Origin of the sequence: Clostridium sp. Marseille-Q2269, from assembly GCF_943736985.1 — a bacterium.
Lineage (GTDB): Bacteria > Bacillota > Clostridia > Clostridiales > Clostridiaceae > Clostridium_F.
Genome location: NZ_CALSFS010000014.1, coordinates 1 through 57,671, shown reverse-complemented (window position 1 = coordinate 57,671; position 57,671 = coordinate 1). Strand labels below are relative to the sequence as shown.

The following is a 57,671-nucleotide window of genomic DNA, read 5'->3' as shown; positions in this document are numbered from 1 at the left end:
GATATATTTATAGCTTTAGATCCAGCTTCATCAGAAATATTTGAAGATGGAAAATATAATTTAGCAGGAGAAGGTAGAGTATTAACTCCTGAAGAAATGGCAAACTACTATGCAGAACTAGTAGAAAAATATCCAATAATATCTATAGAAGATGGTATGGCAGAAGAAGATTGGGATGGATGGAAGATACTTACTGAAAAAGTAGGAGATAAAATCCAATTAGTAGGAGACGATTTATTCGTTACAAATACTGAAAGATTAGCTAAAGGTATAAAATTAGGAGTTGCAAATTCAATTCTTATAAAGCTAAATCAAATAGGAACATTAACAGAAACATTAAATGCTATAGAAATGGCAGAAAGAGCTGGATATACAGCAGTAGTATCTCATAGATCAGGAGAAACTGAAGATACAACAATAGCTGATTTAGTTGTTGCTGTGAATGCAGGACAAATAAAAACAGGCGCTCCAGCAAGATCAGAAAGAGTTGCTAAATATAATCAATTATTAAGAATAGAAGAAGAACTTAATTATATGGGCGAATATAGAGGTTTAAAAGCATTCTATAATATCAATAGATAATAGTTTTGGAATAAAGTGTTACTCATCTTGTGAGTAGCACTTTGTTATTTTAAATATACAATTTTAAATGGGTTTTGTGATTACAACATGAATATAAATCTCTAAAGTTAAGTCGTTGTATTACTGTAAATTATGTGTTAAAATAAAATTATATATTATGAATTAAATTGGATTATTGTAATAGTAAGGATATATAATCTTTTACATATTAGGAGGATATAAAATGCATACATTTTCAATAGTAGCGTTAACTATAGTTTCAATAGTATTAATTATAGTAGTTTTAATGCAACCTAGTAAGACTAATGGATTAAGTGGTTTTATGGGTGGAAGTTCAGAAACTTTTTATTCAAAGAATAGAACTAGAACTTCTGAATCTATGTTATCAAGAATTACAGTAATAAGCTCTGTATTATTTGCTGCCATAGTATTAGCACAAAATTTATTAGCTAAATAATAAAAAACTTAAAAGAGTATGAATTTAATTAGCTGTTTAATGTAAATAATTAACAGCTATTTTTTTATAAAAAATTTTAAAATATATTTATTAACTTATGGATATATTTACTATGATATAATATAACATATAAAAATTGTGGATTATATTATAAAAAAATAGATTAATGCTTAGAATATATATTAGAAATATTTAATTATAGGAGGGATTTTATGAAAGTAAAGGAAACAATATTAGCTTTTATGGAAGAACAGGCATACAAGCCTATGGACATAAAAGAATTAAAGCAAGTGTTTGGAGTAACTAAACATGAATATAAAGAATTTGAAAAAATGTTAAGGGATATGGAAAAAGATGGTCAAATAGTTAAAACAAGAACAGAACATTACGGAATACCATCTAGAATGGGATTAGTTGTAGGAAAGCTTCAGGGTAACCAAAAGGGATTTGGATTTGTTATACCAGAAGAAGAAAGAGAGGATATTTTTATACCTGCATCTAGCATGAATGGAGCTATGCATAATGATAGGGTACTAGCAAAAATAACTAAAGAATCAGCTAACGGTAAAAGGTGCGAGGGTGAAATAATAAGAATATTAGATAGAGGAAATAAAACAATTATAGGAGTATATGAAGATAGTAAAAATTTTGGTTTTGTAGTTTCTGATGACCAAAAGATACATCAGGATATATTTATACCCAAGGGACATAGAAATGGAGCAAAAACAGGCCAAGTGGTTGTAGCAGAAATTGTGACTTATCCAGAAAAGAGAAGAAATCCAGAAGGAAGAGTTATAGAAATATTAGGTTATAAGGAAGAAAAAGGCATAGATATATTGACTATAATAAAGAAAAATAAGCTACCAGAAGAATTCCCAGCAAAAGTACAAAGTTATGCAGAGAATATATCAGAGACAATTCCACAAGAAGAATATAAAAAAAGAGAAGACTTAAGAGATTTAACTATTGTTACTATAGATGGAGAAGATGCTAAGGATTTAGATGATGCAATATCTTTAGAGAGACTATCTAATGGGAACTACTATTTAGGAGTACATATAGCAGATGTATCTCATTATGTAAAAGAAAAGAATCCACTAGATAGAGAAGCGTTAAAAAGAGCAACTTCAGTATATCTTATAGATAGAGTAATACCAATGCTACCTAAAAAATTATCCAATGGAATATGTAGTTTAAATCCTAAAATTGATAGATTAACTTTAAGTTGTTTTATGGAAATAGATAAGAGTGGTAAAGTGGTGGATCATAGGGTAGTGGAAAGTATAATAAAAACTACTGAAAGAATGACATATACAGATGTAACTAAAATATTAAGAGACAAGGATGAAGAAACTATAAATAAATATAGTAATTTAGTAGATAGTTTTAAACTTATGGAGGAATTATGCACAGTACTTTATAAGAAAAGGTTAAAAAGAGGGGCTATAGACTTTGATTTTGAAGAATGCAAAATAATATTAGATGAAAAGGGTAAACCAATAGATATAAAACCTTATGAAAGAGCTATAGCCAATAGAATAATAGAAGAATTTATGCTTGTTTGTAATGAAACTATAGCAGAGCATATGTTCTGGTCTAATCTTCCTTTCGTATATAGAATACATGAAGATCCAGATGAAGAAAAATTAATGCATTTTAATGAATTCGTTCATAACTTAGGATATGTTATAAAATGGAGTAATGATATTCATCCAAAAGCACTACAAAGCATTATAGAAAAAGTAAGAGGAGAAAAAGAAGAAACAGTAGTTAGTACATTACTTTTACGTTCTTTAAAGCAGGCTAGATATTCTCCAGAATGTATAGGCCACTTTGGATTAGCCGCAAGATATTATTGTCACTTTACTTCACCAATAAGAAGATATCCAGATCTTATGATACACAGAATAATAAAAGAATATATAAATGGAAAGATTAATGATAAGAGAGTGGCAAGACTTACAACAGAAGTAGAATATGCCTCTAAGCAATCTTCTGAAATGGAAAGAATAGCCCAAGAAGCGGAAAGAGAAGTAGATGATCTAAAGAAAGCAGAATACATGAGCGAAAGAATAGGAGAAGAATATGAAGGCATAATATCTTCAGTAACTAACTTTGGAATGTTTGTAGAACTACCAAATACTGTAGAAGGGCTAGTTCATATAAGTACACTATCTGATGATTATTATATATATGATGAAAGACGATTAAGTTTAATTGGAGAAGCTAGTAAAAATGTATATAGATTAGGGGATGCAGTGAAAATTAAAGTTTCAAAAGTGGACTTATTTAGCCATGAAATATATTTTGATATTATAAAAGAACATGAGGAAAAGGAACAGTCAGAAAATATATAAGATACAAAACTTAATGCTAATTTATAGATAAAAAATAAATTTAAGAGAAACTCAGTTTAAAGTTAATACTGAGTTTTTCTTATAGATTTATTGTGAAGTTAATAATTCTAAAGTATATAAGAATGCATTAGTTTAAAATTTATATTATATTATATTAATTTATTTATATATTATAAAAGTTTTAATAATGGACAACTATATAATATATAATTTAGAAAGCCATGTATTATTAAACATATATAATAGTAAAATTATGAAAAATATACTAATATTATAAGTGTATGATTTATATTAAAAGAATAAAAATCTATAAAATGGAGGCTAAATATGAATATATTATTGACTAACGATGATGGTATAAATGCTGAGGGAATAAATACATTAGGAGAACTATTAAGTGAGAATCATAATGTTATTATGGTAGCACCAGAAAGCGAAAGAAGTGCATCAAGTCACTCTATAACTATAAGAGAACCTATAGTAGTAAAACAGGTAAAGAAACCTTATAAAGTGAAAGCCTATAGCACAAGTGGAACTCCAGCAGATTGCGTGAGAGTGGCTTTAGATAAGTTAGGTATAGATAATATTGATATAGTTATGTCAGGCATCAATAAAGGTCTCAACATAGGTGATGATATATTATATTCAGGAACAGTGTCTGCTGCTATAGAAGGAGCTATGTATAAGGTACCCTCCATTGCTGTATCTACAGAATTTAGAAAAGACAAAAAAGAGAATTATAATATAGCTGCAAAATATACATTAGAAATGTTAAATAAAATCCAAATAGAGGATTTGAAAAATGATGTAGTTTTAAATTTAAATGTACCCTTTTGCAGTGAAGAAGAAATAAAAGGAATAAAAGTATGTAAAGTAGGAAATAGAATTTTTAATACTAGATTTTCGGAGGAAACAGATAAAGAAGGAAATAAAATATTTACATTAGAAGGGCAGAAAAATGAGGATATACATGAAGGTACAGATGTGTATTATATAAAAAATAAATATGTGACCTTAACACCTTTACATTATGATTTAACCAATTTTAATATATTATCACAAACAGAAGAATTATTTATAAGATAAATTAAAGTCCTTATGTTTGAAATGAGTATGTATAGATGATATACTTATTATTACAACGAAAAAGTTATTCCGTTAGGCGGTGATTTTATGAGTAAAAAGAAGGGAAACAGTACTCTTGCAGAAAATAGAAAAGCAAGGCATGATTATTTTATAGAAGAAACCTATGAAGCAGGTATAGAATTAGTAGGAACAGAAGTTAAATCTATAAGGCAAGGAAAAGCAAATTTGAAAGATAGTTATGCTGATATTAGAAATGGAGAAGTTTTTGTTAGAAATATGCATATAAGTCCTTACGAGCAAGGTAATATATATAATAAAGATCCCTTAAGAGATAGAAAATTATTACTTCACAAAAGCGAAATATATAAGTTGGTAGGATTTACAACTCAACAAGGATACACGCTAGTTCCTCTATCATTATACCTTAAGCATGGAAGAGTAAAAGTTAGTTTAGCTGTGGCTAAGGGTAAGAAAAATTATGATAAGAGAGATGTTATGCTAGAAAAAGCAGCAAAAAGAGAAATAGATAGACAGATTAAAGAAAGAAGTAAATATTAAGAATGAATAAGGGTGTATAAAATATATTTAATTTTAATACCGCTACAATAAAAAATACATTTCATAAACTGATTCATATGTTTATGAAATGTATTTTTATTTTCGCTATATTAAAATTAAATATATTTTTAAGATATAATATTCTTTTAAAATTAAATGTCTATATGAAACTTTAAATTTATAAATTCTTTTTCTTAGCAATACCTGTAAGCATTAGTGCTATAGCACCATCTCCAGTTACATTACATGCAGTTCCAAAACTGTCTTGAAGGGCAAATATAGTTAATATTAGTGCAGTACCAGCTTCGTTAAAGGATAACACACTGATGATTAATCCTAAAGACGCCATAACTGTTCCGCCCGGAACCCCTGGAGCTCCAATTGCAAATATACCTAGTAATAATATAAATAATAGCATAGTACCAAAAGGTGGTAATTTACCGTATAAGATTTGAGAAACTGTCATTACAAAGAAAACTTCTGTTAAAACAGAACCACATAAGTGAATATTAGAGCATAATGGTATGCTAAAATCAACAATATCTTCTCTAAGAACTGATGATTTTTTAGCAGAGTTTAAAGCTATAGGCAAAGTAGCTGCACTAGACATAGTTCCCACTGCTGTGAGATAGGCAGGTCCATAGTGCTTCAATACTTCCCATGGGTTTTCTTTTGAAATAGCTCCTCCAACTAAATAAAGAACAGTAAGCCAAATAAAATGACCTATTAAAACTATAATTATAACTTTTAAAAATATTGGTAATTGTGTACTTAGACTTCCTTCATAAGCTAAAGCTGAAAAATTCGTTGCTATAAAAAATGGTAGTATAGGTATAACAACTCTATTTACTATACTTAAAACTATATTTTGAAATTGATCTAATAATTTTTCAACCAAATCTGAATTACTCCATCCAGTAGCTAGACCTAATAATAAGGCTAAAGCCAAAGCACTCATAACACTCATAATAGGTGGTATGTCTAATTTAAATATTAATTCTGGTAATTTTTTCAAACCTTCTGGGTTAGATGCTATGGAAAGTTTAGGAATTAAGGCATAACCAGTAACCATAGACAAAAATGCAGCTGCCACAGAAGAAATATAAGCAATAAGCACTGTTATACCTAAGAATTTACTAGCATTTTGTTTTAGTCTAGCTATGGAAGGTGCTATAAAACCTAATATTATTAAAGGTACAGCAAAGAAAATAATTTGACCCAAAACATATTTTATGGTAATTACTACACCTATTGTAGCCTTGGAAGCATAGGAACCAATTAGTATACCTATGATAACTCCAAGAACAAGTTTGAAAATTAAATTATCAAACAATTTTTTCATTTTATAATCCCCCTTATTAATATAATTAAAATATTTTCACTTTTAAAATATTTTAATTTTTAAATAAACATTAGAATTTTAATTTTGTATATAGTGTTTTATTAACTAAATTTTTGCAAACAAAAAACTCCTACCTCTAGTACAGAGGCAGAAGTTATATTCCACGGTCCCACTCTGTTTATATGTCAAAGGGCATATAACTCTAAGTATCAGGTACAAACATACCATAACGCTATAACGGGCGTACACGCTAAAATCTACTTTATTCGAAAAAGAGCTCCTAGAGGCACTTCTGGTAATTTTCACTTAAAGTCTCTTACAGCCAGGGGAGACTTCTCTCTGAAAGTTTCTATTAACGTACTTTCTCTATTCATAGCTTTTAATTCTTAGTATACCTATTTGAATAGTATTTTTGACTAAATTATAAATAATATTATAATATTTGTCAATGAAAACTAAAACAAAAATTCAAAAATTTGTGTAAAAATAGTAAAAAATAAATATTGAAATTCCTAAAATAATAATATATTATATGTTTACTGAATTGATTTGTGCATAGTTTTTATGGAGTAATATATTAAAAAATAGTTATACTAATATGCACAAGTAGTATTTTATAATTACATTCTAAATATATTTATAATAATGACTAAAAATAGTATTTAATAAGCATATTTTCAAAGTATTGACAGTTTTAACTTGTAAGAGTATTTGACAATTACATTTTCATATTGTAAACTATAGATACTAAAAAATTTAATATGTAAATATCGTTGCAAAAACCATATAAATTTTTATAATATGGGGGCGCAATGGTTTCGACGGGGGCAAGTTGCTCCTGAGAAGCGAGTCGAAGGGATCCTGTACCTGCGTTAAAAAACTGGGAACTTAAAGATAATCGCAAACGATAATTTTGCATTAGCTGCCTAATAGTTGCAGCTCGTCAGCCTAAGAGACCCACGACTTAGGGCCTGGCGTCGACAGTGGGGTCCCGAGCCTTACAAAGCTTTGAGTAAGGAACGGAATTAATGAAGCTACTAAATCTAAGAGCCTGTTTATCGGCGCTTAGAGGAGGGAATGTAAAAGGATAAACTGCACTCGGAGATGCTCAGGGGTTGCTGCTTTCGGACAGGGGTTCGATTCAAAAGAGAGTCGCCTTATGAAGTAATTCATAAGTGAAAACTTGGCTTTATCGGTGAAACCGAAACGTAAAGGCGTCGGCAATACCGAGTGGTATGTGGGGAAACCCAACAGCCGTGTATCGACTCATAGGTTTCTAACCTTAAGAAATAAAATTTTCTTAAGTAAGAAATACTAGGATAGAAGTTTAAAACTATAATATAACTTCTATAACATGCCAAGATGATGAAAACTTACAAGTTTTCACCATAAGATATAGTCAGTGCCATTAGAGATAATGGAATAACATGTCCCCTCGCCTCCACCATACATAAACTATAATATTGATACAATAGAAAGTCACTGATTTCAGTGGCTTTTAGTGTTTTTTGGAGAAAATGAAGTGTTTGAAAAACAAGTTTTGAAGATAGAAATTGGAAATGTAATTAAAAAATGCACACACCTTATGTATTTTAGTAAGGTGGGTGCATTTTTAGGTTGGGGTGTGCACTTTTTGGCAAAAATAATTAGCTGAAAATAATTAAAATGTAATTTTAGAAAATTACATTTTTAATAGTTGCAATAAAATTCCTTTTGTGATATGATTACATCATGGTAAATAAAGTAATTTTAGAAAGGCACAATATTTTATGGAAAAGTTAAGCAAATTAGTTGAGTTAGTAAGTGGGTCGCCTCAGTTTAGAATTACTGAAGTGTTTGATGAAAAAACACCTCTTTTTACTTATTATAGTCAAACAGATTTAACAGATGATTTGGTAGGTATTATTTCAAAAACTGTGGTCAATAAACAAGTCAGAACCAATGATAAATTAAATACCTTATGCCATGGTGATGTAGTATTTAGTTTAATCACGGGAATTGCAACTATAGTAAGAAAAGAGCATGATGGATATATTTATACGCAAAACTACGTTAAGTTATTACCTAGCAATAAAATTGATTCAAAGTTTTTAGTTTATCTTATTAATGAAAACAGAACAATCAAGAAACAGTTTGTTCTGGGACTACAAGGGTCTCAAGTTTTAAAATATACTCTAAAGCAACTTAAACAGCTTGAAATACCGAAAATACCTTCCATAGATAAGCAAAAAATTATAGGACAAGTTTATTTTAATCAATTAAGGCTACAAGCCCTTAGAAATAGAACAGCAGAACTTGAAACAAAAATCAGATTATCCAAGTTAGAGGAGGCATGTGAGAAATGAATGAAGAGCAATTTGAAACTGAGTTAATACAGTATATTACCAGTGGAACAATAACTAAACCTGAACACCTAGAAGGAATCAGTGATTTTATTGTTAGAGAAAAACCTGCTGATTACTGTATAAAAACAAAACTGTGGAAGTATGAACCAAAAATTAAAACTACAGAAAAGCTTTGGGACAACTTTAAAGAGATTCTTGAGAGGCACAATCAAAATACACTTGATCATCCTTTAAGTACTGTAGAATTTAATCAAGTGAAAAAGATTATATCTAATATTCAAACACCATATGAAGCTGGACAATTTTTATATGGACTTAATGGGGTATCACAAATGGAAATTGACTTAGATGACGGTCGTCACGTGTTTTTAACAGTTTTTGATCAAAAACAAATTGGTGCTGGAGATACAGTGTATCAAGTAGTTAATCAGATTGAACGTCCTGCAGTTATCACTGGAAAACAAAATCGTCGTTTTGATACGACACTTCTTATTAATGGTTTACCTATAATACAAATTGAAGAAAAACGTGATACACATGATGTCAATGAAGCACTAAATCAAATGCATCAATATTCTGAGGAAAACCAATATCGGGATATTTTTTCTACTCTGCAAATATTGGTGGCAATTACACCAAATAACGTGAAGTATATGGCTAATACCACATCAGATAAGTTTAATAAAGACTTTGCTTTTAACTGGCAACGTAAAAGTGATAATACCATTGTACGTAATTGGAAAGAGTTTGCTGATTCAATGTTAAGTATTCCAATGGCACATCAAATGGCTACTAATTATATGATTTTGGATGGCACAAAAAACAAACAAATGCTAAAGGTAATGCGCCCATATCAAGTATATGCTACCCAGAATGTAATTGAAAATTTAAAACGAGTTGATTTTGAGTTTGGTACAAATAAAGTAGGTTATATCTGGCATACTACTGGTTCTGGTAAAACAATAACTAGTTTTAAAACAGCTTGGCTTGCAAGTCGTATGCCTAAAGTTGATAAAGTAGTATTTGTGGTAGATAGAATTGCTTTAACAAAACAAACAAATGAAAATTATAGAGCATATGATCCAGATGCTAGTGAAGATACCATTGGCAGTGTTCAAAATACATATAATACTAATGATTTAAGTCGTAAACTAAAGAGCAAAGATAATAATATTGTTGTTACTTCTGTTCAAAAGCTTGATACCTTAGTAAAACGTAAGTCTTTTAAATCACCTGATAAAAATATTGTATTTATCGTGGATGAGGCACATCGTTCAACTGGTGGTGAAAGTTTTGAAAAGATACAAAAGGCTTTTAAAAAGTCTGCTTGGGTTGGTTATACAGGAACACCAATGTTTGATGAGACTACTAGTGGTTTACGAACTGAAGATATTTTTGGACCACTTTTACATGCTTATACCATTCGTGAAGCAATAGCAGATAGAAATGTTTTGGGTTTTAAAGTTGATTTTGAAACAACAATTGATGAAGAACAAATGAAATTAGAATACCTACCAAACTTTTACAGAGAACGTTATCCAAAGTGGACTGAAGAAAAAATTATAGAAAAGATTAATAATCTAAGTCAAGAAGATATGGATGATGCAGTTGAACCAAGTTTTTATGATGAAAATCTTGACCATGTAAAACTTGTAGTTGAAGATATCTTTACTAACTGGAGAAATCGTTCAAATGAAGGTAAGTATAATGCATTATTTACAACGCATGTAGGCGGCGGAAAGGCTAGTACACCAATGGCGATGATGTATTTTAGAGAGTTTAAGCGAGTAAATGATGAGAATAGGAAGAATGACAAACAAGTACTGAAGGTTGCAATTACATTTAGTTTAAATACTTCCAATAATGATAGTATGCTTGAAACTAATAAAGGCTTATTTGAAGCGATAGATATTTATAATAAAGAATTTAGTACAAGCTTTGGCATGGATGATGTAGCAGGATATACACAAGATGTTACTAGTCGTCTGAATAAAACTGCTACAGATAAGAATTACTTAGATATTGTAATTGTGGTAGATCAACTTTTGACTGGATTTGATGCACCAGAACTTAATACCCTTTATGTAGATAGAACACTTAAAGGGGCTGGACTTATTCAAGCCTATTCAAGAACAAATCGTATTGCTGATATGCAAGAAAAACCTTGGGGGCGTATTGTAAATTATCGTTGGCCCGCATATAATGAGAAGCTTATGAATAAGGCTTTGGCAATTTATGCAAATAAGGATTCTGCAATTTTATCAGATGAGGAGCAACGTAAAGCTAATGAAAAAGATGGAATTGTAGCAAAACCTTTTGAAGAGGTATTTAATGAAGTAAAAGAGACAGTTAAAAAATTAAGTGATTTAACTAATGAATTTCAACAATTACCACCTTCGGAGAAAAAAAAGGAAGATATGCTTGAATTAATACGTGATTACAATGCTGGTATGGCAAAACTTAAGCAATACAACTCTGAAGAAGTTGATGGAAATGCAGTAGGTTTCAATTATGAAAATCCTGATGAATTAGTTGAAAAATTAGGCATGACAAGTGAAGAGGAAACTATGCTTACTACAGTTTTAACCAATGAGCTTAAACAACATATATCAAAAGAAAAGAAAATTCCTTTTTATCAAATTGAGTTAAAAATGACTCATGTGAAGGATGTAAAAATAGATTATGATTATTTAACTGAATTGGTAGAACAATTATTAAATCAAGTACATGATGGTAAGAAAGAGGAAGCACAAGCTACGAAAGAGAGAATTGATCAATTTGCTAATGGATTAGATGATAGAAATTACGCGATGAAAATTATAAATGCAGCAATGGCTATTATCAAAGGGTACTATCCGCCGGAGGGTACTAATCTTAAATATCCAGTAAAGCTTAGCCATAGTGAGCAAATTATTCAAGCGGCTAGCAATGTAAGTATTGATAGACTATTCTTAGATTTTAGAGTAAAATGGGGAATTACAGATATTATTACAAGTGCAGAGATGCGCCAATTGTTTAGTCCCCATCGTTATGGCGTGCAAGATTTAGATGATACTGGTCAAATTCGAGATATAATTGCAAAAGCAAGCGTGGATTACAAGACTTTAGCACACAGCAAAGATGTACAAGCCTTATCTAAAATCAAGTACCGCAACGGTTTGCGTGAGGCCATTTATGAATTAGCTGATGAGTTAGTAGAAAATTAAGAAGGTGATTAAATGAACGAGATACAATTTTTAATGTATGATGAATATGAAAAAATCGAAGTCGTGATGAAAGATGAAACAATCTGGGCGACACAGAAAGCTATATCTGAGCTTTTTGGTGTGGGTGTTTCTGCTATAAGCAAACATTTTAAAAACATTTTTCAGTCTGAAGAGCTTGATGAGAAAGTGGTTGTTTCCGTTTTGGCAAATACCACAAAGCACGGCGCTATAGAAGGAAAAACCCAAACAAAACAGGTCAAGTTTTATAATTTAGATGCCATTATTTCAGTTGGTTACCGTGTTAATTCTCAAAAAGCAACAAAATTTAGAATTTGGGCCACTGATATTTTGAAAGACTATATCAAAAAAGGATTTAAGATTGATGTTGAGCGCATGAAGCAAGGTGAGAATGTTTTGGGTAAAGATTACTTCCGTGAGTTACTTGAAACTGTACGCTCAATTAGAGCAAGTGAACGTAGAATTTGGCAACAAATCACAGATGTGTTTGCAGAAATTTCATATGACTACGATAAAAATTCACAAATCACAAAAAAATTTTATGCAATTATTCAAAATAAATTTCATTTTGGAATAACTGGTAAAACAGCTGCAGAAATTATTTATAATAGTTCAGATAGAGATAAAGAACATATGGGGCTTACTACTTGGAAGAACTCTCCTAATGGCCGAATTTTGCAGTCTGATGTGCTTGTGGCTAAAAATTACTTATCAGAAAAGGAAATTAGGGGCCTTGAACGTAACGTCTCAGCTTATTTCGACTATGTTGAGCGACTTCTTGAAGATGAAACGTTGTTATCTATGGAAGATTTTGCGATAAGTATTGATGAATTTTTGAAATTCAATCGTTATGAAATCTTAAAAGGTCATGGACGTATTTCCCATAGCACTGCTAAAGAAAAGGCAATAGGAGAATATCAAGAGTTTAACAAAAATCAAAAAATAGTTTCTGATTTTGATAAGGAGATCAGAAGGATTAAAGGAGTTAACAATGGGAAAAAACAACAATAAACCAAAGCTAAGATTTCCAGGATTCACCGACCCTTGGGAACAGCGTAAGTTGGGAGACATACTTAAAAGAAGACAAATAACACAATTAATTTCAGAAGATGCTCCAAGACTTGCATTTGCTTCTGGGCAAGGTGTAATTCCTTTAAGAGAAAGAAAAACAAATAATAGAGACCAGTTGATTTCAGATGAAACTACCAAAAAATATCTGCTTACAGAAATTGATGATATTGTCTATAATCCTGCTAATCTAAAATATGGAGCGATTGATAGAAATAAGTATGGAAAAGGCGTGATTTCTCCTATATATGTGACTTTCACAACACAAGAAGAACCTTCATTTATAGAAAGAATTGTTACAACTGAAAATTTCAAATCAAAGGCACTTAGATTTGAAGAAGGAACCGTTACAAAAAGGCAATCAGTTAGTCCAGAATGTTTGTTATCTTTAGAAGTAATGACTAGCACATCAAAAAAGGAGCAGAGGAAAATAGGTAACTTTTTTCAAAATCTCGATAGCCTTATCACCCTTCATCAGCGTAAGTTAAATCACTTACAAGATAAGAAGAAAAGTTTGCTGCAAAAAATGTTTCCTAGAAATGGTGAAAATTTTCCAGAACTTCGTTTTCAGGGATTTACTGGCCCGTGGGAACAGCGTAAATTGGGAGAGTTATTAATCCCGTCTACTGAAAAAAATAATACAGGTAAATATACTCAAGATGATGTTCTTGCTGCATCATTAGGTACAGAACTAACAAAAAAACATATCTTTTTTGGACTACGTTCAACAGAAGAATCAATTAAAAATTACCGTATAGTAAATAAAGGAGATGTTATATACACAAAATCTCCTATCAAAGGTTATCCAAATGGAATTATTAAGACAAATAAAGGAATAGAAGGTATAGTTCCATCTTTATATTGCGTTTATAATAGTGTTTCTGATGTTAATTCTAGCATTATTCAAAGTTATTTTGAGGATAAGAGTAGATTGGATGCCTATTTATATCCATTAGTTAATGTCGGGGCAAGGAACAATGTTAACATTACTGATTTAGGATTTCTGGAAGGCAATATTTGCGTTCCTCATGATATTGATGAACAAAATAGAATCGTTGACTTTATTGAAAAATTATCAAACCTTATCACCATTCATCAGCGTAAGTTAGAGCATTTACAACAACAAAAGAAGGCACTTTTACAACAGATGTTTATCTAAAGCAAATTAATAAAAGAGAGGAAATAAAAATAATGAGCAATAATATACAATCAATTACTAATAAATTATGGGCAATGGCAAATGAATTACGTGGAACGATGGATGCATCAGAGTACAAAAATTATATATTGGCATTTATGTTTTATAGATATTTATCAGAACATCAAGAGGAGTATTTGTTAAAGAATAATGTTATTGACGTTATAGATGGGGAGTCTATTAATGAATCCTATAATTCACAAGTAGATGAGTCAGAGTTAGAAGATTATCTGCAAGATATTTCAGCAAGCTTAGGATATGCAATTACTCCAAAGGATACATGGCAGTCATTGATTGATAAAATTAATGATTCACAAGTTATTCCTAGTGACTATCAAACTATTTTTGATAACTTTAATAAAAATGCAGAATTAAATAAAGAAGCAGTAAAAGATTTCCGCGGAGTATTTAATGATATTAATTTAGGAGATTCTCGTCTTGGAAGTTCTACAAATGAACGCGCTAAATCACTTAACAATATAGTAAAGTTAGTTGATAGTATTGAATACAAAGGTAATGATGGAAAAGATATTTTAGGTGAAATATATGAATACTTAATTGGTCAATTTGCGGCTAGTGCTGGTAAAAAGGGTGGAGAATTCTATACACCACATCAAGTAAGTAAGATTTTAGCTAAAGTAGTAACAGAAGGCGTAGAAAAATCAGATGAATTATTTAGTGTATATGACCCAACAATGGGATCAGGTTCTTTATTACTTACTGTAGGTCAAGAATTACCAAAAGGCACTCCAATAAAGTACTTTGGTCAAGAATTGAATACAACTACATATAACTTGGCACGTATGAATTTGATGATGCATGGTATATCTTATAACAATATGGTATTAAGTAATGCTGATACTTTGGAAAGTGATTGGCCAGATGGTCCAGATGCAAAAGGTATTGATCATCCACGTAGCTTTGATGCAGTAGTTGCAAATCCACCATATTCGGCAAAATGGGATAATGATTCAACTAAATTAAAAGACCCACGTTTTAGTGAATATGGGAAGTTAGCACCAGCTTCAAAAGCAGATTATGCTTTTATATTGCATAGTATATATCATTTAAATAAGACTGGAACAATGGCTATTGTTTTACCTCATGGAGTTTTGTTTAGAGGTGCAGCAGAAGGAAAAATAAGAGAAACTTTAATTGGTAAAAATTATCTTGATACAATAATTGGATTACCAGCAAATTTATTTTATGGAACAAGTATTCCAACAGTAATTTTAGTGTTAAAGAAGAATCGTGAAAATAAAGATATATTATTTATTGATGCAAGTAATGATTTTGAAAAGAATAAAAATCAAAATAATTTAAGAGATGAAGATATTGATAAAATAATAAAAACATATAAGGAACGCAAAGACGTTGAAAAGTATGCTCATTTAGCATCTATTGAAGAAATTAGAGAAAATGATTTTAATTTAAACATACCACGTTATGTTGATACTTTTGAGGAAGAAGAACCAATTGATTTAGAAGAAATAAATAAGCTGTTAGAGCAAGATAATAAGGAAATTGCTGAGCTTGAAGCTGAGATTAATGAACAATTGAAGATTTTAGGCGTAAAAATTTAAATTTGTTGTTAGAGGGAAAGTTAGGTATTCACTTTCCCTCATTTGCTTGGGAACAGCGTAAGTTAATAATTTGAATGAGATCTTGTTTGATTAAATATTTGTTAAATAATCAAGTGTGTGCACAAATCAATAATTAGTAAAGTAATGGAATATTATCAGTATGGTCATGTATTGTAAATTAATAGCTGATATTTTCACTCCACCATTACTTTTAAGAGGTATCTTATACCAAGGTTGGAGCTAAGCGTATAGCATTCAACACATTAAGGAAAGCAAGTAGCAAGTGAGTTTATTAAAGTATCTCTTCACAACGGGTAGAAGCATCTGAAAAAAATGTGAAATATCCTATAGAAATTTAGGATATTAGCAAATGAGATCCTGCCTCTCAATAGGATAAATGCTAGTACTCAAAAAAGTAAAAAATAAAATGAAAGATATAAATATTGTTAGTATAAATAATAAATATAGTTTAAAATTTAACTGTAGTAAGTATACAAATATTTCTAAAGGCTATAATCTTAAATATAAAATAGTTAGGCAGGTAAACCATATGTTAATTCCAGTAAAAATGAAAGACTCTATAGAACTTGAAGATATTGAAATAGAAAATACAAACTTTAAATCTTTAAACTTAAGAGAAGAACATATAGAAGAATTCTTAAGAAAGAACATAGAAGTTATATTTCAAGAAGAAACTCTTCTTGTGGTTGGAAAGCAAGTTGTAAACAAAGAAAATGGTAGAAGTGATTTAACAGCAGTAGATGAAAATGGTAATCTTGTACTTATTGAAATTAAAAGAGATGTTGAAGATATTAGGCAAAGAAAAGAAGCTTTTGAATTTCAAGCTATAAGGTATGCTGCAAGTTATGCTAAAATCAAAACTCCAGATGATTTAGTTGATAAAATATTTGCATCATATATTGAAAAATATAGAGATGAATTTGAACTTGGAGATTTAACTGCTTATGAAAAAGCATCAAGAATTTTAAATGATTTTCTTGAAAAGAATAATGCATTAAAAACCTTTAATTCAAAACAAAGAATAATACTTATAGCATCATACTTTGATAAGCAAACATTATCAGCTGCAGCTTGACTAATATCAAATGATGTTGATATTAGCTGCTTTGAATTAAGTCCAATGAAAATAGAGGATAGTTATTTTATAGATATTAATAGAATATTACCCCCACCTTCTTTAGAAGATTTTTATGTTGAGGTGGATAATAAAAAACTACCTACATATGCAACTAAAAGAGATACACCCATTACAAGAACTATACTTCCAGGAATGGATAAGTTGTTTGAGTGGGGAATTATTAAAGCAGGAGACATTGCTAAGATTAAGAATGCAGATAATTCAGAAGCTACAGTTATTGATACTAAATATGTTGATTTTAAAGGTGAAAAACTTACATTTAATAAATGGGGACAGAAGGTTACTGGATGGTCTACAATTAGAATTTATTGTTGGGCTATGATTAAAGGTAGCCATAAAACTTTGCATGAAATGAGACAAGAAAAAATGCTATCTCTTGAAAATGAGTTAGAGTAAATTAAACAAGGGTACTATGGGTGAAAATGCACAGACATCCTTTTAAAAAGCGAAGAAATAAATATAGCGTATGAATTAAAAAAAAAGAAGATGGAAATTAAAAAACAAATTGATATAGAGAAGTAAAGAATAATTAAGATAGATAGTACAATAAATGAAATAGTAAGTAATAATTTTAATATACACTAAAATTTTATAACTGTGTTATATAAGTTATGTAAATGTTTAGTTATACAATAAAAACCATTTTTGTGAAATAAAGTTTCAATAATTTAGAAAATTTAAAAATTTAAAAAAATTTCTTAAATTTTGTTGAAAAATTCAAGAAAAAATGATATTATGAAAGCGTAATCAAAATAGAAATATATATAGTAAAAGTTTCTAAGTAAATTATAGGAATATCTAGCGTGTTACTATTAAATTAGGCATGAGCATAGATAAATAAAATAATATAATATAAATTTGTTATATCGCATATTTTAAAAAGTTTTATAAGATATTATCATATTTTTTATCATTTAATTCAGTGTGCACGTAATGCGATAAAATTTCACTTTTATGTTAGTTTGTTTTATTTTCTAATGCTCATGCCCTTTGTTTTTGTAATAAATAAAAAAATAGGAGGTATAAAAATGGTAGGAATTATTCTCGCTAGTCACGGAGAATTTGCTAAAGGTATCTTGCAATCTAGTGAAATGATTTTTGGAGAACAAGAAAATGTAAAAGCTGTTACGTTGATGCCTAGTGAAGGACCTGATGATTTGAAAGCAAAAATTAAAAAATCAATCCAATCCTTTGATAACCAAGATGAAATCTTATTCTTAGTTGATCTTTGGGGTGGTACACCATTCAACCAAGCTAATACACTATTTGAAGAACATAAAGATAAATGGGCAATTGTAGCTGGTATGAATTTACCAATGGTGATTGAAGCTTATGCTTCTCGTCTTTCAATGGAATCTGCCCAGGAAATTGCGGCTTCTATCTTAAAATCAGCTAAAGAAGGAGTTAAAGTTAAGCCAGAAAAATTGGAACCAGTAGATGCTGGCAAAACTATTGCAACTTCTACTCAACAAACTAATGTAGGTAAACCAGGATCATTCCAATATGTTTTAGCCCGTATTGACTCTCGTTTACTTCATGGACAGGTAGCTACTGCTTGGACAAAAACTGTGAACCCTACACGAATTATTGTTGTTTCAGATGCAGTAGCTAAAGATGAACTTCGTAAAAGGTTAATCCAACAAGCTGTGCCACCAGGTGTTAAAGCTCATGTTGTTCCAGTTGATCATATGATTAAACTTGGAAAAGATAATGAACATTTTGGTGGAGAACGAGCACTACTTCTTTTTGAAAATCCAAAAGATGTGCTTAGGGTTGTAGAAGGTGGAATACATTTAGAAACAATAAATATCGGTTCTATGGCTCACTCTACAGGTAAGATTCAATTGAATAAAGTACTTGCTATGAATCAAGAAGATGTGGATGTATTCAATAAGTTAAAACAAGCTGGAGTTAATTTTGATGTTCGTAAAGTACCAGGTGATTCCAAGGAAAATATGGACCAAATACTTAAAAAAGCACAAAATGAATTAAATAAACAAAAATAATATAATTATTTAAATGAAAAGGAGGATTAATAATTATGACTTTAAATATAGTTCAAGTGCTATTAGTGATTCTTGTAGCATTTCTAGCTGGTATAGAAGGTATATTGGATGAATTCCAATTCCATCAACCAATAGTAGCGTGTACCTTAATTGGCTTAGTCACAGGTAATTTATTACCATGTTTAATCTTAGGTGGTACTCTTCAAATGATGGCATCAGGTTGGGCAAATATTGGTGCCGCGGTAGCTCCCGATGCAGCATTAGCATCTGTTGCATCTGCAATAATTTTAGTTCTTGGAGGACAAGGTCAGGGAGGAATTGCTTCAGCAATTGCTATTGCTGTACCTCTAGCAGTTGCAGGATTATTATTAACAATTATTTGTCGTACAATTGCTACAGCATTTGTACATTTTATGGATATTGCAGCTAGAAAAGGAAATATAAGAGCTATTGAAATGTGGCAAATAGCTGCTATCTGTTTACAGGGAATACGTATAGCAATTCCAGCAGCACTAATTTTAGCAATTGGTGCGGGTCCAATTCGTACGTTACTTGAGTCTATGCCTGTTTGGTTAACAGATGGTTTAGCAATAGGTGGTGGAATGGTTGTAGCTGTTGGTTACGCAATGGTAATCAATATGATGGCTACAAAAGAAGTATGGCCATTCTTTGCAATTGGTTTTGTATTAGCAACTATTTCACAAATTACACTTATAGGACTTGGTGCAATAGGTGTAGCCTTAGCTCTTATTTACTTAGCACTTAGTAAACAAGGTGGCTCAGGTAAAGGTGGGAACTCAAATATGGGTGATCCATTAGGTGATCTTATTGATAGATACTAAGAAGGAGGAGGAGACGAAAATGTCAAAAAAAATAGAATTAACAAAAAGAGATCGTATTGCTGTGTGGTTCCGTTCATTTTTCCTTCAAGGTTCTTGGAACTATGAAAGGATGCAAAATGGTGGTTGGACATTTGCAATGATTCCTGCAATCAAAAAATTATACAAGACTAAAGAAGATCGAGCAGAAGCATTAAAACGTCACTTAGAATTCTTTAACACTCATCCATATGTAGCTTCACCAGTTCTTGGTGTAACACTGGCTTTAGAAGAAGAACGTGCAAATGGTGCACAAATAGATGACGTAGCTATTCAAGGTGTTAAGGTTGGTATGATGGGACCTTTAGCTGGTGTTGGAGATCCAGTTTTCTGGTTCACTCTTAGACCGATTTTAGGAGGATTAGCTGCTTCACTTGCTATGAGTGGTAACATACTTGGACCAATTATCTTTTTCTTTGCTTGGAATATTATTCGTATGGCATTTATGTGGTATACACAAGAGTTTGGCTTCAAGACAGGATCTCGTATTACTGATGATTTGTCAGGTGGTTTATTACAAGATATTACAAAAGGAGCATCCATCCTTGGTATGTTCATTCTAGGATCATTAGTTAACAGATGGGTATCTGTTAAATTTGCACCAGTGGTATCATCCGTTAAGTTGAGTAAGGGAGCTTTTATTGATTGGGGTAAACTTCCAAGTGGAGCAGAGGGCATAAAAGAAGCTCTTGTGCAACAAGGAGCAGGTTTGTCATTAACTGATCATAAGGTTACAACTCTTCAAAATAACTTAGATTTATTAATTCCTGGACTTGCAGGATTAATAGTTACACTTATCTGTATGTGGTTACTTAAGAGGAAAGTATCTCCGATTGTAATTATTTTGGGATTATTCATAGTGGGTATTGTTTTCCACTTAATAGGCTTAATGTAATGTTTTTACCTAACCTAGGCTTTTTAGCCTAGGTTTTTGCTAACATATAAATTAGTTAAAGTGAAGATAATAAATTAATTAATATATGTTGTTTTAAATTTTTTCAAATAATTAATAGAAATAGATATAAAATATATAATAAAATAAAATTATATATTAAGTAGAAAAGAGGTGTAAGTTAAATGGTTCAATCCCTTAATACAAAGGTTGATTTAGTAATTGATGCAACAGCTTTTACTGGATTCGCAAGCTATGGCAAAATTATGATAGGAGACAAAGGTTTTGAGTTTTACAATTCTCGTGACTCTGGCAAATATATTCAAATTCCTTGGGAAGAGGTTGACTATGTTATTGCATCTGTATTGTTAAAAGGAAAGTGGATTCCTCGATATGCAATCCGAACTAAGAAAAATGGTACCTATACTTTCGCTTCTAAAGAAGCAAAAAAGGTACTTCGTGTTATTCGAAATTATGTCGACAAAAATCGTATGGTTTGTTCATTAAGTTTTTTTGATGTGGTAAAACGAGCGGTGAAATCCATAGGAAAGAAGAATTAATTAACTAAAGAAGTAGTGAAAATTTCATTAGCCTCAAAACATTGACAGTTTAAATTCCATGTGATACCATTCAAGGTAATTATTTTATAAAAAAGGAGACTTGAAGAGATGATTTTAGTTGTTCTTAACTAGGCTATTAAAATTAAATAGTTTAAAATACTTTAAAGTTCTAGTATGGAGCTTTAATTTAGCATATATTTTAAGAACAATATCTTCTATTAAACTCTTTTATAAAGATAAAATAACTTTAAATACACATAAAAATATTACATATACTTATTTTTATTAAATTAAAATATTTATAAGTATATGTTTTATATTTGATTTAATGTGAATATAATAAAAGATTTTTATATAAGTGAACTCCCCCTAGATCATATTGTTTATCTAGGGGGAGTTTTAATTTTATATTAAGAGAGGTGGAATTTTTCATGGGGTTAAGAAAGGTTACAGAGAAGATTTAAAATCACAATATAATAAAATTTATTTAGATAGGGAGTAATCACTGTTTTAAAAGTGAGCATAGGATTTTTTCTAAGTCCTATGCTCCAAATTTTTATTTACAATAATCTAATAGTTAGGTAATTTTTATTGTGTAAATAATATTTAAATATATATTTAAATTTCATTTTACCCCTTCATTTTTCTAAAAACTAAGGGGGTTTTTCTATGAACTTTTTTAAACATTTTTATAAAACTTCCACTATAATTGTAGCCAATGATTTTAGATATTTCATCAATGCTTAAATCTGTTGTAGTTAATAAATTCTCTGCCATTGTCATTTTGATGGAATTAGTGTATTCACCAATGGACATATGATATTTTAATAGGAAACCTGCTTTTAATTTTTGTTCATTTAGAAACACCATTTTACTTAAACTTTTAATGGTAGGAGGATCACAAGCTTCTTTTGTTAAAATATTGTGGGCTTTTTTTATGGAATTTACATCTGAGGCAGTTAAAGTAATATATCTGTTTTCTCCTATTCTAATATGTCCATAATTTAATTGGTTGGTAAAAGCATTTTGTGGTGAGGAATATAGCTGGTTATAAAGCAGAGCTATAGATTCTAAAATCTTACTTTCTAAATATAAAGGATCTAGACAATCAGCTTCCGCTAGATTTTTTAAGTTTTGAATAATAGAAGCTATTTCCAGAGGTAGATAGTGATAAGTATAGTTACTAATAAAATCACTAAAATCTATAGTCTTTGGAAAGATTGGTTTTATTACTTCATCAAAGTATTTTTTATAAATTGTTATTTCCGCTCCATGAAAGTGCTGACCTTTTTTCCAAGCCTGTTTTCCTTTTAGGCTTTTTTCTACTACAAAAAATGAGGAAGGACTAAAGGAAGAAACCGGGTTGTTTTCAATTTTAAATTTAGTCTCCCCAGTGTATACAGTACCAAAACGCATTAATTCTTCATTATGATCAAAAGAAAGAGAAAAATTTAATGGTATAGTATAATCACCAATTCCTAAATCATAATAGCCTTCTCTGCCATATTTAATAAAATATCCAAGCTCCGGTCTAGATTTATTTTTATATAGAGTATAGTTTCCCATAGGATAGGCTGAAAAAGTCATTTTATTTAAAACGGTATTTTGAAAATCTTTTGTTGTTTTACAAATCATAAATTATCCCTCCTTTTCCTAATTTTAAACACTTAATTATTTATACACAAGCTAAGTATAATTACTAATTGTCACTCCATAAATTATAAAACACTTAATAAATTGTTTATTTTCATTTGGATATAATACTTTTAAGAACTTTGTTTATTATAGCATAAATTAGTCTAATAGATGATAAAATTATTAAATTAGTTGCAATGATTGAAATGAGAGTGAATATCATATACAATTACAACAAATAAAATAATATGAAAATCAATTATCAAGGAGGTCATATTAAATAATTATGAAAAAGAATGTATTAAAGATATTAGCAATTTTTTGTATATCTACTATAATGCTTGTAGGTTGTGGAACCAAAGGTAATTCAAGTAATGATAAAGCAACAGAAAAGACTGTAACAGTTAAAGATGTAAAAGGCCAGGTTAAAATACCAGCAGAGCCTAAAAGAATAGTAGATTTAAGTGGTAATAGTGATATTTTATCAATTTTAAGATATAAGGTTATAGGAACTGCAAATAGTGATGCCTATGATTATAAAAAATTTCCATCATATTTAGAAGATACATTAAAAGGAGCAAAAATTTTAGGATATAGCATGCAGAGTACTATGGATACAGAAGCTGTTATGAATCTAAAACCAGACTTAATAGTTATATCAACAGTTCAAGAAAAAATGTATGCACAATTAAGTAAAATTGCTCCTACAGTTATGGTCAAATTAGATGCATTAAGCTGGAAAGATAATATAATATCTTTAGGAAATTTATTTAATAAAGAAGATGCAGCAAATAAATGGATCAAACAATATGAAGCAAAGGCTAAGGCAGCAGGAGATAAAATTAAAAAGGAATACGGAAAAAAAGTACATATCTTTCGTTTTTAGCAAGTGGTGGACAATTCTTTGTATTTGATGGAGCAGGTTTTGGTACTGTTTTATATGAAGATATGGGACTCTCTAAACCACAAGGAATGCCAAAACAAAGTAATATCAGTCTTCCTGTAGTCACTTATGAAGGTTTGGCAGCCATTAAATCTGATTATATATTTCTAATGGCAACAGATAAAGATTATGATCAATTTAAGAAAAATGCAATCTGGAATAACTTACCCGCAGTTAAAAAAGGAAAAGTAGTTAAATTAGGAGCTTCACCATATTTTAATCAAGGGTACAGTCCAATAGGTAGAGAAGTGTTACTAGATAAAATAGGTGGCATGTTAAATGAAACGAAATAAAAAATATACCATAGGTTTTATAAGTTTTACTACCTTACTTATAATAATAGGATTGCTTCTAGCTATAATGCTAGGAGCAGTCCATATAGATTTTTTAGATATATGGAATAGTATATTTAATTATAGTGAAACTCTTAATCTTATGTTAATTAGAAATGTGCGTATTCCAAGAGTTCTATCTGTATTATTTACAGGAGGAATTTTAGGAATGACAGGAGCAATGATACAAGGAGTTACAAGAAATCCTATAGCTGAGCCATCTATTTTAGGTGTAAGTCAAGGAGCTACTTTAGTAATAGCTATTTTTTATGTGCTAGGAATAACAATAAGTACTAGCACTGTTATGATAGCATCTTTTATAGGAGCATTGATAACTGGATTAATAGTTTTAAGTTTCCTATCAAACAAAGCAAATAATAACTCCATAGCAAAGATACTTTTGGCAGGAACAGCAATGAGTACATTTTTTATTTCATTGACCACAATAATTGGATTATTGTCAAATCAATCTCAAATGATAGGTTTTTGGGTATTTGGAGGCTTTAGAAATACAAGTTGGGCAGATTTCAGATTAGTATTTATAGCAGGAGTTATAGGGCTTAGTATATCAATTCTATTGTCACCTAAGATAAATATATTAAATCTTGGTGATGATGTTGCCATAGGTCTTGGAGAAAATCCTGAAAAGATAAGATTCACAACACTTATGGTTATGATACCTATGTGTGCAGCGGCAGTAGCTGTAGGAAAAAATATAGGTTTTGTAGGACTTATTGTTCCTCAGGTAGTTAGAAAAATATTAGGAGAAGATTATAAAATAAACATACTATGTTCTTTTTTATTAGGAGCAGTGCTTTTAACTTATTCAGATATTGCAGCAAGAATGTTATTTGATCCTTATGAAACTCCAATTGGAATATTTACCGCATTAATAGGGATACCATTTTTCATATCAGTGGCTAGAAAGGAGAGGGGCTAATGAAGAAGAAAGGATTCAAAGTAATATTAATAATTTTATTAGTCTTATTACTTATTTCTTTTATGGCTACACTATGTTGGGGTACATATAAAGTTTCTGTAGGAGAAGTTATAAATATACTTATTGGAAATGGAACAATGATTGAAAATACAGCAATATTAGATATCAGGCTTCCAAGAATTTTAGTTGGAATTTCCGTAGCAATTGCCTTATCAACATCAGGATCAATTCTTCAAACTATAACTAAAAATGACTTAGCAGATACAGGGATAATAGGGATAAATGCAGGAGCTGCTGTGGCCGCAGTATTATTTATTACCTATGAAACTTCTAATCACTATAGTGAACTTGGACAATTTTCAGTATTTGTACTACCATTTATGGCTATAGTAGCATCGGGAATAGCTTCATTTATAATATATATACTATCTAGTAAAAATGGAATAAAACCTAAAAGACTTCTATTAATAGGAATTGGATTAAATGCAGGTCTTAATGCCTTTATAACTTTTTTTACCTTTAGAGGAGGCGTTGGAGATTACAATAGAGTGCTAGTTTGGACTTCAGGAAGCTTTTGGGTATCTGGATGGAGCTATGCAAAGATAATAATTTTAATAGTAACCTTAATGTTTATATTAGTTTTATTAAATCATAAAAAATTAGATGTTTTAAATCTTTCAGATGAGCTTTCTATATCTTTAGGATTAAATTTAGAAAAAGAGAGAAAAAAGTTTTTAAGTTTTGCAGTTATATTAGCAGGAACAGCAACAGCTTTTGCAGGAAATATTGGATTTTTAGGGCTTATATCCCCTCATATTGCAAGAAAATTAGTTGGCCCATATCATAAGAATTTTGTTGTAATATCCGCCATAATAAGTTCTATAATAATTATTCTTGCAGATGCAGTTTCAAGAAATTTATTTTCTCCAATTGAAATTCCAGTGGGAATAATAGTATCCATATTTGGAGTACCATACTTTATTTATTTAATGATGAAGGAGAAATAATTATGGAAGTTATTAATATAAAAAATTTATCAGTATCATATGAAAACAATACTATAATTGAAAATATGGATTTATGTATACCAAAGGGGAAGATAAGCATAATAATCGGAGCAAATGGATGTGGAAAGTCAACTTTATTAAAAACTATAGCAAGAATCAATAAGCCTAAAAATGTAGACATTTTAATAAATAATAAAAATATAAATCAAATAAAAGAAAAAAATATAGCAAAAGAAATAGCTTTTCTTCCCCAAGGACCAGTTTGTCCAAGTGGACTCACAGTTAGAGAACTTGTTGCCTATGGAAGATTTCCTCATCAAAAAATGATAGGTGGACTAAATAGTCATGATAAACAAATCATTGATTGGGCAATAGGAGAAACTGGGCTTAGTGAATTTAGTCATAGAGAAGTTGAAAATTTATCTGGTGGTCAAAGGCAAAGAGCTTGGATTGCTATGATTTTAGCTCAAGAAACAGATATTATAATGCTTGATGAGCCTACAACCTATTTGGATATGTCTTATCAGCTTGAGGTATTAGAAGTACTTCAAAGACTTAATAAAGAAAAAAATATTACTATAGTTATAGTGCTTCACGAGCTTAACAATGCTTGCAGATTTGCAGATAATATAATTGGACTTAAAAAAGGAAAGATTGTTTGTGAAGGAAAGCCAATAGATGTAATTAATAAAGAAACTTTAAGAGAAATATATGGTGTAAATGCTAATCTTAAAGAAAGTGAAAATGGCAAATACCCAGTATGTATGGAATATGAACTTTTTAGGGCAGAGGCATGAAAAATAAAAACTTTATCATAATAGTTATAGGGCAGATTATTTCACTTTTTGGAAATGCAATTCAAAGATTTAGTATGTCTTTATATTTATTAGAGCTTACAGGGAGTACAGCTGCTTTTGCTAATATATTAGCAATATCAACTATACCGTATATTGTATTTGCTCCAATAGCAGGTAGGCTTTCAGACAAAGTAAATAGAAAAAAGATAATGGTATACTTAGATTTCTTCTGCTCAGTATTGATTGGTGTGTATGCCTTTATATTATTTAAAGGAAGAGATACAGAATCTATAGCTGCAGTAGTTATGTTTATATTGTCCATATGTTCTACATTATATGGGCCAGCAGTGGTATCTTTAATTCCACAAATAGTGGATAAAGATAAACTTACTTCAGCAAATGGAATAATTAATCAAGTGAGCTCAGCTGTGAATTTTACGGCACCCATATTATCTATAGTTGCCCCATACTTTATAAACATATTACTTGAGCTTCCGTCAGAGATTTATGGAATAGTAGAAGGAATATGTGTATTGGGCATGGTATTAGGAAGTCTTTGGATAAGTTTAAAACCAAATATGTTTTCAATGAAAAAAGTCCATTATACATATTTCCCTATGATAGCAGGAGTTATGTTAATGTCTATATTAGGATTTATAAAGTTAAATAATTATACTTTAGCATGGCTTTTTGGAATTGGTGGTATGGCAATTATGTTATCTTTATCATTATCAAATGTACTAACTTTAACATTTATACAAAAAGAAGTACCGGGGCATATGTTAGGGAGTGTGTCAGCCTTTTCAACAGCAGAGCAACTATAAGTGTTATACCGGGACAATTGATATTTGGACAAGCAATACATATGCACATACCCATAGGAAGGATCTTATTAATAACAGTAATAATTAATTTAGGACTTATACTATTTGTTAAATGGAATGTAGAAGAATTGAAATAAAAATTTAGAATTTAGATTTTTATGGTTCTTTTTATTTATTACATGAAATACATTAATTTCATTTTCATTAGTGTTTTATTGATGAATTTACAATAATAATTATAATGATTATATTTTAGTATAAATATAAATATTATGATATAATAAAAATAATTACCATATTTAAAAGTGAAAGTGTTTAATACCACGAGAGGGGATAGTGGTATGATAATTAATCATAATTTAAAGGCTATGATTGCATATAGAAATATTATGATAAATGGTACTTTGGCTGGAAAGGCTATGGAAAGACTTGCTTCAGGTAGGAGAATTAATAGAGCAGCTGATGATCCAGCAGGACTTGCAATCTCACAAAAGATGAGAGCACAGATAAGAGGCCTTGAAATGGCATCAAGAAACGCTCAAGATGGTATTTCCATGATACAAGTTGCAGAAGGTGGAGTGAGAGAAATTCAATCCATACTTCAAAGAATGAGGGAATTAGCGGTACAAGCAGCCAATGATACAAATTCTCCAGAGGACAGAAAGAATATCCAAGAGGAAATCAACCAATTAACAAGAGGAATTGATGAATTACACTAAATATAGTATTCTTCAACAAGTAGCCCAAGTTATGTTTTCCCAAGTACTCAAGCAACAGGAAAGTACAATTCAATTGCTAAAGTCTTTGAATAACTAAAACCCATCACATATTTGTGGTGGGTTTTACCTAGTTTATTTCACAAGTAAGCTAATAACTAAGATATAAGTTTCAATTTTAAGGAAACTTTTTATGCAGGTATTTTGTGGTCACTTACTACAGTTTTATTTTACTAAGAATGTAGAAAAATATGGTAAAATATATACATATAGAAATGAAAAAACAATAAATAAATTTATATAGATTAGAAGAGGAGAGTTTATGTATAAAACAGCTAAGATTTTGGTAGTTGAAGATGATAATGATATTAATAAATTACTTTGTAGTATTTTTGAGAATAAGGGATATAAATGTAGAGGAGCTTTTTCAGGAACGGAAGCATTAATGTGTGTAGAAAATGAAGAATTGCATATGATTTTATTAGATTTAATGATTCCAGGCCTCAGTGGAGAAGAAGCTATATTAAAAATAAGAGGAATAACTAAAGCTCCAATTATTATTGTGAGTGCAAAAACATCCAAAAAAACTAAGCTAGAATTATTAGAAAAAGGAGCTGACGATTTTATTTGTAAGCCATTTGATCCAGATGAAGTAGTTGCAAGAGTAAATTCCAATCTGAGAAGGTATTTAGAATTTTGTACAGGTGAGGGAAAAAACAATATCTTAAGTTATAAAGATATTACTTTAAATGTAGAAAGCAAGGAAGTAAAAGTTGGACAAACTATAATTACATTAACAGCAAGAGAATTTTCAGTATTGAAGTTATTATTAACTAATCCTAATAAGGTTTATAGTAAATCTAATATCTTTGAAAGCATATGGGGAGAAGATTTTTTAGGACAGGACAATACTGTAAATGTACATGTAAGTAGATTAAGAAATAAGCTGACCAAGGCCAATAATAAAGATTATGATTACATAGAAACAATCTGGGCAATGGGGTATAGATTAAGAAAATAGTCAGTTTAAATTTAGCATAAAAATAAATATTAATAAGATTTAATACTTTTGAAAGGTTTTAGTAAAGTTTTCTTATAAATCATTGTTTATTATAAACAGAGTTCTTAGTTTTAGGAGAGTGTTCACTCCTCTAAAGCTTAGAAATCGTTATCCAGGGACATAGCTGATCTTTACTTCCAACTTTAAGAACATGGAAGTATTAGAGCAGGTAGTCATGGATAAAAACATGATTTATAAGAGGAGGGAAATATAGAATGGATGAATATGTAATTAGAACCAGTAATATCACGAAAATATATAAAAAACATAAGGTGCTAGACAGTATATCTATTAATATTAAAAAAGGTGATATATATGGATTTGTAGGAAAAAATGGTGCTGGCAAAACAACTATGATTAGAGTGCTTACAGGTCTTGCCATACCTAATGAAGGACAAGTTCAGTTATTCGATCATAGCGAAGAAAAGGAAGTTATAAAAGAAAGAAGAAGAATTGGTACTTTAATAGAATCACCAGAGTTGTATCTTAATATGACTGCAAAAGAAAATCTTGAACTTATAAAAATTCAAAGGGGGATTCCGGGAACTAAGTGTATTAATGAGGTTTTAGATCTAGTAGGGCTTAAGGATGTAGAAAAAAAGAAATCTAAAAATTTCTCATTAGGAATGAAACAACGATTAGGAATTGCTATGGCTTTATTAAGTGATCCAGAACTTTTGATTTTAGATGAACCTATAAATGGATTAGACCCAATTGGAATAAAAGAAATAAGAGAGCTTTTACTTAAATTAAATAAAGAAAGAGGAACTACTATTTTAATATCAAGCCATATATTATCTGAACTTACCCATATTTCAAATAGATATGGTTTTATAAATGATGGGAAATTAGTTGAAGAAATAACTTCAAGTGAACTTTCAAATAAATGTAAAATGTATCTTCACTTAAAAATAAGTGATTCTTCAAGTGTGTCAATTATTCTAGAAAATGAACTGGGAATAAAAGATTACGAAGTTTTGAAAGATAACATTATAAGAATATATGACCAATTTGATGGAGAAAAGATTACTCTTGCTCTAGCCAAACATAATATAGGAGTTAAAGAAATAATGAAAATGGGTGAATCCCTAGAGGATTATTTTACTAAATTAGTTGGAGGGGAAGATAATGAGTAATTTGATTAGAGGAGAATTTTATAAATTAAAAAAGAGCAAGTATCTTATTGGAATTATAATATTAACACTATTGGTTTTATTTCTTATGATTCATAGTTACTATTCAAATATAACAAGTATGAAAAAAGAACATCTTTATCTTGTAAATGGAATGGATTCAATAGAATTTGCATTTGAATGGCTTGTGATTACAAGTTTTATATTTTCTTTATTTGCAGGAGAATTTATTGCTAAAGACTTAAAGCATAATATGAATAAAAGTTTTATTTATGGATATAAGAGAAGTAAAGTTATATTAAGTAAATTAATAGTCTTTATAATAACTTTTTTATTTTTACAGTTAATATATACAACAATTTTAGTTATACATGTTTCAATTAACTATGGATTTTGTAAAACTTTAAATTATAGCACTATATTATATTTAATTAGAGTAGTTATTATTGGGATAATGTATAGTGTGGCAACAATGTCCATAGTTTCTATGATTGCTATAATAATAAGAAGTAATGTGTGTACAGCTTTTTCACCAATTTTATTTACATTAGCATTTCAAGCATTAGGTTTGAAGCCACCTATTCCAGCTATAATTAAATGCGTATTTCCTGTTATTGTTGGTAGAGAAGCACTAGCAAGATTTGCACCAAAATCAGTTATCATAAGTGCAATAATTTCATCAATAGTAATTTTTACAATAACAACTTTAATAAGTGTTTTATATGTAAAACATAAAGATATTAAGTAATCAAGATAAAAAATTATTATATAAATTAGGAGAAATGAGATGTATTTATTTGCTGTTATTTTGTTCGTGATTTTTATGATTATATTTTCAATAGTAATGTGTATTAAGGTATTTTTATATAAAAGACAAATAAGAGATATTACCAATCAGATTAGAGAATTTAATGAGAGAAAAACAAATAAGAAGGTTAATACTGAAATAAAAGATAAAAATATAGAAGAGCTTAGTTTTCAAATTAATGAGTATCTAGAACTATATAAAAAAAATGAACAAGAAAAGATAATGTTTGAAAACACATTGAAACAGGGAATAGCTAATATGTCTCATGACTTAAGAACTCCAGTGACTTCAATAATAGGATATCTAAAATTACTTGAAAATGATGAAATAGATAAAAAAGAAGCAATGGATATACTTAAAAGTAAAACTAGTAAATTAAATATACTTATAAATGATTTTTTTGAATTAGCTTCAATAGAAAGTGAAGATTATGAATTAGATATGATAAAAATAAATTTAACTAATATGGTACGTAATGAAATATTATCATTTTATGAAGCCTTTCACAGCAGAGGAATTGAACCAAAAATAAATATTGTGGATAACCCCATTTTTATAATGGGTGATAAGGATAGTTTAGAAAGGGTATTTGAGAATCTACTTTCTAATACATTAAAATATGGAGAAAAAGATATTGAAATAAATTTAGAAAGAAGTAATGATAAAGTTATATTTAAAATTTCTAATATATGTACTAGTATTTGTGAGAAAGATGTACTATGTATGTTTGATAGATTTTATATGGCAGATAAGGTAAGAAAAGGACAAGGTGCAGGACTTGGACTTTCTATTGTAAAAAGTCTAATGGAAAAGATGGAGGGAATTATAACATCAAAGTTTGAAAAAAATAGGGTTTCTATTATATGTGAATGGAGATATATATAAATTTTATAATAAAGCATTATGATTATCTTTTAATTTTATAAAACAACAAAAAAGTCTGTTATTATAACAAATCTTTTAGATTATTTTTTAACAAGCAAGAGTTGTATAGAATTAATAAACAAAATATCTAAAATATATAAAGATGATTATATTACTGGAATGGTAAAAAACTGTTCCAGTATTTTTGATTGAATAAAGAACCAAAAGTGACCCTAACTTATCTAATACATGAATGTAAAATGTGAGTATATTGTAATATGGAGGTTAAAATGGAACATACAGACTTGATAGAATTGGCTAGGTTAGCGAAAAAAGGTGATAAAGTAGCATTTAGTAAGCTCATAAAAATTTTTATTATAATTATATTAAATATTGAAGTGTTTTTTAGTTCTCAATCGTTATATTAAATGTAAGGATAAAAGAAGGTGGTGATAATTATTGAGAAGGAACAATTTGCAAATTGTATAAAACAATATGAACGGTTAATTATTACTATTTGTCTATCCTTTACAAAAAATTATTTCGATGCTGAAGATTTGGCACAGCAAACTTTTTTAGCTGCATATGAAAATTATGAAAAGTTTGATGGTGGCAACTTCAAAGCTTGGATTACTACCATTGCTGCAAATAAGTGTAAAGATTATTTTAAGAGCAAAATAAGAACAAATATTAGTTTATGGGATAAAAAGTATGAGAACATAAAAGATCATGGAGATTCTCCAGAAGAAACAATAGTTAAAAAAAATGCCATGGAGAGAATATATGCAGTATGTAATAAATTAAAAGAGCCATATAAAACTGTGGCCATAAGCTATTTTTGTAAAGATATTAAACTTTCACATTTGGCAAAGAAAACTGGAAAAAACATAAAAACTTTAGAAACACAATTGTATAGATCAAAAAAATTATTAAGAGATTTATGGAAGGAGGAGTTTATGTGAAGCCAATATTATTTAACAAAGAAGGACATTTAACTGAATACACAATAAAGTCACTTAAATTTGGCACTCTTAAGGACGAAGAATTGATTTTAGTATTGGATCATATTAGTGATTGTGAGAAATGTGCTGGTATATTTGCTGATAGTTTTGAAAATGACGAACTTGCACAAGCTCCTTTAGGTTTCGAAGAAAAAGTACAAATTAAAATAAAAAGTAATAAAGAAAATAATATTCAATTTAATAGGTACTGTGCCAGAGTTGCAATTGCTGCTAGTATAGCATTAATTATGGTTTTTTCAAATGGATTAAATTTTTTGGCCAGTACAAAAGTAAACCATGTAAAGCCATTAAATTTAAGTTTTATAAATTCGATTAATTCAAATCTTAATACATTTTCTGAAAAGATAATTAAAATGGAGGTTTTTAATAATGATAAAAAAGAAAAGTAAATTCTTAACTTTTGTTTTTTCACTTTTGCCTGGGGCAGGACACATGTATATGGGATTTATGAAAATAGGTGTGTCTTTTATGTCTGTATTTTTATTTTTAATATTTTTTTCCACTTGGCTTGATATAGGACCATTATTATTTATTTTGCCACTTATTTGGTTTTACTCATTTTTCGATTGTATGAATAGATTAAGTGTAGATGATGAAGAATTTTTAATTTTAGAAGATAAGTATTTATTCTCTATAGATAAATTATCAGAATTAGATAAAAGTATATTTGAAAAACGTAATCTTGCTATTGGTGTAGTAGTATTAATTTCAGGTATTTATTTAATGGGTGATAATATTCTAAATATTTTAGAAGGATATATTCCACAAGAAATCTATTCAGTTACACATCATTTTATGAAACAAATCCCTAAGATAATTATAGGGGTGACAATAATCGTTATTGGTATAAGACTTATTAAGGGGAAAAAAAGGGAGTGTAAAATAGATGCTTAAAGGACGTAGAGTAGGGACATTAACTGCAGGTATTGTTTTAGTTATATCTGGAATAATGTTTTTACTTAGATCAGTTATTAACAACATTGACATTTCTTTAATAGTATCTTTTTGGCCTATGGTGCTAGTGCTCTTAGGAATAGAAATTCTTACAGCTTATATAATAAATAAAGAAGAAAAAATGAAATATGATTTTGGGGCAGTAGTATTAGTCATGCTTTTATTATTCTTTGCTATGGGAATGGGAGTAACAGAATTTATTACTACTCATTGGGCAGTGTTTAAGGGAACAATCTAGATATAGATAAAATTCTTATATAAATTATAAACAGCTGGAAATAGCAAATGAGAAACTTTTATCTCAATATTCCCATATTGAAAAACTAAGTGATTAAGGTATATGCGTATTACTTTAAATAAACATAATATGAAATTTTATAATTGTATAGTAGTTACTTAAGCATCTCATGAGAGATGCTTTTTTATTGTTAACATTTAGGGTAAATGATATATCATATGATTTATTTTTACTTTAATAACATATTTATAAATAATTTTTATGTTTTTTACAATTGTGGTAGAATTTTTACTATAAAGCTATAGTATATATTTTTAACTTCTTATTAAATTTGTCCAGATTTTTAGACATAAGAGATTATATTTATAAATTATATTAATAATTTTATTAGCATAACAGCTTAAGCTAGATTTTCAAAAATTTATTTTACATTGAAACTTCTATGAAACATTGATCATAACGCATTTCATATGAACTATTATATGATTAAAATATATGAAAATTCATTTAATTATTTAAAATATGTAAGAAACCAAGATAACAATTATAAGAGATTAAGGAGAGACAGAAATGGTTACAATTTTGATAATTGAAGACGATGATACAATTGCTTTTGGAATTAAGTCATTTTTATTGAAAAATAATTACAGAGTTATTCATGGTAAAAATTTAAAAAAAGGAAAAGAGCTTTTTAAAACAGATATAGATTTAATATTACTAGATTTAAATCTTCCTGATGGATCAGGATTTGATTTTTGCAGTTATATAAAAAGAATTAAAGATATTCCTATTATTTTTCTTACTGTGACAGATGAAGAAAGTACTATGATAAAAGGACTAGATATGGGTGGGGATGACTATATTACAAAACCGTTTAAATTAAGTGTTTTACAAGCTCGTATTACTGCTGTTTTACGTAGAACCCTTAAACAGAATAAACAAGAGTCCATTTTATGTTGTAAAGATATTAAAGTAATAAAGTCAGAAGGAAGAGTGTATAAAGATAACCATGAAATAGAATTGACAGTTGGTGAGTATAATTTATTACTAAAATTGCTAGAAAATAAAAATCGTACTTTGACAAGAACCATTTTATTGGAAAAGCTTTGGGACTGTAATGGAGAATTTGTAAATAACAATACATTATCCGTGGCAATTAAACGTCTTAGAGAGAAGTTAGGAGATGATTCTTTTATTAGAACAGTGAGAGGAATAGGTTATAGAATGGAGGATTAAATATTTATATGAAGAAAAAAAGTATGATAGTGTGGTTTCTTAGTAGTTTAGTATACATAACACTTCTTTGTGCTATATTTGGTGGAGTCATTTATACGCAGGCAAAGAAAAATTTTTATGAGAAAACAGCACAACTTATAGGGGCTGGAGTTAATGATAATTCTGATATTGAACAAGCTTTGGTATCGGCACTAAAAAAGAAAAATTCAACAGATATAAATAAGGGTAGAAAAGTATTAGAAAAATACAGTTATGTTGAAGATTTTAAAAGTAATTTTAATAATTATCAAATGTTTAATAAAATAGTTATTAGTATTTTATTATTAATTGCTTTACTATTTTTTTATTTTGTAGGTTCATTAGTAATTTTAAATATTATAAAGCGCAGACGTATACACAATTTAGCAGAATATATTTACAATATAAATCAAGGGATTTATAAAATGCAAATTGAGAAGAAAGAAGACGAATTTTCAATTTTAGAAGATGAATTATATAAAACAGTTATGATGCTTAGAGAAAGTAGGGAAAAGGAAAGAAAAGAAAAAGAGAAGCTATGTAATAATCTTGCAGATATATCCCACCAACTTAAAACCCCTCTTACATCTATGTCCCTTATGGTTGAATTGTTAGAAAGTAGTTATATTGAAGGAGAAGAATCCTTATATATTGAAAGCATTTCAGCACAGATACAGCGTTTAAATTATTTAGTATCCTCATTATTAATAATTTCAAAAATTGATGCAGATGCAATGATATTAGAATATGCATCTATCAATGTTGATGAATTAGTGCATGTAGCTGTTGAGCCGTTACATTTAATGATAGAAAAAAAGAACCAACAACTTTTTATAAAAGATAATAGTGATATATTTTTTACTGGTGATTTTCACTGGATCAATGAAGCTATTTTAAATATAGTAAAAAATTGTTCTGAACACACACCGAATGGAGGAGAAATTTCTATAGATTATAAACAAACCCCAATATGCACACAAATAACAATTGAAGATAATGGCACAGGATTTCATAAGAAGGATATTCCAAATATTTTTACTAGATTTTATAAGGGTGTGAATTCATCTAAAGACAGTGTAGGGATTGGACTTGCTGTTGCAAATTCAATAATAAAAAACAAAATGGTGAAATTATTGCTGTAAATAAGGAGACAGGAGGAGCAAAATTTATAATAAAGTTTTATAAAAATTAATTACCAATGTCACTAAAATGTAACTTAACAAAGGTATTATAGTGGTATATAAAAGAAAGCACCCGGTAAAAAACATGTTTTTACCAGGTATTGAACTATAGAAAGGAGAAAATATTTTGGAAATATTAAGAATTGAAAATCTTACAAAAACCTACGGAATAGGTGAAACAAAGGTTACTGCATTGGATAATTTAAATTTGAAAATAAACAAAGGACAATTTGTTTCAATAATTGGACCAAGTGGATCAGGAAAATCTACACTTCTACATATGTTAGGGGGAGTGGATAAACCTTCAAAAGGTAAAATTTATATTGATGATACTGATATTTCATCCATGAATGAAACTAAATTAGCTTTATTTCGTCGCCGAAAGGTAGGACTAATATATCAATTTTTTAATCTTATCCCTACTTTAACTGTTGAAAAAAATATATTATTACCTATGCTTTTAGATAGCAGAAAACCTAAAAAGGAAGAATTTGATAAGGTTGTAGAAATACTTGGTTTAAAAGAAAGGATTAATTACCTACCAAACCAGCTTTCAGGTGGGCAGCAACAAAGGGTTGCTATTGGGCGTTCATTAATATATAGACCTTCTATTATTTTAGCAGATGAACCTACTGGAAACCTTGACAGGAAAAATTCTGAAAGTATTCTTGAAATGTTAAAGATTTCAAATAAAGAATATAACCAGACTATTTTAATGATAACTCATGATGAAAAAATTGCACTATCAGCAGATCGAATGATTAGAATAGCTGATGGTAAAATTGCATCAGATGAGGTGATTAAATAATGAATATCATGAGCGAATATACATATCATCATTTGAAAAAGAATAAAAGACATACAATTTCTATAATAGTTGCTATTATAATTGCCTCAGCACTTTTATGCTCATTATGTATATTTGTACATACTTTATGGAAAGCACAAGTATCCATAAGAATTGAAAAGCAAGGTTATTGGCATGGGGAATTATGGGATGCTATATCAGGTGATAAATTAAAATATGTAACAGAAAACCCAGAAGTTGAAACCACCATGGTTAAAGGACAGTGGATTACTGCTAAACTTTCAAATACAAAACGTCCCTATCTATTAATGAGAGATGCAGATGCAAATTTTTGGTCGGATATGGGTAATCAAGATGATCTTATGAAAGGTAAACTTCCTCAAAAATCTGGAGAAATTGTTTTATCAAAATTATTCTTCTTGGATAATCCTTCCTATAAAGTTGGTGATAAGTTGACTATTCCCATAGGTAATCGTATGTTGGGTGATAAAATGATTAAAACCCAAGATTTCAAAAAATCAGGTGAGACTTTCGAGGTAACAGGGACTAAGACGTATACCATAGTTGGAGAAATGGATTATTCTGGAGTGTCTGCATATCCTGGATATATTGCTATGGGATACTTGGATCATTCACAAATTAAATCTAAAGATGAACTTACAGTTTATATACGATTTGAGAAACCTCATAAAATTTACAAGTTATTACCCCAAATAGCTAAGTCTACGGGATTAAAACAGGATGAATATGGTAAATATAATATTCGTTATAATACACCTTTATTAAATTTATATGGAATTAGCAATAAAAACGGTGAAAACACTCAAATAATTGCAATAATAGCAATGATAATAATAATGACTTTATTAGTTATGGGAGCATTTATTCTTATTATCTATAATGCATTTTCTTTATCTGCCAATAACAGGATTAAACAACTAGGTATCTTAAAAAGTTTAGGAGCAACCCCAAAGCAAATTAAACATTCAGTTTTATATGAAGGCTTTTTACTTTGGCTTGTTCAATTACCAATAGGCATTATAATAGGATATATATTTAGTTATACAGTTGTTTTTAAAATTAATGAAATTCTTAGTTCTATGGAGGATTTCAAAAAAATAAATGTTCCCTTTTCATGGGTAGTAGTTGTTTTTGCTATTAGTATTTCATTGATTACCGTTTTAATATCTGCTTATATTCCAGCAAGAAAAGTAGCTAAAGTATCACCTATTGTTGGAATACGTCAAAATAATAACAAAGTCAAATTAAAGAAACCGAAAAATCATCCTATAATACAAAAAATATTTGGTGTAGAAGGTGTACTAGCAAAATCGCAATTTTCAGCTAATAAAAAAAGTTTACGTACTGCTGTACTATCTCTTGCAATTTGTTTTACCTTAATAGTTGGATATATTAGCGTAATGTATATATACAAATTAGCTGAGTCTAAAAATTATGAAACAATCAAATATGATATGAGGGTTAATCTAGATATTACAGATGAACCAAGTGATGAAATGATAAATAAAATTCTTTCCTTGCCTGAAGTTAAAAAAAGCGTAGTAAGAAGACAAGTACATACTTCAACCTATGTAACATCAAAACAGGAGTCAGATGTTTTTTCTAAATCTGGAGGGTTTGATGGAGTAAATACCATGAAATATAATGTATTGAATGAAAATGGGAAGCATAGAATTATAGCAAATTTAGTTGGATTAAGCGATGAATCATTTAAAAAATATTGTGAAGAAATTGGTATTGACTCTAAAAAATATTATCAAGATGGGGAACCTACAGGAATATTATTAGACAGCACATATTATACACCAAAAGGGTCAAAAGCTGGACAAAACATGCCGTTATTAAATATAAAAGATGGCGATGAGCTAGTTTTAAATGAAAAAGTAGAGGAAAATATTAATGGAAATTATAAATTTAATGTTCAAGTAGGAGCTGTTACAAAAATTTTTCCAGGTGAACTATCAACAGGTGGATACAGCATAGCTTGTATAGTACCTATGAAAACATATCAGAAAATAGTTAGTAATTTTTCACCAGATCGCATGCTTGAATACAACATTATGTCAATTGATTTATTGGTGGGTGATAAGGTTAGTGCCAGCACAAAGAAAAAATTAACTAAGATTTGTAGTTCTTACCTTGGATCCGAAGACTTTAGGATATGGAGTCTATTGGAAGGAAAAAATCATGATAAGCTGGTTAAAAAAGCTACAACTAGTGGTGTTTTTGCTATAGCCTTAATGATTGGTTTAATTGGTATTTTTAATGTTTTTTCTACAATTTCTAATAATCTTAGAGTACGCAAGAGAGAATTTGCTATATTTAGATCAGTAGGATTAACACCAAAAGGATTAAATAAAATGCTGATGATAGAAGGTTTATTCTTTGCTGTAACACCTATTATTGTAAGTATCCCAATAATATTTTTTATTTGTTTTTATATGATGCATTTAACCCTAATAACATGGTCCGAGTTTATGTTTGTTTTCCCAGTAGGAATAATTTCAACCTATACTATACTTATAATTGTATCTATTTTTTTATCATATTATTTTTCTTCAAACTGCATTAAAAAAAGTAATGTAGTAGAATCAATCAAAAATGAAATAGTATAATATTACAAATTAATGATGTAGGTAGTTTCAATATAACAAAACCATATAAGACACCGAAATTTCCATTCCAATTTTTTGAGTTTGACACAAATATCTATGTATCTTATAATTTAATACATAATATAAGGAATGGGGAAGCGAAGAGTAACATGATAAATATTATTAAAACTGCCATTATAACCATAATAATATCATTTATATCTGGATTACTGTTAGATTATTATAAAAATTTAGCACCCAGACTACTATGTAATATAGGAGAGAATATACCTGTAAAGATAAATAACAAAAATATTCATGCATATATTGTTACTGTTAAGAATATATCAAATAAAATAATTCATGATATAACTTTACATGTACAAAGCCCAAAAAGTAGTTTAAAAATTACGGATGCTAAAATAACAAAGGGTTTAAAATTCGATTCTTCAATAGAAGATGATGTTTTAGATGTAAATATACCTTTTTTAAGTAATGATGATGAATTTTCTGTTACATTATATGTAGAAAATGAATATGGATTGAATAATAAGCCTGCTGTTATAATCAGATCACCTGAAAAATTTAAACAAGTACATTCTTCAGATCAAAAAGGAGTTTTATCCATATTTTCTAATATAAATAATATGATTGCAAAGATAATGAAAAAAAATCGAGCAGTAGATTCTAATAAAAAAGGTGATTTTACAAGGGCTAATAATGAAGTGGCATATAGTTCAAAAACAATAAATAAACAAAGAGGAAAAAATATTCATAACAATAATAAGCTTGGTAAGAATAAAAAGGCAATGATAGTCGTTGTATCCATTATTTTAGTTGTGGTTATTGGGGCTTTAGGAAAGTTTTATTTCAAATGGAACTCTACTAATACACAGACCCCTAATATAAAAACTGATAGTACTAAAAAATCTTCTGATATAAAAGGATCATCTGATGGAGATACTAACAACTCAGATGTAAAACCATCAAATGGTGAAAAAACTAAAAATACAGATAGAACAAACGAAAATATGGATACGAAATCATCAACAGATGGATCAACCCCAAATGTAGATTCAAACAAATCAACAGATGAAACAAATAAAAATACAGATTCAAATAAATCAACAGGTGAAACAAATAAAAATACAGATTCAAATAAATCAACAAGTGGAGAAAATAAAAATACAAATCCAGATGAATCAACAAGTGGAAAAACGGGAAGTACAGATACAAAATCATCAACAGACGGAACAAATAAAAGTACAGATGTAAAACCATCAACAGGTGAGACAACTGGAGATACAAGTAAGTAACGTAGTAATATATTTATGTAGTATATATGAAAAGTATTTTTATATAACAATAAAGTACCCATCACAGAGTTGTGATGGGTTTTACCTATTTTATTATAATTTGAACTCTTCCTATTCTACCATCATTTAATCTTACTTTTATACCCCTATGATGAAAGCTGGAATTTGTAAGTATATTTTTCACGGTTCCTCTTGTCAATTTTCCAGTACGTTGATCTTCCTTCAATACAATATCTACAATTCTTCCTGGATAAATATCTTCTCTCTTTTTACCATCCATATATTTAGTACTCCTTTGTATTCAATGTTATAATAATATCACAAGAAATTATAGTAAACAAATATAAATGTAGGGGAAGATAAATGAATTTCGTAGCTATAGATTTTGAAACTGCAAATGAAAAAAGGAATAGTCCATGCTCTATAGGAATTGTGGTTGTGGAAAATGGCAAGATTATAGAAAAAGTACATCACTTGATAAAGCCTAAGGAAATGAGATTTATGCCAATAAATATTGGAATTCATGGAATAAGGCCTCATATGGTTCAAGACGAATTGGAGTTTGATAAAGTTTGGGAGAAAATTAAACATTATTTTGAGAATAATTTAGTAATAGCTCATAATGCTTCTTTTGATATGTCTGTATTAAGAAATACATTAGAACTTTATAATATAAAAGTTCCAAGTTTTAAGTATATATGTACAATGAAGCTTTCTAAAAATTTTTATAGTAATATTGATAATGCAAGATTGAATACAGTAAATAAGTTTTTAGGATATGACTTTCAACATCATGATGCTTTGGAAGATGCAATGGCATGTAGTAATATCTTACTTAATATATCAGAAGAATTGAATTCAAAGGATATTAATGAAATATCAAAGTTAATTGGAGTAACGCTAGGATATGTAAATGAGGATGGATACAAACCATTTTCAACTAAAGGAAGGATATTTAAAAGATCTAATAGACAAAACCCCAATAAAAATAAAAACATAACGGAAGATTTTAGCTTTACTGCATTTAAAGAAGAGGTTGTTGTATTTACTGGCGGATTAGTGTCTATGACAAGAGATGAAGCAATAATATTGGTTAGAAAGCTTAGTGGCACTGTTGGAAGTTCCGTAACTAGGAAGACAACGTGCATAGTAACCAATACGAAAGATATAAAGGATTTGAATAGGGAAGAAATGAGCAATAAACTTAAAAGGGCAGTGGATTTAAAGAAAAGGGGACAAAATATAAAATTTTTTAATGAAGATGCATTCCTACAAAAATGCAAAGGAAAATAATAAATTTTTAGAAATTTTGTTAAAGAGAAAAGGCTTTAGGTGGATAGGAATTTTTAATTTAATTCAAGAATATGAGCATTAGGTGGAACAAAAAAATACAGATTAAAATAAATCAACAGGTGAAACAAGTAAAAATACGGATTCAAATAATGTAGCATGTATTAAAATTATTTTTATATAACAATAAAACATTAATGAAATTTCTAAAAAAGTAATAAAACCTTTTTATGGTAGGTTGTCACTATATTAAAAAGAACAGTTAGAGCTCATGCTAAACTGTTCTTTTTTATTTAAACTAAATATTAATTTAAATAAAAAAATCATACTTAATATTGAGAATGATTTAGTTTAAATTATAGACAATAATATAGTGAAAAATTTAAAAATATATTAAATGATTTAATAATTCATTATAGAATAGCATTAATAAATTAATTTTATTAGCTAGTATTCGTTAAAAAGAGATATTAATAAAAATAGAGTGATTCACATAAAGAAATATATAAAAATGTAGTAGAATGCCCAGTGTTACAAATAACATTTAAAGTAACAAATTACATACGTCATTATACATAACTATACTTTTAAGATATATTGATAATAATTAAATAAAAACTTAAAATATCATTAAAGATAAGTGGCCATTATCAAAACTGAATTAGGAGTGAATATTATGAAAAAATATAATGTAGTTATTGTAGGTGGCGGAAGTACTTTTACACCAGGATTTTTAAAATCCTTTTGTAGATGCAAGAATGATTTACCTCTTAATAAATTGGTATTATTTGATATAGATGCAGAAAGACAAAACCCAATTGGAGAGTTTGGGCAAATCTTAATGAAAGAGAATTATGAAGGATTAGATTTTAAATATACTACTAATATTGAAGAAGCTTATAAGGATATGGATTTTGTGTTTATGCAAATGCGTGTTGGTGGTTTACAAATGAGAGCAAAAGATGAGCACATTCCTTTAAGTATGGGACTTATAGGACAAGAAACTTGTGGAGCAGGTGGAATGGCTTACGGATTAAGATCTACAAAAGAAATGATTAAAGCTATTTATGATATAAGAAAATATTCTCCAAATGCATGGATACTTAATTATTCTAACCCAGCAGCAATAGTTGCAGAAGCATTAAGAAGAGAGTTCCCTAATGATACTAAGATTTTAAATATATGTGATCAGCCTGAAAATGTTGTACGCTCATGCAGTCGTTTGTTAGGCTGTGATTGGGAAACTTTAGATCCAGTATATTTTGGATTAAATCACTATGGTTGGTTTACACACATATATGATAAAAATACAGGAGAAGATTTATTACCTAAGTTAAAAAAATTAATTAAAGAAAAAGGTTTTTTACCTCAAGATGCAGAGCAAAGAGATCAATCTTGGCTAGATACTTATGGAATGGTTCAAACACTTATGAATGATTTCCCAGATTATTTACCCAATACCTATGATCAATATTACTTATATCCAGATTATAAGGCATCTCATCTTGATCCAAACTTTACAAGAGCTGATGAAGTTATGGCTCATAGAGAAAACCGTGTTTTCACTGAATGTAGAAAAGTAATTGATGCAGGAACCACAGAAGGAATTATAAAGCTTGAAAGTGATGCCCATGCAGAGATGATGATAGAAGTTGCCGCATCCATTGCTTACAATAAAAATAAAAGATATATAATTATTGTAGAAAATAATGGAGCAATAAATAATATGCAAGATGATGCCATGGTAGAAGTAGTTGCAGAACTTGGCATTAACGGACCAAGGCCTATGAGAGTTGGTAATATTCCACAATTTTATTTAGGATTATTGGTAAATCAAGTGTCTTGTGAAAAATTATTAATAGATGCTTATTATGAAAAATCCTATACAAAAGCATTACAAGCTTTTACCATTAATAGATTAATAAATGATGGAAAGAAAGCTAGAAAAGTATTGGATGCATTAATTGAAGAAAACAAAGGATATTGGCCAGAACTTAAGTAGAGCATAATAACACTTTAATAAAGGTAATTAAATATGAATAAGTTTTAATTACCTTTATTATATTTAAAATTTTTAGAAAAATATGCATATTTATATAGATTGAAAAGCTTTAGAATATTGAGATATTACAAATGTTTAATTAAAAAGGAGAATGTGTATGAGCAAGAAAAATAGAATAATGGATTTTTTCTCTGCCCTAGGTAGAAGTTTAATGTTACCAATTGCTACTTTAGCCGCTGCAGGTTTAATATTAGGTCTAAGTTCTGCACTACTTAAACCACAAATTCAAGCAGCATTACCTTTTTTACAAAATTCAGTAATTGTATATGTTTTAACTTTGATTAAAACGATTACTGCTACAGTTTTTGGAATGATTCCAGTATTATTTGCTATATGTATTGCTTTTGGATTAGCAAAAGAAGAAAAAGAGATTGCAGCATTTGCAGGATTCATTGGATATTATACATTTTTATTAAGTGCATCAATTATTATTAATTCTGGAGCATTCAACTTTGCTTCACTTAAAATGTCAAATATTTTAGGAATTGAGAAAACTATAGAAATGGGAGCTTTTGCAGGTATCCTTACAGGTATATTAACATCAATGCTTCATAATAAATTTTATAAAATTGACTTCCCTATAGCTATTGCCTTTTATGGTGGAAAGAGATTTGTAGCCATTGTAGTTATAGGAGCTATGACACTTCTTGGACAAGTTATTCCATTTGTTTGGGTTCCAATTTCATCAGGAATAAATTCTTTAGGGAGCTTAATTGCAAGTTTAGGACATACAGGTGTATTTTTGTTTGGATTCTTAGAAAGAATTTTAATTCCTACTGGACTACATCATGTTTTAAATGGTGTATTCCGTACAACATCTGTAGGTGGAGTATATCAAGGTGTGGAAGGATGTTTAAATATATTCCTTCAATTCTTTGATAAGGTAGATATTTCTCAGTTAAAACAATTTACAGCCTTTTTAGGACAAGGTAAAATGCCATTTATGATGTTTGGACTTCCAGCAGCAGCTTATGCTATATATAAGACATCCCCTGATAATAAGAAACCTAAAGTAAAGGCTTTAATGGTTGCAGGAGTTGCTGCATCTATTGTGTCAGGTATTACAGAACCATTAGAATTCTCATTTATGTTTATTGCTCCACAACTATTCTTATTCCATGCTATAATGGGAGGTATTTCCTTTGGTATATTAAGTTTACTAGGTGTGGCAATTGGAAATACTGGTGGAGGAATTATTGATTTCTTGATTTATGGAGTTTTAGTACCTGGATCAAGATGGTATATTGTAATATTAGTAGGTATAGTATTTGCAGTTATTTATTACATGGTATTTAAGTGGTATTTCACAAATAAGAATATTTCTATTGATGTAAATGAAGATGTTGAAGAAGAAGATTCGTCTAAAGCTTCATCTGGAAAAACTAATTTAGCTATTAAAATCATTAATAGATTAGGTGGAATTGACAACATAGTAGCAGTTAATAATTGTATCTCAAGGCTTAGAGTAGATATTAAAGACATGTTATTAGTAAATGAAGACTTATTAAAGAAAACTGGTAGTATGAGAATTGTTAAGCCATCTTCAACTCATATACTCAAAGGCCATATTAGTTAACCCATAGGAGAATAAATGAATTTTTTTATCGCTTAAAAGATAACCTGCAATAGTATTTAATGTTTTTGTATCAAGAAGACGGCCTGTATTTTCAATTTCACTGTATAAATCCGTTATTACTTTTTTAGTGGAAACAGCTGTGGATCTAAGCAAATTGTTAGAAGAAATATTGTTTTTTAAAGTAAATTAAGTTCAGAAAATCCACTAAGATTAAGTTTTTTACATAGACGTAAAATTGTAGCAGTTGAGAAAAAAACTTTTTCACTTAATTCTTGAATACTCATATTAAGTACTTCATTTGAGTGGCCATCGATATATTGAAGTACAGATAATTCACTTTGAGTTAATGTATTTAAAATATTATTATCGATACAATCTAACAATTTTCGTCAAATCCTTTCTTTATAGTTCACATAAGTATATCAAAATAAATTATATGTTTCAACAAATGGGAGGGATTAATAAATATAATAATATTATTAGAAAAAAATCATATTATTATTTGTTATATAGTATAAATTCTATTCTAGGAGGTCAAATATGTTTTCATTATTTAAAAAGAAAGAGAAAAATTTAAAATTAAAAGCGTACTTATCAGGAAAGTTAATTCCAATTGATGAAGTACCAAATGAGGTATTTTCATCAAAAATTATGGGAGATGGATTAGCAATTGTTCCAACTACCAATATAGTAAAAGCACCAGCAGATGGTGAAATTACAGTAGTTATGGAGGAGTCTAAACATGCAATTGCAATTAAATTTCAAAATGGAGTAGAAGCATTAATTCACGTTGGAATTGATACAGTTTCTATGAATGGAGAAGGCTTTGAAGTTTTTGTACAGGAAGGAGATTCGGTAAAAGAAGGACAAGATCTTATTAAGTTTGATGAAGAATTAATTAAAAATAAAGGGTTTTCAACATATACTATGTTAGTAATAACTAATTATTCTGATTATCCTAATATGGTTATAGAAACAGGAAATGAAGTTAAAGAAAAAGAAAGTGTGATTGTAACTTTCTAATGAAATTAGTTTCTTAATGTTTAGATTTAAATAAATATAAGTTTCATTAAATTAAGGTACTGTGGCATTAAAGAATTTAAGCACAATATATTGTTTTACAAGTTTAAAGTTAAGACAATATATTGTAGGATTTATTCTTAGTGCCACAGTCCTGATTTTTTGGGGTTTTTTAAATGTATTTCAAATGTACTTTTCAATAAAACATTAGAGTAAATCATTTAGATCTAACTTTATAATTTTTAAATTAAGACAAATTTAAAATAACATTTATTTATGAAAGGATAATAAGACATAACAACAATGTAAACGATGTTAAAACTATAACAAAGTATTTTTTATGACCATAATATATTTTTAAAGTTTAAAATATTTTAATAATTTAAGGTTGATGATATGATTTATCTACAGGAAACGGTTACACCATTTATATAAAAAATGAAGGGATGATATAAAAATGAATTATTTTGAAGAAAGTTTAAAATTACATGAAGATAATAGAGGTAAAATAGAAATAAAATCAAAGATGGAAGTTAAAACAAGAGACGATCTAAGTTTAGCTTATACTCCTGGAGTTGCAGAACCATGCAGAAAGATTCATGAAAATGAAGAGAATGTGTATAAATATACTTCAAAAGGAAATATGGTTGCAGTAGTTACAGATGGAACAGCAGTGTTAGGATTAGGTGACATAGGTCCTAAAGCTGGATTACCAGTTATGGAAGGAAAAGCTCTTTTATTTAAAGAATTTGCAGATGTTGATGCATTTCCAATATGTCTAGATACAAAAGATGTTGATGAGATAGTAAAGACTGTAAAACTTATAGCTCCAGGTTTTGGTGGAATTAATTTAGAAGATATTGGGGCACCAAGATGCTTTGAAATAGAAGAAAAATTAAAGAAAGAACTTGATATACCTGTATTTCATGATGACCAGCATGGAACCGCTATAGTTGTTTTGGCAGGAATAATAAATGGATTAAAGGTAGTTAATAAGAAAATAGAAAATATAAAAGTTGTTGTAAATGGTGCTGGAGCTGCTGGAACTGCTATATCTAAATTACTACTTTCTTTAGGAGTAGCAAATTTAATTGTATGCGATAAGGTTGGTATTCTTTATGACGGAATAGAAAATGTGGATGATGCTAAAAAAGCACTTGCAAAAGTAACAAATCCAGATAATCTTAAAGGAACTTTAGCTGATGCATTAGTAGGTGCAGATGTATTTATAGGGGTTTCAGCACCAGGAATAGTAAGTCAAGATATGGTGAAATCAATGAACAATGACTCTATATTATTTGCTATGGCAAATCCAACTCCAGAAATAATGCCAGATTTGGCAAAAGAAGCAGGAGCTAGAGTAATTGGAACAGGAAGATCAGATTTCCCTAACCAAGTTAATAATGTACTTGCGTTCCCAGGAATATTTAAAGGAGCATTAGATGTTAGAGCAACAGAAATTAATGAAGAAATGAAAATCGCAGCAGCATATGCAATAGCTAATATGATAAAAGATGAAGATTTAAATGAGGACAATGTAATTCCATATGCACTAGATAGAGTCGTTGCCCATAATGTAGCAGAAGCAATAAAAGATGCAGCTAGAAAAAGCGGAGTAGCGAGAGTATAAAAATTATTTTAAAGTAATGGAGGTATAAGAATGCAAATTCCAATTAAGAAAACCCTTGATAAAATTCCAGGGGGTATGATGGTTGTTCCTCTTTTCTTAGGGGTATTAATTAATACATTTTTTCCACAATTTTTAAAAATAGGTGGATTTACAACTGCATTGTTTAGCGAAAAAGCAGCATCACCAATTTTAGCTTGTTTTATGTTTTTAATTGGTTCACAAATTAATTTTAAATTAGCACCAAAGGCAATAAAAAAAGGCGCAATATTAATAACAGGAAAATTTATAGTAGGGGCGGGTATTGGTATATTTGTAGGAAAAGTCTTTGGACCTGCTGGGGTGTTAGGTTTATCCCCATTAGCAATTCTTGCAGCCCTAACAAATTGTAATGGTGGATTATATGCATCTCTTGCTTCACAGTATGGTGATGAAACTGATGTAGGTGCTTATGCTCTATTATCTTTAAAAGATGGTCCATTTTTCACATTAGTTGCATTAGGTGCATCAGGCCTTGCTCAAGTTCCTATTAAGGCTCTTGTGGCAGTAATGATTCCAATTGTAATAGGAATGATTTTAGGAAATTTAGATACGGATATGAGAAAATTTCTTGGAAGCAGTAAAATGTTATTAATTCCATTTTTCTCTTTCCCATTAGGTGCAGGAATGAATCTTGAAACTATTGTAAAAGCTGGAGGTCCTGGAATATTATTAGGAATAATAGCCGCTTTAACTGGAATAGGAGCTTATGTGCTTTTAAAATTATTTAAAGAAGAACCTATAATTGGTTTAGCAACAGGATCCACTGCAGGAAATGCTGTAGCTACACCAGCTGCTGTTGCAGCGGCAGATCCAACATTAGCAGTGGTAGCAACTGTGGCTACTGCACAAGTTGCAGCTGCCTGCGTAGTATCTGCTATAGTATGTCCATTCATTGTATCTTATGTATTTAAGATGGCTAATAAAAATAAAATGAAAAAATTAAACAATGAAGTTAGTGCAGGATAAAGATAATCATTAAGGCTTAGTACAATTATATAAATAGTTAATTAAACATGGAAAAATAGAAGACAATAACGAAAGAAATACTATATAATAGGATTAGAATATCTATTTTTATATTAATCCTTATATGTATATCCATTGTCTTCTATGATTTCATGTTTTTTAAGTTTTTAATTGTAAGGTTTGAATTTATATATTAAGGTTAAGGTGAGAATATGAGAAAAGCGATGAAGTTACAAACGAAGATTACCTTATTAATTATTACAGTGGTTTTCCTTTCTATATCTATAATTATTTCTTTTGTGGTTTCATGGATGACTGGAAATATTGAAAGTAAAGCTAAGACTAATATTATGAATGTAGCAGAGATGGTAGCACATTCTACTCAGATAGTAGATTCATTAGAAAAAAAGGACCCTAGCGGAAAGATTGGTCTTTATATAAATATGCAGCTTAAAAACTTACAGCAGATTGAATATATAATTGTAGCAGATAATGAAGGAATTAGATATTCTCATCCAAATCCTAAAATGATAAGAAAAAAATTTGAAGGAGGAGATGAGTATAGAGTAGTTAAAAGAGGTGAAACATACATTTCTGAGGCTACAGGAACCTTAGGGAAATCAATGAGAGCTTTTGCCCCTATATATGATAAAGGAAATAAAAAGGAAATAGGTTTTGTTTCTGTAGGTACTCTTACTGAAAATATTGAGACAGCCAAGCATACAGCTATTTTATATATAATTTTAATTGGTCTTGGTGGACTTATGGCAGGAACAATAGGTGCAATTTTATTATCCAATAATATAAAAAATATTTTGCTGGGGCTTGAACCTGAAGAAATAACAAATCTTTATAATGAAAAGATGGGAATACTTGATACTATTCATGAAGGATTAGTAGCAGTTGACTATAGAGGTAGAATTACTCTTATTAACGATTCAGCATTAAAAATATTGCATCTTGAAAATGAGGTTAATAAAGAGCAGATTATAGGTGAGAATATAGAGGCGATTATTCAAAATACGGGAATGATTAATATATTACAAACAGGGAAATCTGAGTTTGAAAGAGAGCAGAAAATAAATGATACCACAATAATGACTAATAGAATTCCTATAATGAATAGAGGAAAGACTGTGGGAGCTATTGCTAGTTTTAGAGATAAAACAGAAGTGACTAGAATGGCAGAAGAGCTTACAGGTGTTAGAAAAATGGCTTGGTCTTTAAGAGCTCAAAATCATGAATTTATGAATAAACTACATACTATTTCAGGACTTATACAGTTAGAAGAGTATGATGAAGCTCTACAATTTATTTCCGATATGGCTAAAAGTAGAAGTAATATAAGCAATATTTTGACTCATAATATAAAAAATCCTTCCATATCTGCCTTGTTATTATCAAAATATAATAAAGCTGAAGAATGTAGAGTTAAGTTAAAAATAGATGAAAATTCAAAGCTTACAAAGTTACCTCAGTATATTACTCCAGAGGAAATCGTATCAATTATAGGAAATTTAATAGAAAATTCTCTAGATGAAGTTAAAAATGATGGTACTGGATTAATATATATAAAAATAGTGGAAAATAAAGATTATTTAAATATAGTAGTTAAAGATAATGGTGGTGGAATTCCAGTAGAATATAGAGAAAAAATATATCATCAAGGGTTTTCAACGAAGGAAGGACAGCGAGGATATGGAATGTATATAGTAAAGAAGATAATTCATGAGGCTAAGGGCACAATAAAACTTGAAGTGGACAATGGTGCCCTTTGGAATATTACTATACCTATGACAAGGAGTGATAATCTTGATTCAAGTAATGATAGTAGAAGATGATCCTATGGTTAGAGAAATAAACTCTAAGTTTTTAAAAAGAGTAGAAGGATTTTCTTTATATAAAGCAGTTTCCAATCTTGATGAGGCCAAAAAATTTATATCCCTTAAAAAACCAGATTTAATATTACTTGATGTATATCTTCCTAAAGAAAATGGTATTGACCTATTAAAATGGATAAGGGAAAAAAATATAGATATAGATATTATTTTAATTACAGCAGATAAATCTATTGAAAGAATACAACAGGCTTTTAGAGGTGGAGTTGTGGATTATCTTATAAAACCATTTAATTTTCAAAGATTTAAGGAAGCCCTTATTCAATTTAAGAGCAGATATTATGAATTTAAAAAAAATGATGTAATTGAACAAAAGGAATTAGATAAGGTAATAGCTGGGGCTAATACATCTCAAAGTGAAGACGATTTCGCTAAAGGGCTTAATAAATACACATATAATTCTATATGGAAAGAAATAGAACAAGGAAATGATAAGGATCTTACAGCAGAGGATTTAGCAGAAAAATTAGGCATAGCAAGAGTAACTGTTAGAAGATATCTTGAGTTTATGGAAAAAGAAAATAAAGTAGAGAAATTAGTGGAATACGGCAAAGTAGGTAGACCACAATATAAATATCATAAAGTTTGATATTTAAATAAGGGACTATGGTATTAAGAATAAATATTACAATATATTGTGATAATCTTAAATTTGTAAATCAATATGTTGTATATAAGTTTTTAGTACTATGACCCCCATAATTTTAAAATTATTTAAGATAAATTATAGATTCTTAAAGTATTTGTATTTATGAATACAAATACGGAGTATTAATATTATTTCTTTTAAAATAGTTTACAAAATATTTAAAATTTTTTCAAACATGTTTACATATTTTTAAATATGGTGTATATTAAATAATCATAAGTGAATAACTGAGGTAGAGGAGCGAACTTTAAGAGTAAAATTGTGGAGATAAGCACTGAGAAGCAGTTTGAAAGGAATTTTCGCCGAAGCATACAACAAATGCTTTAATGTTGTGTTGCTGGGTTTGTATAAAATATATACAAAACTGTCACAAAAATAATTTGTGGGGAGCTATCATTCGTTGTGGAATTAAAATGTATTTGTACATATAAATGCATACTTTAATACCCTGAGATAGTCTCAGGGTATTTTTTATTCTATTCTTAGTTAATTCGCTTATCGGAAAATAAAACCGATAAGGAGGAAGAAAAAATGAGTAATACAAAAGAAAATAATTCTGGTTCACATAAGCTTAAGAGAAGCTTACAAGCAAGACATCTTAATATGATAGCTATGGGTGGAGCCATAGGAACAGGAATATTTTTAGCACTAGGTGCTACTATAAAGCAGGCAGGTCCTGGAGGAGCACTTACTGCATATGCCTGTATAGGAGTTATGGTTTACTTTTTAATGACAAGTTTAGGAGAGATGGCTACCTTTATGCCTGTGTCTGGTTCCTTTGAGACCTATGCTTCAAAATTTGTAGATCCTGCATTTGGATTTGCACTTGGATGGAACTATTGGTATAACTGGGCTATTACAGTTGCGGCTGAAATGGTTGCTGGATCACTAATTATGAAATTTTGGTTTCCTAATGTACCTGCTATTATTTGGAGTGTTCTATTTCTTATATTAATAGTTGGACTTAATTTATTATCTGCTAAAGCTTATGGAGAATCAGAATATTGGTTTGCAGGTATTAAAGTATTTACTGTTATTGTATTTTTATTAATAGGTATTGCAACTATTATGGGTATATTAGGGGGACATACTGTAGGACTTAAAAACTTTACTATTAAAGATGCTCCATTTGTTGGGGGCGCTAAATCTATTTTTATGATATTTTTAATTGCAGGTTTTTCTTTTCAAGGTACAGAGTTGGTAGGTATAGCTGCTGGTGAAAGTGAAAATCCTGATAAAACTATACCCAAAGCAATTAATACAATATTTTGGAGAATTATAGTTTTTTATTTAGGAACAATATTTGTTGTAAGTGCAATAATACCTTATACAGATGCAGGAGTTAATACAAGTCCATTTACATTAGTATTTGAAAGAGCTGGTATTGCAGCTGCAGCATCATTAATGAATGCAGTTATTTTAACTTCAGTAATATCCTGTGGAAATTCAGGAATGTATGCTTCAAGTAGAATGTTATATGCAATGGCTAAAGAAGGAAAAGCTCCTAAATGGTTAGGAAAGCTTAATCCAAGGGGAGTTCCGGTAAATGCATTGGCATTAACTACTTTAGTAGCATCAGCTTGTTTTTTAACAGGCATTTATGCTGAAACTACTGTTTATGTGTGGCTTGTTGCAGCATCAGGACTTGCAGGATTTATTGCTTGGGCTGGAATAGCACTATGTCATTATCGTTTTCGTAAAGCATATGTGTTTCAAGGATATGATTTAAAGAAGCTTGTTTATAAAGCAAAATTATTCCCACTTGGTCCAATAATAGCATTAGTACTATGTATAATTGTTATTTTGGGACAAGGTGCTAGTTATTTTGAAGCTGCTAAGATTGATTGGAATGGAATAATAGCATCTTATATAGGATTACCAATATTCTTTGTTTTGTGGTTTGGATATAAAATAAAACATAAAACAAAAGTTATTAATTTAAAAGATGTAAACTTTGATATAGAAGATAGTCATTCTAAAACACAAAGTGCTTAATGTAAAACAAAACACAAAGACTGCTGATATTTAATCAGTGGTCTTTATTTTTGTTAAAAAATAGTATGAAATTATATATGATAACAATTTATAAATATGAAAAAGGTAAATGTATTATTTTAGGGCGTGTCTGAAAATAATATATCAAGAGTTTATTTAGATAAAAGAAAAATGGCAGAAATATAAACAAATTTCATTTGTGCCATATGCTTTATCAGCTAAAATATTACTACTTTGTATATCAATGTTTGAAAGGATATCTATGGCTTGTGTACTGTCATGTAAATTACCAGATGACAATTGAAAGTATACCGGATTGCCAAGGGCATCCACAACTGCATGAATTTTTGTCGTATGTCCTCCGTGGCTTAATCCAATATGTTGTTTCGTTTCGTTGTTTACAGCCCCTTTTTAGCACCTGCACTATGTTGGTGGGCTTTAATGCATGTTGAATCGATACTTAAATTTTCATAATCTGTTTCTGAGGTTAGCTCTTTAAAAATTACTACTAAAGTACCGTCATCACGCCACTTACAAAAACGACTATATACTGTTTTCCATGACCCAAAGCGTTCAGGTAAATCACGCCATGCAGCACCGCTTTTTGCAATCCATAGTATGGCATTAAACATAATTCTATTATCTTTGGGTGGTCTTCCTGTCTTTGCAACGGGAAATAAGTTTTTTATTTGATTCCATTGTTCATCTGATATTTCGTAGCGTTTTTGTGTCATTGTTTTAACTTCATAGTTTTTTATATTATTATAGCTAAAATTTAAGTCTTTTGCACTAGTTAGTTTTCAGACACACCCTAATATAAATTAATCTTTATTTAAGTAATTGTTGCATGAAACCTTTGTATTATAGTATGAGCCATTAGCTTATTAATATTTTTTGTAAGATGCTGAGAATTATGGTATCTAAACTACTAGAGAACCATAGCTAGTTTAGATACCATGGCTTTACTATGGATGCCTATATTGATTTTAAAAAATTATAAAATTAAAGTATGTACTTAATAAGTATTTTATAACTATCAGTCAGGTAATTTTTACATAAGTATTCAGAAAAATGTTAATTTGTAAATTTTTTTGAATAATTATGTAAAAAACCATAAAACTTGTATTTTTATAAAAAAATTTGAAATTAATGGTTGATATTATAGAATTTTATGTTATAATATTAACAAAGACAAGCTTGCCTTATTAAATTTATAAGGAGGAATTTTCAATGGGTGCTGTTTTAAAAGCCGTAGCAAAATATGGATCTAAAGCTGTTAAATATGTATGGGCTCATAAATCTACTATAATGAAATGGATAGATAGAGGTATGAGTGCAGCCTGGATAGCTGATCAAATAAGACAAATTTTAGGCATGTAATTACACAATTATTTGCGCTATAATAAAAAACTTAAAAAAAATATATTATATATTTTTTTTAAGTTTTTTATTGATATAATGTAAATATATAGTATTACATGAAAGGAAATATATAATGATTTTACTTAATAATATAAAAAAAGTTTACAATAAAAATATAGTACTGGATATTAAACATTTAAGTCTTAAAAATAATAATATATATGGATTAATAGGGCCTAATGGGGCAGGAAAAACTACAACTATAAGAATAATATTAGGATTATTAAAACCAACTTGTGGAAGTGTTTTTATAAATAACTTTAATATACATTTAGATAATAAAATTAAAAGTAAAATTGGATATGTTCCTGATAATCCTAATTTATATGAAGATTTAACAGGAAGAGAATTTATTGAATTTGTATCAAATTTATATTCATATAAAGATGAAGAAGATTTTAAAAATAAGATAGATTATTTTTTAGATTTATTTGATATAAAATTAAAGTCTAATACTATGATTTCCGAATATTCAAAAGGAATGAAACAAAAAATTTCTATTATAAGTGCATTAATACATAATCCTGAAATTTTAATATTAGATGAGCCATTTACAGGATTAGATCCAATAACCATAAAAAAATTAAAAGTTTTTATTAAAGATTTTGCAAAAAACAATAAAATGGTTATCTTTTCTACTCACGATTTAGATGTTGCAAGCAATATATGTACTGATATTATTATTTTAGATAATGGAAAAATTAAATTTAATGATAAATTAGAAAATTTAACAGCTCGATCTTCTCTAGAAGATAAATTTGTTGAGATTATAGAGAAAACAGGTGTTAACAATGATATTTAATATATTAAATATTAAATTTAAAATATTAAAGAATAGAATAACTAATGAGTTTAGTAAAAAAGATATAATTAATATTGTTTTATTTATTATAATTTCTATGATAGGACTCATATTTTTTATAGTACATCTACTTAAAAAATTTAATGTAAGTTATTCATCAGTTGTAGTAGCAAATAATCTAATATTATTTGTTACATGTATATTAATGACTTCAACAATCCCATTAAAAATATATAAAGATTATTTTAAGAACCAAAAAATAGAGATATTGTTTTTATCCCCTGTAACATTAAAACAATGTTTTTTATATCAAATAATAATATTATTGGCAAAAATATTAAGCATATATTTTGTTATTACTTTACCTTTATTAATAGCATTTGTATATAAATTAAATCTAAATATAATTTATATATTAAACTATATTATTTATAATTCAATTTTTTTATCAATATTTTCTTTGATTTTACATTTGTTTGTGTTTTTAATTGCATTAATAACTAATGCTAAGTATATAAAAAAAGTATTAGTAGTAGTTACCGGCATTATAGAAATTATTTTTACTTCTATAGTTATATTA

At 28.9% G+C, this 57,671-nt stretch carries 52 protein-coding genes, 1 other RNA gene, 2 pseudogenes and 1 riboswitch (1 of these 56 running past the window's edge); of the genes and pseudogenes, 49 read left to right on the top strand and 6 right to left on the bottom strand.

Going from position 1 to position 57,671, the window contains the following annotated elements; translation table 11 throughout:
* The 5 genes from eno to smpB form a co-directional block, all read left to right on the top strand.
* A protein-coding gene (eno, locus tag NGI68_RS14075; protein ID WP_251862092.1) for a phosphopyruvate hydratase crosses the window boundary here: on the top strand, window positions 1–582 show its end. Its footprint begins 714 nt before the window's first position; the window shows 582 of its 1,296 coding nt (coding positions 715–1,296); its start codon lies beyond the left edge, outside the window; the stop codon is at window positions 580–582.
* 223 nt (window positions 583–805) lie between these two features.
* Complete coding sequence (gene secG / locus NGI68_RS14070) at window positions 806–1,039, top strand: preprotein translocase subunit SecG (protein WP_251862091.1); 234 nt, start codon at window positions 806–808, stop codon at window positions 1,037–1,039.
* Between the two features lie 212 nt (window positions 1,040–1,251).
* Window positions 1,252–3,396: a ribonuclease R gene (gene rnr, locus NGI68_RS14065; RefSeq protein ID WP_251862090.1), complete on the top strand. Its 2,145-nt coding sequence runs from the start codon at window positions 1,252–1,254 to the stop codon at window positions 3,394–3,396.
* Window positions 3,397–3,723: 327 nt separating this feature from the next.
* Window positions 3,724–4,482: a 5'/3'-nucleotidase SurE gene (surE, locus tag NGI68_RS14060; protein ID WP_251862089.1), complete on the top strand. Its 759-nt coding sequence runs from the start codon at window positions 3,724–3,726 to the stop codon at window positions 4,480–4,482.
* Between the two features lie 87 nt (window positions 4,483–4,569).
* Window positions 4,570–5,040, top strand: coding sequence for an SsrA-binding protein SmpB (smpB, locus tag NGI68_RS14055; RefSeq protein ID WP_251862088.1), 471 nt, complete (start codon window positions 4,570–4,572; stop codon window positions 5,038–5,040).
* Window positions 5,041–5,218: 178 nt separating this feature from the next.
* On the opposite strand, the gene NGI68_RS14050 is transcribed toward smpB, so the two are convergent.
* The gene (locus tag NGI68_RS14050; RefSeq protein ID WP_251862087.1) at window positions 5,219–6,382 is read right to left on the bottom strand and encodes a dicarboxylate/amino acid:cation symporter; all 1,164 of its coding nucleotides are present in this window, start codon (window positions 6,380–6,382) and stop codon (window positions 5,219–5,221) included.
* Window positions 6,383–7,193: 811 nt separating this feature from the next.
* On the opposite strand from NGI68_RS14050, the gene ssrA reads away from it, so the two are divergent.
* The 12 genes from ssrA to NGI68_RS13990 all read left to right on the top strand — a co-directional run bounded on the left by ssrA (window position 7,194) and on the right by NGI68_RS13990 (window position 21,295).
* Window positions 7,194–7,526: a transfer-messenger RNA gene (gene ssrA, locus NGI68_RS14045) on the top strand.
* A 625-nt stretch (window positions 7,527–8,151) separates the two neighbouring features.
* Complete coding sequence (locus NGI68_RS14040) at window positions 8,152–8,727, top strand: restriction endonuclease subunit S (RefSeq protein WP_251862086.1); 576 nt, start codon at window positions 8,152–8,154, stop codon at window positions 8,725–8,727.
* The gene (locus NGI68_RS14035) at window positions 8,724–11,933 is read left to right on the top strand and encodes a type I restriction endonuclease subunit R (RefSeq protein WP_251862085.1); all 3,210 of its coding nucleotides are present in this window, start codon (window positions 8,724–8,726) and stop codon (window positions 11,931–11,933) included. Before NGI68_RS14040 ends, NGI68_RS14035 begins: the two co-directional genes overlap by 4 nt.
* A gap of 12 nt (window positions 11,934–11,945) precedes the next feature.
* On the top strand, window positions 11,946–12,962 hold the full coding sequence (rhuM, locus tag NGI68_RS14030; protein WP_251862084.1) for a RhuM family protein: 1,017 nt from the start codon (window positions 11,946–11,948) through the stop codon (window positions 12,960–12,962).
* Complete coding sequence (locus tag NGI68_RS14025) at window positions 12,943–14,178, top strand: restriction endonuclease subunit S (protein WP_251862083.1); 1,236 nt, start codon at window positions 12,943–12,945, stop codon at window positions 14,176–14,178. The genes rhuM and NGI68_RS14025 overlap by 20 nt, the downstream gene beginning before the upstream one ends.
* 32 nt (window positions 14,179–14,210) lie before the next feature.
* A complete protein-coding gene (locus NGI68_RS14020; protein WP_251862082.1) occupies window positions 14,211–15,800 on the top strand; it encodes a type I restriction-modification system subunit M in 1,590 nt (529 codons plus the stop codon).
* A gap of 427 nt (window positions 15,801–16,227) precedes the next feature.
* The gene (locus tag NGI68_RS14015; RefSeq protein ID WP_251862081.1) at window positions 16,228–16,896 is read left to right on the top strand and encodes a PDDEXK family nuclease; all 669 of its coding nucleotides are present in this window, start codon (window positions 16,228–16,230) and stop codon (window positions 16,894–16,896) included.
* Between the two features lie 45 nt (window positions 16,897–16,941).
* Entirely contained in the window at window positions 16,942–17,355 is a 414-nt protein-coding gene (locus NGI68_RS14010; protein ID WP_251862080.1) for a hypothetical protein, read from the top strand.
* Window positions 17,356–17,987: 632 nt separating this feature from the next.
* Window positions 17,988–18,965 carry a mannose/fructose/sorbose PTS transporter subunit IIA gene (locus NGI68_RS14005; protein ID WP_251862079.1) on the top strand — a complete coding sequence of 326 codons (978 nt, stop codon included), beginning with the start codon at window positions 17,988–17,990 and terminating at the stop codon, window positions 18,963–18,965.
* A gap of 35 nt (window positions 18,966–19,000) precedes the next feature.
* A complete protein-coding gene (locus tag NGI68_RS14000; RefSeq protein ID WP_251862078.1) occupies window positions 19,001–19,807 on the top strand; it encodes a PTS mannose/fructose/sorbose transporter subunit IIC in 807 nt (268 codons plus the stop codon).
* Window positions 19,808–19,826: 19 nt separating this feature from the next.
* Window positions 19,827–20,738: a PTS system mannose/fructose/sorbose family transporter subunit IID gene (locus tag NGI68_RS13995; protein ID WP_251862077.1), complete on the top strand. Its 912-nt coding sequence runs from the start codon at window positions 19,827–19,829 to the stop codon at window positions 20,736–20,738.
* A gap of 182 nt (window positions 20,739–20,920) precedes the next feature.
* Window positions 20,921–21,295: a DUF956 family protein gene (locus tag NGI68_RS13990; RefSeq protein ID WP_251862076.1), complete on the top strand. Its 375-nt coding sequence runs from the start codon at window positions 20,921–20,923 to the stop codon at window positions 21,293–21,295.
* 630 nt (window positions 21,296–21,925) lie between these two features.
* Here the strand turns inward: NGI68_RS13990 and NGI68_RS13985 are convergent.
* A complete protein-coding gene (locus NGI68_RS13985; RefSeq protein ID WP_251862075.1) occupies window positions 21,926–22,930 on the bottom strand; it encodes a helix-turn-helix domain-containing protein in 1,005 nt (334 codons plus the stop codon).
* Window positions 22,931–23,216: 286 nt separating this feature from the next.
* Between NGI68_RS13985 and NGI68_RS13980 the strand changes: the two are divergent.
* The 20 genes and pseudogenes from NGI68_RS13980 to NGI68_RS13885 all read left to right on the top strand — a co-directional run bounded on the left by NGI68_RS13980 (window position 23,217) and on the right by NGI68_RS13885 (window position 41,742).
* A pseudogene (locus NGI68_RS13980) lies at window positions 23,217–24,166 on the top strand (ABC transporter substrate-binding protein).
* Entirely contained in the window at window positions 24,153–25,145 is a 993-nt protein-coding gene (locus NGI68_RS13975; protein ID WP_251862074.1) for a FecCD family ABC transporter permease, read from the top strand. The pseudogene NGI68_RS13980 and the gene NGI68_RS13975 overlap by 14 nt, the downstream one beginning before the upstream one ends.
* Window positions 25,145–26,152, top strand: a complete 1,008-nt coding sequence (locus NGI68_RS13970; RefSeq protein ID WP_251862073.1) for a FecCD family ABC transporter permease — start codon at window positions 25,145–25,147, stop codon at window positions 26,150–26,152. The genes NGI68_RS13975 and NGI68_RS13970 overlap by 1 nt, the downstream gene beginning before the upstream one ends.
* A 2-nt stretch (window positions 26,153–26,154) precedes the next feature.
* Window positions 26,155–26,949: an ABC transporter ATP-binding protein gene (locus NGI68_RS13965; RefSeq protein WP_251862072.1), complete on the top strand. Its 795-nt coding sequence runs from the start codon at window positions 26,155–26,157 to the stop codon at window positions 26,947–26,949.
* The gene (locus NGI68_RS13960) at window positions 26,946–27,773 is read left to right on the top strand and encodes an MFS transporter (protein ID WP_353505407.1); all 828 of its coding nucleotides are present in this window, start codon (window positions 26,946–26,948) and stop codon (window positions 27,771–27,773) included. Before NGI68_RS13965 ends, NGI68_RS13960 begins: the two co-directional genes overlap by 4 nt.
* 341 nt (window positions 27,774–28,114) lie before the next feature.
* A pseudogene (locus NGI68_RS13955) lies at window positions 28,115–28,486 on the top strand (flagellin N-terminal helical domain-containing protein); the annotation flags it as partial.
* A 325-nt stretch (window positions 28,487–28,811) separates the two neighbouring features.
* Window positions 28,812–29,510 (top strand): response regulator transcription factor, encoded by a 699-nt coding sequence (locus tag NGI68_RS13950; protein WP_251862070.1) that lies wholly within the window; start codon window positions 28,812–28,814, stop codon window positions 29,508–29,510.
* Window positions 29,511–29,764: 254 nt separating this feature from the next.
* Complete coding sequence (locus tag NGI68_RS13945) at window positions 29,765–30,685, top strand: ATP-binding cassette domain-containing protein (protein WP_251862069.1); 921 nt, start codon at window positions 29,765–29,767, stop codon at window positions 30,683–30,685.
* On the top strand, window positions 30,678–31,430 hold the full coding sequence (locus NGI68_RS13940) for an ABC transporter permease (RefSeq protein WP_251862068.1): 753 nt from the start codon (window positions 30,678–30,680) through the stop codon (window positions 31,428–31,430). Before NGI68_RS13945 ends, NGI68_RS13940 begins: the two co-directional genes overlap by 8 nt.
* Before the next feature lie 39 nt (window positions 31,431–31,469).
* Window positions 31,470–32,375 carry a sensor histidine kinase gene (locus tag NGI68_RS13935; protein WP_251862067.1) on the top strand — a complete coding sequence of 302 codons (906 nt, stop codon included), beginning with the start codon at window positions 31,470–31,472 and terminating at the stop codon, window positions 32,373–32,375.
* A 269-nt stretch (window positions 32,376–32,644) separates the two neighbouring features.
* On the top strand, window positions 32,645–32,782 hold the full coding sequence (locus NGI68_RS13930) for a hypothetical protein (RefSeq protein WP_251862066.1): 138 nt from the start codon (window positions 32,645–32,647) through the stop codon (window positions 32,780–32,782).
* A 21-nt stretch (window positions 32,783–32,803) separates the two neighbouring features.
* Window positions 32,804–33,316, top strand: coding sequence for an RNA polymerase sigma factor (locus tag NGI68_RS13925; protein WP_251862123.1), 513 nt, complete (start codon window positions 32,804–32,806; stop codon window positions 33,314–33,316).
* Complete coding sequence (locus tag NGI68_RS13920; protein WP_251862065.1) at window positions 33,313–33,765, top strand: hypothetical protein; 453 nt, start codon at window positions 33,313–33,315, stop codon at window positions 33,763–33,765. The genes NGI68_RS13925 and NGI68_RS13920 overlap by 4 nt, the downstream gene beginning before the upstream one ends.
* On the top strand, window positions 33,746–34,270 hold the full coding sequence (locus NGI68_RS13915; protein WP_251862064.1) for a hypothetical protein: 525 nt from the start codon (window positions 33,746–33,748) through the stop codon (window positions 34,268–34,270). Before NGI68_RS13920 ends, NGI68_RS13915 begins: the two co-directional genes overlap by 20 nt.
* Window positions 34,263–34,568, top strand: coding sequence for a LiaF transmembrane domain-containing protein (locus NGI68_RS13910; RefSeq protein ID WP_251862063.1), 306 nt, complete (start codon window positions 34,263–34,265; stop codon window positions 34,566–34,568). Before NGI68_RS13915 ends, NGI68_RS13910 begins: the two co-directional genes overlap by 8 nt.
* A gap of 570 nt (window positions 34,569–35,138) precedes the next feature.
* On the top strand, window positions 35,139–35,804 hold the full coding sequence (locus NGI68_RS13905; protein ID WP_251862062.1) for a response regulator transcription factor: 666 nt from the start codon (window positions 35,139–35,141) through the stop codon (window positions 35,802–35,804).
* Between the two features lie 8 nt (window positions 35,805–35,812).
* Window positions 35,813–36,964 (top strand): sensor histidine kinase, encoded by a 1,152-nt coding sequence (locus NGI68_RS13900; protein ID WP_251862061.1) that lies wholly within the window; start codon window positions 35,813–35,815, stop codon window positions 36,962–36,964.
* A 166-nt stretch (window positions 36,965–37,130) separates the two neighbouring features.
* The gene (locus NGI68_RS13895) at window positions 37,131–37,811 is read left to right on the top strand and encodes an ABC transporter ATP-binding protein (RefSeq protein ID WP_251862060.1); all 681 of its coding nucleotides are present in this window, start codon (window positions 37,131–37,133) and stop codon (window positions 37,809–37,811) included.
* Complete coding sequence (locus NGI68_RS13890) at window positions 37,811–40,447, top strand: ABC transporter permease (protein WP_251862059.1); 2,637 nt, start codon at window positions 37,811–37,813, stop codon at window positions 40,445–40,447. Before NGI68_RS13895 ends, NGI68_RS13890 begins: the two co-directional genes overlap by 1 nt.
* Window positions 40,448–40,596: 149 nt before the next feature.
* Window positions 40,597–41,742 carry a hypothetical protein gene (locus tag NGI68_RS13885; RefSeq protein ID WP_251862058.1) on the top strand — a complete coding sequence of 382 codons (1,146 nt, stop codon included), beginning with the start codon at window positions 40,597–40,599 and terminating at the stop codon, window positions 41,740–41,742.
* Window positions 41,743–41,827: 85 nt separating this feature from the next.
* Here NGI68_RS13885 and NGI68_RS13880 read toward each other — a convergent pair whose 3' ends face one another.
* Entirely contained in the window at window positions 41,828–42,022 is a 195-nt protein-coding gene (locus tag NGI68_RS13880) for a YwbE family protein (protein WP_251862057.1), read from the bottom strand.
* An 83-nt stretch (window positions 42,023–42,105) separates the two neighbouring features.
* On the opposite strand from NGI68_RS13880, the gene NGI68_RS13875 reads away from it, so the two are divergent.
* From NGI68_RS13875 to NGI68_RS13865, 3 genes are all read left to right on the top strand, one after another.
* On the top strand, window positions 42,106–43,035 hold the full coding sequence (locus tag NGI68_RS13875; protein WP_251862056.1) for an exonuclease domain-containing protein: 930 nt from the start codon (window positions 42,106–42,108) through the stop codon (window positions 43,033–43,035).
* Between the two features lie 673 nt (window positions 43,036–43,708).
* Entirely contained in the window at window positions 43,709–45,034 is a 1,326-nt protein-coding gene (locus NGI68_RS13870) for a 6-phospho-alpha-glucosidase (protein ID WP_251862055.1), read from the top strand.
* A 157-nt stretch (window positions 45,035–45,191) separates the two neighbouring features.
* Complete coding sequence (locus NGI68_RS13865; RefSeq protein ID WP_353505406.1) at window positions 45,192–46,670, top strand: PTS transporter subunit EIIC; 1,479 nt, start codon at window positions 45,192–45,194, stop codon at window positions 46,668–46,670.
* A gap of 176 nt (window positions 46,671–46,846) precedes the next feature.
* On the opposite strand, the gene NGI68_RS13860 is transcribed toward NGI68_RS13865, so the two are convergent.
* On the bottom strand, window positions 46,847–47,053 hold the full coding sequence (locus tag NGI68_RS13860; protein WP_251862054.1) for a MurR/RpiR family transcriptional regulator: 207 nt from the start codon (window positions 47,051–47,053) through the stop codon (window positions 46,847–46,849).
* A 157-nt stretch (window positions 47,054–47,210) separates the two neighbouring features.
* Here NGI68_RS13860 and NGI68_RS13855 point away from each other — a divergent pair, with 157 nt between their 5' ends.
* From NGI68_RS13855 to NGI68_RS13830, 6 genes are all read left to right on the top strand, one after another.
* Entirely contained in the window at window positions 47,211–47,693 is a 483-nt protein-coding gene (locus NGI68_RS13855; RefSeq protein WP_251862053.1) for a PTS sugar transporter subunit IIA, read from the top strand.
* A gap of 454 nt (window positions 47,694–48,147) precedes the next feature.
* Window positions 48,148–49,320, top strand: coding sequence for an NAD(P)-dependent malic enzyme (locus NGI68_RS13850; RefSeq protein WP_251862052.1), 1,173 nt, complete (start codon window positions 48,148–48,150; stop codon window positions 49,318–49,320).
* Between the two features lie 30 nt (window positions 49,321–49,350).
* Window positions 49,351–50,325, top strand: coding sequence for a 2-keto-3-deoxygluconate permease (locus NGI68_RS13845; protein WP_251862051.1), 975 nt, complete (start codon window positions 49,351–49,353; stop codon window positions 50,323–50,325).
* A 212-nt stretch (window positions 50,326–50,537) separates the two neighbouring features.
* On the top strand, window positions 50,538–52,166 hold the full coding sequence (locus tag NGI68_RS13840; RefSeq protein WP_251862050.1) for an ATP-binding protein: 1,629 nt from the start codon (window positions 50,538–50,540) through the stop codon (window positions 52,164–52,166).
* The gene (locus NGI68_RS13835) at window positions 52,138–52,812 is read left to right on the top strand and encodes a response regulator (RefSeq protein WP_251862049.1); all 675 of its coding nucleotides are present in this window, start codon (window positions 52,138–52,140) and stop codon (window positions 52,810–52,812) included. The genes NGI68_RS13840 and NGI68_RS13835 overlap by 29 nt, the downstream gene beginning before the upstream one ends.
* Window positions 52,813–53,097: 285 nt before the next feature.
* A riboswitch (Lysine riboswitch) is annotated at window positions 53,098–53,273 on the top strand.
* A 130-nt stretch (window positions 53,274–53,403) separates the two neighbouring features.
* Window positions 53,404–54,867 (top strand): amino acid permease, encoded by a 1,464-nt coding sequence (locus NGI68_RS13830; RefSeq protein WP_251862048.1) that lies wholly within the window; start codon window positions 53,404–53,406, stop codon window positions 54,865–54,867.
* Window positions 54,868–55,023: 156 nt separating this feature from the next.
* Here the strand turns inward: NGI68_RS13830 and NGI68_RS13825 are convergent, their stop codons facing one another.
* Window positions 55,024–55,212 (bottom strand): transposase, encoded by a 189-nt coding sequence (locus NGI68_RS13825; protein ID WP_286010121.1) that lies wholly within the window; start codon window positions 55,210–55,212, stop codon window positions 55,024–55,026.
* A gap of 53 nt (window positions 55,213–55,265) precedes the next feature.
* The gene (locus NGI68_RS13820; protein ID WP_251862046.1) at window positions 55,266–55,601 is read right to left on the bottom strand and encodes an IS5 family transposase; all 336 of its coding nucleotides are present in this window, start codon (window positions 55,599–55,601) and stop codon (window positions 55,266–55,268) included.
* Between the two features lie 496 nt (window positions 55,602–56,097).
* On the opposite strand from NGI68_RS13820, the gene NGI68_RS13815 reads away from it, so the two are divergent.
* The 3 genes from NGI68_RS13815 to NGI68_RS13805 all read left to right on the top strand — a co-directional run.
* Window positions 56,098–56,247: an aureocin A53 family class IId bacteriocin gene (locus tag NGI68_RS13815; RefSeq protein ID WP_251862045.1), complete on the top strand. Its 150-nt coding sequence runs from the start codon at window positions 56,098–56,100 to the stop codon at window positions 56,245–56,247.
* A 115-nt stretch (window positions 56,248–56,362) separates the two neighbouring features.
* Window positions 56,363–57,091, top strand: a complete 729-nt coding sequence (locus NGI68_RS13810; RefSeq protein WP_251862044.1) for an ABC transporter ATP-binding protein — start codon at window positions 56,363–56,365, stop codon at window positions 57,089–57,091.
* The coding region (locus NGI68_RS13805; protein WP_251862043.1) for a hypothetical protein at window positions 57,081–57,671 on the top strand (591 nt) is incomplete at its 3' end. The genes NGI68_RS13810 and NGI68_RS13805, both read left to right, overlap by 11 nt.

Bases quoted from the DNA above. Each gene is read 5' to 3' on its own strand.
- NGI68_RS13810 (WP_251862044.1), top strand. From the start codon at position 56,363: ATGATTTTACTTAATAATATAAAAAAAGTTTACAATAAAAATATAGTA.
- NGI68_RS14035 (WP_251862085.1), top strand. From the start codon at position 8,724: ATGAATGAAGAGCAATTTGAAACTGAGTTAATACAGTATATTACCAGT.
- NGI68_RS14025 (WP_251862083.1), top strand. From the start codon at position 12,943: ATGGGAAAAAACAACAATAAACCAAAGCTAAGATTTCCAGGATTCACC.
- NGI68_RS13970 (WP_251862073.1), top strand. From the start codon at position 25,145: ATGAAGAAGAAAGGATTCAAAGTAATATTAATAATTTTATTAGTCTTA.
- NGI68_RS13985 (WP_251862075.1), bottom strand. From the start codon at position 22,930: ATGATTTGTAAAACAACAAAAGATTTTCAAAATACCGTTTTAAATAAA.
- smpB (WP_251862088.1), top strand. From the start codon at position 4,570: ATGAGTAAAAAGAAGGGAAACAGTACTCTTGCAGAAAATAGAAAAGCA.
- NGI68_RS13880 (WP_251862057.1), bottom strand. From the start codon at position 42,022: ATGGATGGTAAAAAGAGAGAAGATATTTATCCAGGAAGAATTGTAGAT.
- NGI68_RS13910 (WP_251862063.1), top strand. From the start codon at position 34,263: ATGCTTAAAGGACGTAGAGTAGGGACATTAACTGCAGGTATTGTTTTA.
- NGI68_RS14000 (WP_251862078.1), top strand. From the start codon at position 19,001: ATGACTTTAAATATAGTTCAAGTGCTATTAGTGATTCTTGTAGCATTT.
- NGI68_RS14005 (WP_251862079.1), top strand. From the start codon at position 17,988: ATGGTAGGAATTATTCTCGCTAGTCACGGAGAATTTGCTAAAGGTATC.
- NGI68_RS14040 (WP_251862086.1), top strand. From the start codon at position 8,152: ATGGAAAAGTTAAGCAAATTAGTTGAGTTAGTAAGTGGGTCGCCTCAG.
- NGI68_RS13945 (WP_251862069.1), top strand. From the start codon at position 29,765: ATGGATGAATATGTAATTAGAACCAGTAATATCACGAAAATATATAAA.
- NGI68_RS13840 (WP_251862050.1), top strand. From the start codon at position 50,538: ATGAGAAAAGCGATGAAGTTACAAACGAAGATTACCTTATTAATTATT.
- NGI68_RS13930 (WP_251862066.1), top strand. From the start codon at position 32,645: ATGGAACATACAGACTTGATAGAATTGGCTAGGTTAGCGAAAAAAGGT.
- NGI68_RS13975 (WP_251862074.1), top strand. From the start codon at position 24,153: ATGAAACGAAATAAAAAATATACCATAGGTTTTATAAGTTTTACTACC.
- NGI68_RS13855 (WP_251862053.1), top strand. From the start codon at position 47,211: ATGTTTTCATTATTTAAAAAGAAAGAGAAAAATTTAAAATTAAAAGCG.
- NGI68_RS13890 (WP_251862059.1), top strand. From the start codon at position 37,811: ATGAATATCATGAGCGAATATACATATCATCATTTGAAAAAGAATAAA.
- NGI68_RS13845 (WP_251862051.1), top strand. From the start codon at position 49,351: ATGCAAATTCCAATTAAGAAAACCCTTGATAAAATTCCAGGGGGTATG.
- NGI68_RS13940 (WP_251862068.1), top strand. From the start codon at position 30,678: ATGAGTAATTTGATTAGAGGAGAATTTTATAAATTAAAAAAGAGCAAG.
- NGI68_RS13900 (WP_251862061.1), top strand. From the start codon at position 35,813: ATGAAGAAAAAAAGTATGATAGTGTGGTTTCTTAGTAGTTTAGTATAC.
- NGI68_RS13815 (WP_251862045.1), top strand. From the start codon at position 56,098: ATGGGTGCTGTTTTAAAAGCCGTAGCAAAATATGGATCTAAAGCTGTT.
- NGI68_RS13830 (WP_251862048.1), top strand. From the start codon at position 53,404: ATGAGTAATACAAAAGAAAATAATTCTGGTTCACATAAGCTTAAGAGA.
- NGI68_RS13865 (WP_353505406.1), top strand. From the start codon at position 45,192: ATGAGCAAGAAAAATAGAATAATGGATTTTTTCTCTGCCCTAGGTAGA.
- NGI68_RS14015 (WP_251862081.1), top strand. From the start codon at position 16,228: ATGAAAGATATAAATATTGTTAGTATAAATAATAAATATAGTTTAAAA.
- NGI68_RS14050 (WP_251862087.1), bottom strand. From the start codon at position 6,382: ATGAAAAAATTGTTTGATAATTTAATTTTCAAACTTGTTCTTGGAGTT.
- NGI68_RS13960 (WP_353505407.1), top strand. From the start codon at position 26,946: ATGAAAAATAAAAACTTTATCATAATAGTTATAGGGCAGATTATTTCA.
- NGI68_RS13870 (WP_251862055.1), top strand. From the start codon at position 43,709: ATGAAAAAATATAATGTAGTTATTGTAGGTGGCGGAAGTACTTTTACA.
- NGI68_RS13965 (WP_251862072.1), top strand. From the start codon at position 26,155: ATGGAAGTTATTAATATAAAAAATTTATCAGTATCATATGAAAACAAT.
- NGI68_RS14010 (WP_251862080.1), top strand. From the start codon at position 16,942: ATGAAAATAGAGGATAGTTATTTTATAGATATTAATAGAATATTACCC.
- NGI68_RS13990 (WP_251862076.1), top strand. From the start codon at position 20,921: ATGGTTCAATCCCTTAATACAAAGGTTGATTTAGTAATTGATGCAACA.
- NGI68_RS13915 (WP_251862064.1), top strand. From the start codon at position 33,746: ATGATAAAAAAGAAAAGTAAATTCTTAACTTTTGTTTTTTCACTTTTG.
- NGI68_RS13935 (WP_251862067.1), top strand. From the start codon at position 31,470: ATGTATTTATTTGCTGTTATTTTGTTCGTGATTTTTATGATTATATTT.
- NGI68_RS13875 (WP_251862056.1), top strand. From the start codon at position 42,106: ATGAATTTCGTAGCTATAGATTTTGAAACTGCAAATGAAAAAAGGAAT.
- NGI68_RS13820 (WP_251862046.1), bottom strand. From the start codon at position 55,601: ATGACACAAAAACGCTACGAAATATCAGATGAACAATGGAATCAAATA.
- NGI68_RS13995 (WP_251862077.1), top strand. From the start codon at position 19,827: ATGTCAAAAAAAATAGAATTAACAAAAAGAGATCGTATTGCTGTGTGG.
- surE (WP_251862089.1), top strand. From the start codon at position 3,724: ATGAATATATTATTGACTAACGATGATGGTATAAATGCTGAGGGAATA.
- secG (WP_251862091.1), top strand. From the start codon at position 806: ATGCATACATTTTCAATAGTAGCGTTAACTATAGTTTCAATAGTATTA.
- NGI68_RS13950 (WP_251862070.1), top strand. From the start codon at position 28,812: ATGTATAAAACAGCTAAGATTTTGGTAGTTGAAGATGATAATGATATT.
- rhuM (WP_251862084.1), top strand. From the start codon at position 11,946: ATGAACGAGATACAATTTTTAATGTATGATGAATATGAAAAAATCGAA.
- NGI68_RS13905 (WP_251862062.1), top strand. From the start codon at position 35,139: ATGGTTACAATTTTGATAATTGAAGACGATGATACAATTGCTTTTGGA.
- NGI68_RS13885 (WP_251862058.1), top strand. From the start codon at position 40,597: ATGATAAATATTATTAAAACTGCCATTATAACCATAATAATATCATTT.
- rnr (WP_251862090.1), top strand. From the start codon at position 1,252: ATGAAAGTAAAGGAAACAATATTAGCTTTTATGGAAGAACAGGCATAC.
- NGI68_RS14020 (WP_251862082.1), top strand. From the start codon at position 14,211: ATGAGCAATAATATACAATCAATTACTAATAAATTATGGGCAATGGCA.
- NGI68_RS13850 (WP_251862052.1), top strand. From the start codon at position 48,148: ATGAATTATTTTGAAGAAAGTTTAAAATTACATGAAGATAATAGAGGT.